Source organism: Pseudomonas sp. HT11, assembly GCF_044875395.1.
Taxonomy (GTDB): domain Bacteria; phylum Pseudomonadota; class Gammaproteobacteria; order Pseudomonadales; family Pseudomonadaceae; genus Aquipseudomonas.
In genome coordinates this window covers 5,135,607-5,193,277 of record NZ_CP173217.1, presented here as the reverse complement: position 1 = coordinate 5,193,277, position 57,671 = coordinate 5,135,607, and the positions used below count along the sequence as shown (strand labels likewise).

Sequence of the window (57,671 nt, the reverse complement as noted above, 5' to 3'; positions counted from 1 at the left end):
GACAACCACATCGAGATCGAGAGTGCCTGCGGCGGTGTTTGCGCTTGCACCACCTGCCACTGCGTGATTCGCGAGGGTTTCAACTCGCTTGAAGAGGCGGATGAGCTGGAAGAAGACTTTCTGGACCGCGCGTGGGGCCTTGAAGCGACTTCTCGCCTAAGCTGTCAGGCAAAGGTTGGGACTGAAGACATCACCGTCGAAATTCCGAAGTATTCCCTCAACCATGCGGCCGAAGCACCGCATTGATTCAAGGAAATGTCATGAGCCTGAAATGGGTTGATGTACAAGAAATCGCTATACAACTTGCTGAAGCCCACCCAGAGGTCAATCCTCTGACGGTCAACTTCGTCAAGCTGCGCAATCTGGTGATGGAGCTGCCGGACTTTGACGACATCCCCGACCGTGGTGGCGAAAAGGTTCTGGAGGCGATTCAAGGCCTGTGGATCGAAGAAGCAGACTGAGCCGCCTTATTACGCAGTTAGGCAATACCCAATAACCCGCGTATAATTCGCGGGTTTAATTTTTCGTAAATTACCGTTTCTGGAGTTACACCATGGCTGTTCAACGTACTTTCTCCATCATCAAGCCTGACGCTGTTGCAAAAAACGTCATCGGCGAGATCACCACTCGTTTCGAAAAAGCCGGCCTGAAGGTTGTAGCTTCGAAACTCAAGCAACTGTCCAAAGCTGAAGCTGAAGGCTTCTACGCTGAGCACAGCGCTCGTGGTTTCTTCGGCGACCTGGTTGCCTTCATGATCTCCGGTCCTGTTGTTGTTCAGGTTCTGGAAGGCGAAAACGCTATCGCTCTGAACCGTGAGCTGATGGGCGCTACCAACCCTAAAGAAGCTGCTGCCGGCACCATCCGTGCTGACTTCGCTGAGTCCATCGACGCCAACGCTGTTCACGGTTCGGACTCCGAAGCCGCTGCTGCTCGCGAAATCTCGTACTTTTTCGCTGCTACTGAAGTAACCGCTCGCTAAGCATCGGCTTAAAGAGTGAGGGTGAATCCATGACTACATCGACTGTTAAAACCAACCTGCTGGGTCTGACTCAGCCGGAAATGGAGAAATTCTTCGACTCAATCGGGGAGAAGCGTTTCCGTGCCGGTCAGGTAATGAAGTGGATTCACCACTTTGGCGTCGACGATTTCGACGCCATGACGAACGTCAGCAAGGCCCTGCGCGACAAGCTCAAGGCCATTGCTGAGGTCCGTGGTCCCGAAGTGGTCAGCGAGGACATCTCCAGCGACGGCACCCGTAAGTGGGTGGTGCGCGTGGCGTCCGGCAGCTGCGTCGAGACCGTCTACATTCCCCAGGGCAAGCGCGGCACGTTGTGCGTTTCGTCCCAGGCAGGCTGTGCCCTGGACTGCAGTTTCTGCTCCACCGGCAAGCAAGGCTTCAATAGCAACCTCACTGCCGCCGAAGTCATCGGCCAGGTGTGGATTGCCAACAAATCCTTTGGCAGCGTCCCGGCAACCGTCGACCGTGCCATCACCAACGTGGTGATGATGGGCATGGGTGAGCCGCTGCTGAACTTCGACAACGTTATTGCGGCCATGCATTTGATGATGGACGACCTGGGCTACGGCATTTCCAAGCGCCGTGTGACCCTGTCGACCTCGGGCGTGGTGCCGATGATCGATGAGCTGGCCAAGCACATCGACGTCTCCCTGGCGTTGTCGCTGCACGCACCCAATGACGCATTGCGTAACCAATTGGTGCCGATCAACAAGAAGTATCCGCTTAAGATGCTGCTCGAATCTTGCCAGCGTTACATGGCGACCTTGGGCGAGAAGCGTGTGCTGACCATTGAGTACACCATGCTCAAGGACATCAACGACAAGGTTGAGCACGCCGTCGAGATGATCGAGTTGCTCAAGAACACCCCGTGCAAGATCAACCTGATTCCGTTTAACCCGTTTCCACATTCTGGCTACGAGCGGCCGAGCAACAATGCTATCCGCCGTTTCCAGGATCAACTGCACCAGGCCGGCTACAACGTCACCGTACGCACCACTCGTGGTGAAGACATCGACGCCGCCTGTGGCCAATTGGTAGGGCAGGTGATGGACCGCACCCGCCGTAGCGAACGTTATATCGCCGTGCGCGAACTTAACGCCGCCGAAGATTTGCCGCAAATTGCTGTGAATCGAATCTGAGAGAGGATCTCTATGCCCTTGCGCCTTGCGCTGCTTTTGCTAGTTACCGGCCTCGCGGCCGGTTGTGTTTCATCGGGCCATGACAGCCCTTTGCAGACGGGTAAAGGCCGTGACGAGGCGCGAGTTGCCTATGTGCAACTGGGTTTGGGTTATTTGCGACAAGGCATGAGCGAGCAGGCCAAGGTACCGTTGAAAAAGGCCCTCGAGCTGGACAGCGACGATGCCGACGCGAATGCCGCGCTGGCTTTGGTGTTCCAGGCCCAGGCCGAGCCTGAGTTGGCCGATCAATATTTCCACAAGGCCTTGTCTTCGCGTCCTGCCGACCCTCGGCTGCTGAACAATTACGGCAGCTTCCTGTTCGAGCAGAAACGTTATGACCAGGCTTCCCGTTATTTCCAACAAGCCGCTGCTGACGCCCTCTACCCGGAGCGGTCGCGGGTGTTCGAGAACCTTGGGGTCACCTCGATGCGCCTCGGCCAGCGCGACAGCGCGCGCCAGCAGCTGGAAAAAGCCCTGCATTTGAACAGTCGTCAGCCACGCGCGTTGCTCGAAATGGCTGAGTTGTCTTACGAAGACAGGCATTATGTGCCGGCACGTGACTATTACGAGCGTTTTAGCCTGCTCAGCGGGCAAAATGCACGTAGTCTATTGCTCGGTGTGCGGCTGGCGACGGTTCATGATGAACGCGACACCGCCGCACGTTTTGGCCAGCAACTCGAACGACTCTATCCCGGTACGCCGGAATATCAGCAATACCTGTCGGAGCAATGATGAAAGCGGCGCACCCGGAAGTTGTAGCAGCTAATCGCGTAAACCCAGGCGAGACCTTGCGTCAGGCCCGCGAAAGCAATGGCTGGTCGCTGGCAGAAGTGGCCCTCAAGCTCAATTTGACCACGACTTCCCTGGGCAACCTGGAAGCCGGCGCGTTCGACAAGCTGCCTGGGCATACCTTCGCCCGCGGCTATATCCGCGCTTATGCCAAGTTGCTGGGCATTGACCAGACCGTGCTGGTCCAGGAATTCGACCAATTTACCGGCACCGACTCTCAGGGCAGCAATGTGCATGGCCTGGGTCGCATCGAAGAGCCGGTGCGGGTTTCCCACACGATTTTGCGAATTGTCAGCCTGTTGCTGCTGATTGCCGTGATCGGCGGCGGTTTCGTCTGGTGGCAAGACCAGACCTCCCAGCGCAGCAAGGACCTGACCAGCAACGCCATGGAGCACGTCGAAGTCGAAAGCGCCGACGGTACCACCCAGATTCACCCGCTGGACGAGCCGGAAGACCAGGCCGTTGCCGAAGGGCAAGCCGCGCCAGAAGCACCGGCCACCGCCGAGCAGCCCGCGCCGGAAGCGGGTACTGCAGCGTCGACTGCTGCCGTGCCGACTCCAGCCGTACCGGCGGCCCCGGCCGCGCCAACTGCCCAGGCCCATACCCCAGCAGCTGCCACACAGGCTCCAGCGACCACCGCTTCAACTGCACCGGCAGCGCCGACCGTTGCGCCTGCTGCGCCTGCGTTGGTCGCTGGCGACGGGCATATCCAGATTACCTTCGTCGCTGACTGCTGGACGCAAGTCACCGATGGCAACGGCAAAGTGCTGTTCAGCGGTTTGAAGCGTAAGGGAGATACGCTTGACCAAGGCGGCAAGCCTCCTTTGACGCTGCGTCTGGGCTTTGCCCGTGGCGCGCAAGTGGCCTACAACGGCCAGCCTGTGGACGTAGCGCCGTTCACCAGTGGCGAGACCGCTCGCCTCAAGTTGGGACAATAGTCATGCACGGCGAATCTCCAATCAAACGTCGCGTATCGCGCAAGATCTGGGTCGGCTCAGTGCCGGTGGGTGGCGACGCCCCCATCGCGGTACAGAGCATGACCAACAGCGACACCAATGATGTCGCCGCCACCGTCGCCCAGATCAACCGTCTGGAAGCCGCCGGCGTAGACATCGTGCGGGTTTCCGTGCCGGACATGGATGCTGCCGAAGCCTTCGGCCGCATCAAGCAGCTGGTCAAGGTGCCGCTGGTTGCCGACATTCACTTCGATTACAAAATCGCCTTGCGTGTTGCCGAATTGGGCGTCGATTGCCTGCGCATCAACCCGGGCAACATCGGTCGCGAAGACCGTGTGCGCGCAGTGGTGGATGCTGCCCGTGATCGCGGGATCCCGATCCGCATCGGCGTCAACGCCGGCTCCCTGGAAAAAGACCTGCAAAAGAAATACGGCGAACCGACCCCGGCCGCGCTGGTTGAGTCGGCGCTGCGCCACGTTGAACACCTTGAACGCCTGAATTTCCAGGACTTCAAGGTCAGCGTAAAGGCTTCCGACGTGTTCATGGCGGTAGAAGCCTACCGCCTGCTGGCTAAGGAAATCGTGCAGCCGCTGCACCTGGGTATCACTGAAGCGGGCGGTTTGCGCTCAGGCACAGTGAAATCTGCGGTGGGTCTCGGTATGCTGCTCGCCGAAGGGATTGGCGATACTATCCGCATCTCCCTGGCGGCGGACCCGGTAGAGGAAGTGAAGGTCGGTTACGACATTCTCAAATCCCTGCATTTGCGTTCCCGTGGCATCAACTTCATTGCCTGCCCGAGCTGCTCGCGGCAGAACTTCGACGTGGTGAAAACCATGAACGAACTGGAAGGGCGCCTTGAAGACTTGCTGGTGCCGCTGGATGTTGCGGTGATTGGCTGTGTGGTTAACGGCCCGGGTGAAGCCAAAGAGGCGCACATCGGCCTGACTGGCGGTACACCGAACCTGATTTACATCGACGGCAAGCCGTCGCAGAAGTTGACGAATGACAATCTGGTGGATGAGCTCGAAAGACTGATCCGCGAGAAAGCGGCCGAGAAGGTCGCGGCTGACGCAGCGCTGATCGCGCGCGGCTAAGAACGAATTTAAGGATTAGATGTGAGCAAGTCTCTGCAAGCCATTCGTGGCATGAACGACATCCTGCCGGAGCAGACGCCGTTGTGGCGCTACTTCGAGAGCACGGTCGCGCGCCTGCTGGATAACTACGGTTACAAGCAGATCCGCATGCCGATCGTCGAATTCACCGAGCTGTTCAAGCGCTCCATCGGTGAAGTGACCGACATCGTCGAAAAAGAGATGTACACCTTTGAAGACCGCAACGGCGACTCCCTGACCCTGCGTCCGGAAGGCACCGCTGCGTGCGTGCGCGCCGTGCTCGAGCATGGCATCACGGGTGGCGGCCAGACCCAGAAGCTGTGGTACATCGGCCCGATGTTCCGCCACGAGCGCCCGCAGAAAGGTCGTTACCGCCAGTTCCACCAGATCGGCTGCGAAGTCTTCAACCTGGATGGCCCGGACATCGACGCCGAGCTGATCGTGCTGACCTGGCGCCTGTGGGGCCAACTGGGTATCCGCGACGCGGTCAAACTTGAACTCAACAGTCTGGGCACCAGCGAATCCCGGGGCCGCTATCGCGAAGCCCTGGTCGAGTACCTGTCCGCTCACCTGGACAAGTTGGATGAAGACAGCCAGCGCCGTCTGAAAACCAACCCGTTGCGTGTACTGGATACCAAGAACGCCGACACCCAGGCCGTACTGGTCGATGCGCCGAAAATGGCCGACTACCTGGACGACGAATCGCGCACGCATTTCGAGGGCCTCAAGGCTCGTCTGGATGCGGCCGGTATTCCCTACGTGATCAACCCGAAACTGGTGCGCGGCCTCGATTACTACAGCAAGACCGTCTTCGAGTGGGTCACCGACAAACTCGGCGCCCAGGGCACCGTGTGTGCCGGTGGTCGCTACGACGGCCTGGTTGAGCAAATGGGCGGCAAGCCGACCACGGGCGTGGGCTTTGCCATGGGCATCGAGCGGCTGATCCTGCTGCTCGAAACCCTGGAGCAGGTTCCGGAAGAAATTTCCCGTCAGGTGGACGTGTACCTGTGCGCCTTTGGCGAGGCCGCCGAACTGGCAGCCCTGGCCCTGAGCGAGAAAGTACGCGACCAACTGCCGAACCTGCGCCTGCAGGTCAATGCCGGCGCAGGCAGCTTCAAGAGCCAGTTCAAGAAGGCCGACAAGAGCGGTGCGCTGTATGCACTGATCCTCGGCGATGACGAACTGGCCCAGCAAGTGATAGGTTTCAAACCCCTGCGTGGCCAGGGCGAGCAACAGAACATTGCCTTTGATGCGCTTGCTGCGCACTTGGCCACCTGCGTCGTGCAGGGTTGAAGCTGTCGAACAGCCGAATTTAGCGATTAAGGAGTATTGGGGTGTCGAGTACTGATGATGAGCAGATGGCCGAGTTCAAGGACTGGTGGCAGCGTAACGGCAAGCCCCTGGTTACCGGCGGTCTGCTGGCTTTAGTGGTGGTGTTCGGCTGGCAAGCCTGGCACAAGTATCAGGCCAACCAGTCCCAAGGCGCCTCGGTCCTCTATCAGCAATTGCTGGAAACCACGCTCACGCCGGACGGCAAGCCTGATCCTGCCCAGGTAGCAGGCCTGGCCGGCAAGCTCAAAAGCGAATTCGGCGGTAGCACCTACGCCCAATACGGCAGCCTGTTCGTCGCGAAAGTCGCGGTCGACACTGGCAAGCTGGATGACGCCGCGACCGAGCTGAAGGCCATCGCCGACAAGCCGACCAACCCGACCCTGGGTGAAATCGCACGTCAGCGCCTGGCACAGGTATTGGCGGCACAGAACAAGGCTGACGAAGCACTCAAACTGCTCGACGGCGATGCTGACAAGGCATTTGTGGCCACTCGTGAAGAGCTCAAGGGCGACCTGTTGGTCCAATTGGGTCGTACCGACGAAGCCCATGCTGCGTACCAAAAAGCCAAGGCGGCGCTGTCTGATGAAGCGGCAGTCGGTGGCTTACAAATCAAGCTGGACGACTTGGCCAAAGGGGATGCGTGACGTGATCCGTTGGAAACATGCAGCATTGCTGGCTCTGGCCGTTCTGGCCGCGGGTTGCAGCAGCAACAGTAAAAAAGAACTGCCTCCGGCCGAGCTGACCAGCTTCAAGGAAGAAGTGGTCCTGCAAAAGCAGTGGAGCCGCTCCGTCGGTGATGGCCAGGGCGACCTGTACAACCTGCTGCAGCCGGCAATCGACGGTGAAAACATTGTGGCCACTGACTCCACTGGCGTGATCATGGCCATGGATCGCATGAATGGCGACCTGAAGTGGAAGAAAGACCTCGAGCTGCCGGTTTCCGGTGGCGTGGGTGTCGGCTACGGCATGGTGCTGGTCGGTACGCTCAAAGGCGACGTGGTTGCTCTGGACTCGGCGACGGGCGAAGAGAAATGGCGCGCTCGCGTGACCAGTGAAGTGCTCGCAGCGCCTGCCACCAACGGCGATGTCGTGGTGGTGCAGACCCAGGATGACCGTGTGATTGGCCTGGACGCCGCCACCGGCAACCAGCGTTGGTTGTACGACAGCACCCCTGCGGTGTTGACCCTGCGCGGTACCAGTGGTCCGATTGTGACCAACAACCTGGCCGTTGCAGGCCTGTCGACCGGTAAAGTGGTCGCCCTGGATACCCAGAACGGCGTGCCGGCCTGGGAAACCCGCGTGGCAATCCCTCAAGGTCGTTCCGAACTGGATCGCGTGGTGGACATCGACGGCGGCTTGCTGCTGTCGGGTGAAACCATCTATGTGGCTACCTACCAGGGCCGCGTTGCTGCGCTGGACCTGCAAAGCGGCCGCATCAACTGGCAGCGTGATGCTTCCAGCTATGCCGGTGTCGCCCAAGGGTTTGGCAGCGTCTACGTAAGCCTGGCGTCCGGCACCGTTGAAAGTGTCGACGAGCGCTCCACCACTGCACTGTGGAGCAACGACTCTCTGGCTCGCCGTCAACTGTCGGCCCCGGAAGTGTTCTCCAGCTACGTAGCGGTAGGTGACTTCGAAGGTTACCTGCATCTGCTGAGCCAGGTGGACGGTCGTTTTGTCGGCCGCGAGCGTATCGACAGCGACGGCCTGCGTGCCCGTCCGCTGGTCGTGGGTAACATGCTTTACGTGTATGGCAACAGCGGCAAGCTGGAAGCCCTGACCATCAAGTAAGAACTATGCTTGGGGTAAAACCCAGGCGGCCCCGCTTCGGCGGGGCATGCGGCATTTGAATATGCTGCCCCGAGCACCAGCCGCTGCCTTGCAGCGGCTTTTGTATTTTCTGAAATAACGAAGTGGAGAGCCGCATGGTTCCCGTAATCGCCCTGGTGGGCCGACCTAACGTCGGCAAGTCCACCTTGTTCAACCGCCTGACCAGGACTCGCGACGCCATTGTCGGCGACTTGTCCGGTCTGACCCGTGATCGCCAATACGGTGAGGCAAAGTGGCAAGGGCGCTCCTACATTATTGTCGACACCGGCGGTATCTCCGGTGACGAGCATGGCATGGACGAAAAGATGGCCGAGCAGTCGCTGCTCGCTATCGAAGAAGCCGATGTCGTGTTGTTCCTGGTGGACGCCCGCGCGGGCTACACCGCTGCCGACCAGATGATTGGCGAGCACCTGCGCAAGCGCAACAAGCGTTCCTATTTGATCGCCAACAAGATCGATAACATCGATCCTGAGGCGGCCCGTGCCGAGTTCAGCCCGATGGGCCTGGGCGACGCGATCCCGGTCGCCGGTGCTCACGGTCGCGGTATCACCCAAATGCTGGAAATCGCCCTGCGCGACTTCCCTAAGGATGACGCCGAGGAAGAAGAGGGCGAGGAAGAGATCGTCGCCGAAGGTGAGGAAGCCAAGCGCATTCCTGGCCCGAGCGAAAAAGACGGTATCAAGATCGCCATCATCGGCCGCCCGAACGTTGGCAAGTCGACCCTGGTTAACCGCATGCTCGGTGAAGACCGGGTAATCGTTTATGACCAGCCCGGCACCACCCGCGACAGTATCTACATCCCGTTCGAGCGTAACGACGAGAAGTACACGCTGATCGACACCGCCGGTGTGCGCAAGCGCGGCAAGATCCACGAGGAAGTTGAAAAGTTCTCGGTGGTCAAAACCCTGCAGGCGATCAAAGACGCCAACGTGGTGATCTTCGTGATGGACGCCCGCGAAGGCGTGGTGGACCACGACCTCAACTTGCTGGGCTTTGCCCTGGAAGCCGGTCGCGCCCTGGTGATCGCGATCAACAAGTGGGACGGCATGACGCCGAGCGAGCGCGATTTCGTCAAGATCGAACTGCAGCGTCGCCTGTTCTTTGTTGAGTTCGCCGATATCCACTTCATCTCGGCACTTCACGGCACTGGCGTGGGTAACCTCTACGCGTCCGTACAGAACTCGTTCAAGTCCGCGGTCACCCGCTGGCCGACCAACCGCCTGACCCAGATCCTGGAAGACGCGGTTGGCGAGCACGCGCCGCCGATGGTCAACAACCGCCGGATCAAACTGCGTTACGCCCACTTGGGTGGTGCCAACCCGCCGATTATCGTGATCCACGGTAACCAGATCGAGAAGGTGCCTAAGTCCTATGTGCGTTACCTGGAAAACACCTACCGCCGTGTCTTGAAACTGGTCGGTACGCCGATCCGTATCGAGTTCAAAGGTGGCGAGAACCCATACGAAGGCAACAAGAACACACTGACTGACCGTCAGGTGAACAAGAAGCGTCGTTTGATGACTCACCACAAGAAGGCCGACAAGAAGCGCCGCGACAAGAAATAAGCGCCGCTTCACGTTGTCCGCTACACGCTGCAAGAGAGGGCTCTTTTTGAGCCCTTTTTTGTGCCTGGTGGATTGCTGGCTTGACCTGCTTGCAGCTTGCAGCTTAAAACTTGCAGCTCACCCGAAGGGGGCTCCCATGATCACCAGCAAGCTGCCGAATGTCGGTACGACCATTTTCACCACCATGTCGCAACTCGCTGCCGAGACCGGCGCGCTCAACCTGTCCCAGGGCTTTCCCGATTTCAATGGCCCCAAGGCGTTGCTCGATGCGGTGGGCCAGCACGTTGCCAGCGGGCATAACCAGTATTCACCGATGACCGGCCTGCCGGCCCTGCGCCAGCAAGTGGCGGCCAAGATCGCCCGCAGCTACGGCGCTACGGTTAATCCCGACAGTGAAGTGACCATTACTCCCGGTGCCACTGCCGCGATTTTCTGTGCGATTCAGGCGGTGATCCGCAACGGCGATGAAGTCATCGTGTTCGACCCCTGCTACGACAGCTACGAGCCCTCGGTCGAGCTGGCTGGCGGTCGCTGCGTGCATGTGCAGCTGAGCCTGCAGGGCTTCTCCCTGGACTTTGAAAAGATCAAGGCCGCGCTGTCGCCGCGCACACGCATGATCATCCTCAACACCCCGCACAACCCGACCGGCGCACTGATCAGCCGCGCCGAGCTCGACCAGTTGGCCGAATTGGTCCGCGACCGCGATATCTATCTGGTCAGCGATGAGGTCTATGAACACTTGGTGTTCGACGGCGTGCCCCATGTCAGCGTGTTGGCCCATGAAGAACTGTATCAGCGTGCGTTCGTGGTCAGCTCCTTCGGCAAGACTTACCACGTCACCGGCTGGAAAACCGGCTACGTGGTCGCGCCACCGGCGCTGACCGCTGAACTGCGCAAGGTGCATCAATATGTCAACTTCTGCGGCGTGACCCCTTTGCAGTATGCTTTGGCGGACTTCATGGCCGGACACCCGGAACATGTCGAAGAGTTGCCAGCTTTCTACCAGGCCAAGCGCGACCTGTTCTGCGACTTGCTGGCGCCGTCGCGCTTCAGCTTCACCCGGGTGACCGGTACTTACTTCCAATTGGTGGATTACTCACAGATTCGCCCGGACCTGGATGACGTCGCCATGTCGCTATGGATGACCCGCGAGCACGGCGTGGCGACGATCCCGGTCTCGGTGTTCTACCAGAACCCACCCCAAAGCCAGCGCCTGGTGCGCCTGTGCTTTGCCAAACGCGAGGAGACGCTGCAACAAGCAGCCGAAAAACTATGCGTGATCTGAGTGCATTACCCAACCTGAACATCGCCCTGGTGCAGACCAGTCTGGTGTGGCATGACCGTCAGGCCAACCTGGAACATTTCGAGCTGTTGCTGGAGCAGGCCAAAGGGGCCGATCTGATTGTGCTGCCGGAAATGTTTACCACCGGGTTTTCAATGGAGTCGGAAACCCTGGCTGAACGGGAAAACGGCCCGACCCATCATTGGCTCCAGGCCCAGGCGGCGAAGTACAACGCCGTGATCACTGGCAGTGTGATTATCCAGGCCGCCGATGGCAGCCATCGCAACCGCCTGCTGTGGGCGCGGCCGGACGGCGAGGTGTTGCACTACGACAAGCGCCACTTGTTCCGGATGGCGGGCGAGCACGACCACTACACGCCAGGCGAGCGTCAGGTGCAGTTCGAATTGAAGGGTTGGCGTATTCGGCCGTTGATTTGCTATGACTTGCGCTTTCCGGTGTGGAGCCGTGATGCTCAGGACACAGACTTGCTGCTGTACACCGCCAATTGGCCGGGTGCACGGCGCCTGCACTGGAACCGTTTGCTGCCAGCGCGCGCGATCGAAAACCTGTGCTACGTGGCGGCGGTGAATCGGGTGGGCACGGATGGGAAGGGCTTTGCCTACACCGGAGACAGTCAGGTGCTGGATTTTCAGGGCGAGACCTTGCTGAGTGCAGGGGAGGCGGATGGCGTGTTTCAGGTGTGCCTGGAGGCGGCGGAGCTGGCGGCGTATCGCGAAAAATTTCCGGCGAACCTTGACGCAGATAGGTTTGAGTTTGTCTGAAAGACCGCTTTCGCGAGCAAGCCCGCTCCCACATTTGGAGCGCATTCCCCCTGTAGGAGCGGGCTTGCCCGCGAAGAGGTCATCAGCATCACCACAGATCTAAAGTAAAAAGGCCCCTGAGTGCTCACCCAGGGGCCTTTTGCATTCCTGCGACGCGGCTTACGCCGCTTTCGCTTCCTGCTGGCTCAACGAGCGGTTCAGCGCACTGAACAGCGCCTTGAAGCTGGCTGTGGTGATGTTTTCATCAATGCCCACGCCATGCACCGGACGCTCGCCGTTCACACGCAGCTCAATGTAGGCCGCTGCCTTGGCGTTAGTGCCTGCACCGATGGCATGTTCGTTGTAGTCCATGATCTCTACACCAATCGGCAAGCCTGCCACCAACGCTTCCAAGGCGCCGTTGCCTTTGCCTTTCCAGTGCAGGTTGGTTTCGCCCTGGCCTTTGCCCGAGACTTCCACTTCGACAAAGCTGTTGCCGTTTTCTTCCTGCAGACGATGGCTGACCAGCGCGTACGGCGTGTTGGCTTGCAGGTATTCACGCTGCAGCAAGGCGTAGATCTGTGGCGCGGTCATCTCAAGACCCACGCGGTCGGTTTCAGCCTGGACCACCTGGCTGAATTCGATCTGCATGCGGCGCGGCAAGCTGATGTCGTATTCCTGCTCCAGCAGGTAGGCGATGCCGCCTTTGCCCGACTGGCTGTTCACACGAATCACCGCTTCGTAGCTGCGGCCAATGTCGGCAGGGTCGATCGGCAAGTACGGCACTTCCCACAGCGCGTCGGCCTTCTGCTGGGTGAAGCCCTTGCGGATCGCGTCCTGGTGGGAGCCGGAGAACGCGGTGTGCACCAGGTCGCCAACGTACGGGTGGCGTGGGTGCACCTGGATCTGGTTGCATTCCTCGACGACTTTGCGCACGCCGTCGATGTCGGAGAAGTCCAGTTGTGGGTCGAGACCCTGGGTGTACATATTCAGTGCCACGGTGACGAGGTCGACGTTACCGGTGCGCTCGCCGTTGCCGAACAGGCAGCCTTCGACACGGTCGGCGCCAGCCATCAGGCCCAGCTCGGTGGCGGCTACGCCGGTGCCGCGGTCGTTGTGGGTGTGCAGGCTGATGATCACGCTGTCGCGGCGGTTGATATGACGACCGAACCACTCGATCTGGTCGGCATAGATGTTCGGCGTTGCGCACTCAACGGTGGCGGGCAGGTTGAGGATCATCTTGTGCTCAGGCGTCGGGTTCCACACCTCGATCACCGCGTCACACACTTCCTTGGCGAACTCCAGCTCAGTGGCGCTGAAGGTTTCCGGGGAGTATTCGAAGGTCCACTGGGTTTCCGGCTGCTGGGCGGCGTATTTGACGAACAGCTTGGCGGCGTTGACCGCGATGGCCTTGATGCCGTCCTTGTCCTGGTTGAACACGATGCGGCGGAAGGACGGCGAAGTGGCGTTGTACAAGTGCACGATGGCCTTTTTGGCGCCGCGCAGGGATTCGAAGGTGCGTGCGATCAAGTCTTCACGGCCCTGGGTCAGCACCTGGATGGTGGTGTCCTCGGGGATATGGTTGTCTTCGATCAGGGTGCGCACGAAGTCAAAGTCGGTTTGCGAGGCAGCCGGGAACGAGGCTTCGATTTCCTTCACGCCCACCGCAACCAGGGTCTTCCAGAAACGCAGTTTTTTCGCGGCGTCCATCGGTTCGATCAGCGACTGGTTGCCATCACGCAAGTCGGAACTGCACCAGATCGGCGCTTCGGTGATGGTTTTCGACGGCCAGGTGCGGTCCGGGATATCGATGGTCGGGAACGCACGGTACTTCGAAGACGGGTCTTTGAGCATGCTCATCGGGAAATCCTTTGTTGTAGGGGCCGAGAAAAGGCGGCCTGCCGTAGAACTGTTTTTAGGGATAAAGCAAGAAGACGAGGCAGATCGATTCAGCCTGGCAGTCGTGCGCTGACGAGGCACAGGCTGCGGTGCTGGCGGAGCTGAATGAGGGTGTGAGAGGTTTTCATAAGCTCAACCCTAACCGCCGGGGTGAAAGATGGCAAGCTGTCGAGAAAAATTGAGATAAGTTCTGCTATTGGCGTGGGAAACGAGATCTTATGGCGTGGAATGAGTTGCAGGCTATTTTTAATTGCGCGCCCTTGATCGGGCGCGCAATCGCTTCATTCAGGGCTGGAACGCGCCGATGAAGATCGCCGGGTCGACCCGTGCATCGTTGAGGCTGATGTTCCAATGCATGTGCGGCCCGGTCGCGCGGCCCGTCGAGCCGACCTTGCCCACCACCGCGCCTCGCGCCAGTTGGTCGCCCACCTTCACATCGATCTTCGACATATGGCAGAACATGCTGATAAAGCCCTGGCCATGGTCGACAAAGACGGTGTTGCCGTTGAAGAAGTAGTTGCCGGTGAGGATGACTTTACCGGCCGCCGGGGTCTTGATCGGCGTGCCGGCACCGACGGCGAAGTCGAGGCCCGAATGCGGGTTGCGCTCCTCGCCGTTAAAGAACCGGCGTACGCCAAACTTGCTCGACAGCGGCCCGTTCACGGGTTTATCCAATAGCAGGTTGCTGGGCGTGTTCGGACTGAAACTGCGGTAAGCCTTGAGCTGGACCGCCAGTTCGCCCTCGATGCGCTTGAGCTGTGCCGGGTCCGGATTGACCTGGCTTTTGTTTTTCAGGGTGATGTGCTGCTCGGGGTATTTCTTGAAGCCCACCACGAACGGCAGGGTTTGCCCACCGCTGGTGAGGCGTTGGGTGCCAGGTTTAACCGTCAGAGGAATCCCGACAATTGCCAGCCAGGTGTTCTGTTCCTTGACCACTAACACCGGCCTGTTCTGGTAGGTGGCTTTCGGCGCGGTTGCCGACGTACCCAGATCGACCACTGCGACGCCACCCGGCACCGGCTTGTTCAGCAGCCGAGTGATGTAGCTGTCGGCGTGGGCATTGAAGGTGAGGCACAACAGCATCAGCAGGCTAAATAGACGGGGCATCAATCAGTCCAATAACGAAAGGGTGACGGGCGTCAGGTGGTTATCTTCCACCCGCACCTGCAATTGGCCTTCACCGAGGCGCGCGGTCAGGCGTTGGCCGGTGTGGGTTTGCGCGGCGTTGCGGATCGCCTGGCCACGCTCGTCCAGCAAAATGCTGTAGCCACGGCCCAGGGTCGCCAGTGGGCTGACCACTTGCAGCGTCTGCACCTGGCTTTGCAGTTGCAAGCGACGCGCCTTGAGGCCTTCGCGCATGGCGCGCGGCAGGCGTTCGGCGAGGCTGTCCAGGCGCTGGCGCAGCAGGGCCAGCTGACGGCCGGGGTGCTGGCCGGCGAGGCGGGTTTCCAGGCGGATCAGGCGTTCGCGGCGGGTATTGAGGCTGCGTTCGAAGGCGCGGCGCATGCGCATGTCCAGGTCATCCAGGCGCTGGGCCTGTTGGCGCAGACGTTCGCCGGGGTGACGCAGGCGACGGGCCATGCCTTCCAGGCGCAGGCGCTCATGACTCAGGCGATTGCGCATCAGCATCACCAGGCGGCGGTGCAGGTTTTCGACCTGGCGCACCAAATGGCTGGCATCGGGGGCGAGCAATTCGGCGGCGGCGGAGGGCGTGGGCGCGCGCACGTCGGCCACGAAGTCGCAGATCGACACATCGGTTTCATGGCCGACGGCGCTGACAATCGGCGTCACGCACGCGTCCACCGCACGCGCCACGGCTTCTTCGTTGAAGCACCACAGATCTTCCAGAGAGCCGCCGCCGCGAGCGAGGATCAACGCGTCAAAGCCGCGCGCGTCGGCCAGCTTGAGGGCGCGCACAATCTGCGACACGGCCTCGCGACCTTGCACGGCCGTCGGGATCAGCGTCAATTCAACGTTTGGCGCGCGGCGGCCGAACACGCTGATGATGTCGCGGATCACCGCGCCTGTGGGCGAACTGATGATGCCAATGCGCCGAGGGTGCGCCGGCAGCGGCACCTTGCGTTCGGCACTGAACAGGCCTTCGGCGCTGAGCTTTTCCTTCAACGCATCAAAGGCCAGGCGCAGCGCGCCATCACCGGCGGGCTCTACCGTGTCGAGGATCAATTGATAGTCGCCACGGCCCTCGAACAGCGAGACCTTGCCGCGCACTTTGACCGCCAAGCCATCCTTCAAGGCCTGGCGCACCCGTGCGGCGTTGTTGCGAAACAACGCGCAACGCACTTGGGCGCCGCTGTCCTTGAGGGTGAAATACACATGGCCGGACGCCGGGCGGGCGAGGTTGGAGATCTCGCCTTCGACCCAGATATTGGTGAACACGTCTTCGAGCAACACCCGCGCGCGGCCGTTGAGCTGGCTGACAGTCAGGACTTCGCGGTCCAGGCCCAGACGGGCAAAAGGATCTTTAATCATGGGCGGCAGTTTATAGGCATTCGCGCAAGGTTTGGCAGAATTGCTCGACCAGCGCGCTCGGCGTCTGCGCGCAGGCCAGGGCCACGGTGCTGAGGCAGTCCGGATCAGCCAGGGGCAAAAAGTGCAGGTTGGCGGGTGCGATGTCTTGCATGGATTTTGGTAACAAGGCAATTCCGAAGCCAGCCTGGATCAGTTGCAGCTGCGTGGTTTTGCGTGACATCACCCGTGCAGCCTTGGGGAAAAATCCTGCACGCATGCAGAGTTCGGCTGACAGATAACTCAGGCCTCCGCGCTGAGGATGGGGGATCGAGATAAACACTTCGTCCTTGAGCTGTTCCAGTTCGACAGGTGCATTGCTGCGGGCCAGCGCGTGGTCAGGCGGCACAGCCAGCACCAGCTGTTCGCTGTACAAGGGCACCACCCGGAGACCTTCGCGTTGGCGCAACACCGGCAAGCGCAACAGCCCGACTTCAAGCCGACCTTCGGCGATTTCTTCAAGTTGCGCCTCGGAGGACAATTTGACGATGTCCATCGACACGCCAGGGCAGCGCTCCAGCCAGGTGCTGATGGCTTTCAGCAAGTGCCCGCTCATCGGCACGGTGCTCGAGTGGCTCAGGCGCAACGTGCCCAGCTGGCCATTGCCCACCTGAGTGGCCATTTCGCTGGCCTTGAGCAACTCGCTCAGCAGGTTGCGCGCCCGTGGGTAAAAGGCTTCGCCGGCCGCCGTCAGCCGGGGTTGGCGCGCGGTGCGTTCGAACAGTGGCGTTTGCAGCTGGGTTTCCAGCTCCTTGATCTGTCGGCTCAGGGCCGACTGCGCCACAAACAGGCGTTCGGCGGCGGCGCTGAAGCTGCCGCTGTCGGCGATTTCGACGAAGTAGCGCAGTTGGCGAGTGGAAATCACGCGTCATGCCTTTTCGAGATGAGTGGAGGGCTTTGAAGATATTAGTCGCAACACTCGTCGATGGCTAAAGTGACCGTCATCTCTTTCAAGGAAGTGCCCATGAGCCCGGTTGAGCTGATGAGTCAGTGGTCGTTCAGTGGCGTTGATTGGCTGGTGATCGGCCTCGGCATTGTCATGGCCTACGTCGTGTTTGGTATCGCAGGCTTTGGTACGGCGCTGGTCGCGGGGCCGATCCTGATCGTGTTTATGCCGTTGTCGAAACTTATCCCGCTGCTGGTGTTGCTGGATTTTGTCGCGGCCTTTGGCAACCTGCTGCAATCGCGGCGGGAGGTGAACAAGCCGGAGCTGTTGCGATTGCTGCCGTGCATGGCCATCGGTTGCACGCTTGGGGTGGTGTTTTTGCTCAATCTGCATTCGGACCTGTTGCTGCTGTTGATGGGGCTGTTTATCAGCACCTATGCGATTTACAGCCTGGCGGTAAAGGCGCGGCCGACGCAGCTGGCGGCGGGCTGGTCGATTCCCATGGGCACGGTCGGCGGGTTGTTTGGTGCGTTGTTTGGCAGTGGCGGCTTTTTATATGCGATCTATCTGAACAGTCGTTTGCCCAAGGACGCGGCGCGGGCCACGCAAAGTGCGTTGATCAGTTGCAGCACCGTGGTGCGCTTGAGCCTGTTCCTGATTGCCGGGGTGTACGCGGACTGGCCGCTGTTGCTGTTGGCGCTGTGCCTGTTGCCGGCGATGGCCTTGGGGCTGTGGGTGGGGCGCAGGCTGACGATGCGTATGTCGCGTGAAGCCTTTGTGCGGTTGGTGACGTGGCTGGTGCTGGCGAGCGGCCTTGCGTTGATTGCCCGTTACTTGAGTACTTGACCTGTGGGTATCAGGGATTAAGCTGCCGGGCTCTGGGGTCTTAATCGCGGGCTTGCCCGCGATGGGGCCAGAAGCCACACCGCAGGACTCTCATGAACTCCCAAAGCATCCTTGTCCCGAAAATTTCCACCTTGCCCGTCCACGAACCCCGCGCGCGGGCAATCGTGCGCTGGCTGGTGCGCAAGAACATCATCAAGGAAGAGCTGACCACCTGTGGGCGCACCGGCAATCGCATGGGCTACGCCCTGGCCGACGGCGCCCGTGCCGTGGTGCTGCACCCGGAGGCGCTGCCGTTCAACGAGCCGATCAATGGCCTCGAGATTATCTACAAACGCTGCATCTACACGCCGGCCAAGGGCTTTCTCGAAGAAGCCGGCTGCCCTGAATGCCTCAAGGAAGTCGGCGAGGCACTCTTCGAAAGCCTGGAAGACTGGATGCCCGGCCACACCGACAACTTCACCTGCCCGCTGTGTGGGCATGAAGATGACATCAACGGGTTTCTGTTCCTGCAGGAATGCGGGTTTTCCAACCTGGGGTTCATTTTCAACAATTGGGCAGAGGCGGGTTTCAAGCAGAGCTTTATCGACGAATTTGCCGATTGGTTGGACCAGAAGATGAGCTGGGTCAAAGTCGAGCTTTAACCCTTCTATCAGTATTACCAAGTTTGTCAGAGTTTTACATTGAGCCTGACAGGGTGCATGTATATAATGGCGCGCTTCCATTTTCCCGCTCGGGAGCCCCCGCGATGCTGCGTATCAGCCAAGAAGCTCTGACATTCGACGACATTCTCCTAGTGCCCGGTTATTCCGAGGTACTTCCTAACGAAGTCAGTCTCAAGACCCGCCTAACCCGTGGCATCGAGCTGAATATTCCCCTGGTTTCTGCTGCCATGGACACCGTCACCGAAGCCCGTTTGGCAATCGCCATGGCTCAGGAAGGCGGCATCGGCATCATCCACAAGAACATGACCATCGAGCAGCAAGCTGCCGAAGTGCGCAAGGTCAAGCGTTACGAAGCCGGTGTGGTGAAAGATCCAATCACCATCGAAGCCGACGCCACCGTGCGTGACCTGTTCGACCTGACCCGCCTGCACAACATCTCCGGCGTTCCGGTGCTGCACGATGGCGACCTGGTCGGCATCGTCACGTCCCGCGACGTGCGTTTCGAGAACCGTCTTGAAGTCACCGTCCGCGAAGTGATGACGCCTAAAGAGCGCCTCGTGACTGTCAAGGAAGGCGCCGACAAGAACGATGTGCGCGAGCTGCTGCACAAGCACCGCATCGAACGCGTGCTGATCGTCGACGACAAATTCGCCCTCAAAGGCATGATGACCGTCAACGACATCGAAAAAGCCAAGGCTTACCCGCTGGCCAGCAAGGATGACCAAGGTCGTCTGCGCGTTGGCGCTGCGGTCGGCACCGGTAAAGACACCGGCGATCGCGTTTCGGCCCTGGTCGCTGCCGGCGTTGACGTGGTGGTGGTCGACACTGCCCACGGTCACTCCAAAGGCGTGATCGACCGCGTTCGCTGGGTCAAACAGAATTTCCCTGACGTGCAAGTGATCGGCGGCAACATTGCCACCGGCGCTGCCGCCAAGGCCCTGGCCGAAGCGGGCGCCGACGCCGTCAAGGTCGGCATCGGCCCGGGCTCGATCTGCACCACGCGTATCGTCGCCGGTGTGGGCGTGCCGCAAATCAGCGCCATCGCCAACGTCGCCGCTGCCCTTGAAGGCACCGGCGTACCGTTGATCGCCGACGGCGGCATCCGTTTCTCCGGTGACCTGTCCAAGGCCATCGTCGCCGGTGCTTCCTGCGTGATGATGGGCTCGATGTTTGCCGGTACTGAAGAAGCGCCGGGCGAGATCGAACTGTTTCAGGGTCGTTCGTACAAGGCTTACCGCGGCATGGGTTCGCTGGGCGCCATGTCCCAGGCGCAAGGCTCTTCTGATCGTTACTTCCAGGACTCCTCGGCAGGCGCCGAGAAGCTCGTACCGGAAGGCATCGAAGGCCGTGTGCCGTACAAAGGCACCCTGAGCGCGATCATCCATCAACTGATGGGCGGCCTGCGTTCCTCGATGGGCTACACCGGCAGCGCCGACATCGAAGAAATGCGCACCAAGCCTGAATTTGTACGGATCACCGGCGCCGGCATGGCTGAATCCCATGTCCACGACGTGCAGATCACCAAGGAAGCGCCAAACTACCGCGTAGGTTGAGGCTTCCAGCAAAATGTTAAGTAACCGGGGCTGTTTTATTCAGCCCCGAGTTGTTTCTGAATTACATAGACGAGACTGATCCTCATGGCCCTCGACATTCACGCCCACCGCATTCTGATCCTCGACTTCGGTTCCCAGTACACCCAGCTGATCGCCCGCCGCGTGCGCGAAATCGGTGTGTACTGCGAACTGCACCCGTTCGACATGGATGACGAAGCGATTCGCGAATTCGCCCCTAAGGGCGTCATCCTCGCCGGTGGCCCCGAGTCCGTGCACGAAGCCAACAGCCCGCGCTGCCCGCAAGCCGTATTCGACCTGGGCGTGCCCGTCTTCGGTATCTGCTACGGCATGCAGACCATGGCCGAGCAACTGGGCGGCAAGGTTGAAGGTTCCGAGCTGCGTGAATTCGGTTACGCCCGTGTTGATGTGGTCGGCAAGAGTCGCCTGCTGGACGGCATCGAAGACCACATCGACGCCGACGGCCTGTTCGGCCTCGACGTGTGGATGAGCCACGGTGACAAGGTCACCAAGATGCCGGAAGACTTCCACATCCTGGCCAGCACCCCGAGCTGCCCGATCGCCGGCATGTTCAACGACGAGCGCGGCTACTACGGCGTGCAGTTCCACCCGGAAGTGACCCACACCAAGCAAGGCGGTCGCATCCTGTCGCGCTTCATCCTCGACATCTGCGAGTGTGAAGCCCTGTGGACTCCGTCGAAAATCGCTGAAGACGCCATCGCCCAGGTTCGCGCCCAGGTCGGCACCGACAACGTGCTGCTCGGCCTGTCCGGCGGCGTTGACTCCTCGGTAGTTGCGGCTCTGTTGCACAAAGCCATCGGCGACCAGCTGACCTGCGTGTTCGTCGACAACGGCCTGCTGCGCCTGCACGAAGGCGAGCAAGTGATGGCCATGTTCGCCGAGAACATGGGCGTCAAGGTGATCCGCGCCAACGCGGAAGACCAGTTCCTGAACAACCTGGCCGGCGAGTCCGATCCAGAGAAGAAGCGCAAGATCATCGGCCGCACCTTTATCGACGTATTCGATGCCCAGTCCAACAAACTGGACAACATCAAGTACCTCGCCCAGGGCACCATCTACCCTGACGTGATCGAGTCGGCCGGCGCCAAGAGTGGCAAGGCCCACGTGATCAAGTCCCACCACAACGTGGGTGGCCTGCCTGAGGAAATGAACCTAAAGCTGGTAGAACCGCTGCGCGAGCTGTTCAAAGACGAAGTCCGCCGTCTGGGCCTGGAACTCGGCCTGCCGTACGACATGGTCTACCGCCACCCATTCCCAGGCCCGGGCCTGGGCGTGCGGATTCTTGGTGAAGTGAAGAAGGAATACGCCGACCTGCTGCGTCGCGCCGACCACATCTTCATCGAAGAACTGCGCAAAGCCGACTGGTACCACAAAGTCAGCCAGGCATTCGTGGTGTTCCAGCCGGTGAAATCGGTGGGCGTTGTGGGCGATGGCCGTCGTTATGCGTGGGTTGTTGCACTGCGTGCGGTGGAAACCATCGACTTCATGACCGCCCGTTGGGCACACCTGCCGTACGAACTGCTGGAGACTGTCAGCGGCCGTATCATCAATGAGATCGAAGGTATTTCGCGCGTGACGTATGACGTGTCGAGCAAGCCGCCGGCGACGATTGAGTGGGAATGAGCCCATAGCGAGGCATGAAAAAAACCGGCTTTTGCCGGTTTTTTCATGCCCGCGATAAGGGCTTATTCTTGCTCATTAAAGAGTCGCATTATGTGGGTGGTCCTGGCTTTTGTGCTCGTCGCGGCCATTCCCGTGAGCTTGGTGGGCGTGATCTCTGTGCTCAACACCCGGCCCGAAGCTGTCAACCAGTCCATGGATGGCAGCACCCCACTGGGAAGGTCGATCAGTTGCTCAGCGCCCTCGGCGGCACGACCCAGCAAGTGTCAAAGAAGATGGAAAGCTGCCTGGACCTGTCACGCGCCAGGGTGTCCGCTATTGAAAACGCACCTGAAAGCTTTGAAGGCATTCAGCTGTCGGTGAATCAAACCAGGTGCAAAGCATCTTATTCCTCCCATCGCCGGCATCGGCGTTGGCACTTCTCGGCGGGTGCTTGCCTTGCGATAGCCGTGTCTTGCTTGATCACACTGGCGCTTATCTATCACTGGATCGGGTGAAAATTCGGGCCCAAAAGCCGGCTTTCTTTTCTGAAGCCAACGGTGGATGTGGTTCTGTTGTCTCTCTTGCCGGGTGAGTGCTAGGGCCATCAGGTCTCAAAAGGTCTCCCGGATAATGCTCTTGACCTAGACATGGCGAGTCATCCATTCCAAACGCCTTCACGGCAGCCACCGCTTCTACACACCAACGACCAAAATATGCCCCGCCTTCAAAGTTCTGGTCGCCATAGGTATACCAATAAGGATGCCGATAGCTGACCGCTTGCGGGCCTGATCCGGATTTGGCGCCGGTACGCACTTCCTGGTACCAGTGCTCGACAAAGGCTTTGAGCAGCGGCGGCTGAGAGTCTGCGGGTGCATCCACGGCCTTCAACAAACGACCATACGGCTTGGGATATAGAAGCACGGCTCCTATCTTGCGGTCTGGACTGCGGCTGGCAATGATCCGATCAAGAAGTACGTCTTCGCCATCATTGCCGATCAAGGCCAGCAAGCGATGCCATTGCTCGTCTGGAATGTCGAGTGCGAGTGCCAAGCCGACCAGCCAGAAGCAAATGATGTAGTGGTCGTAGTTGACGCGCCAGTGGTGCCGGGTGAATTGCTGCTCTGCAGTCCACACTGCTGCTCCGAGCCGCTCAGCTTCTTCCCAAGCATCTAACAGACCGGGGAAGTAATACGCCAAGTTAGTAATTGGGCATCCGGCTGAGTATTTGCGCAGAATTTGGTGCCAGTGTTTCTGAGCAAGTGTAAATTGGAATTGGGGCTCGTAATTCTGATCACCTGAGTTGTCATCAGCGGCTACAGATTCTTTTTTTATGTAATCGTCGTTGTACTCAATCCACTCAGACCAGTAGCTTATTTCCCCTAATGGTGCGCGAATCATTTAGCGGCCCTTCCTAATAGTTTTGATGTGGCAACTGGATCAGCTACAAATTTTCCATTTTTTTCCAGGACGCCGACAGTGACATTTCCAAACGGGTCTGTATGGACTAGCCATTTTTCGACACGGCCTGCCTGTAGTGCTTTGTTGATGCTATCAGCAGCTTTTTCATTACCGTTGACAGACTCCAGAATCCGATTGTAGTTAGTAGAGCTACCTTGTAACCAATCATCACTCATCTGCAGCCCATCTCGGGTGGGCTTCAGCTTGGACGAGCCAAATTTGTACTCAACAATCAGGTAGTCGACACCAGGCTTATCTACCTTGTACAAATCGTCAATGCCTGTCTGGCCAATATCGGGAGCCCGGCCAATTTTTTCAGCACCGGGCACCAACGTCTTGATTTGCTCTCCACCCATGATGTCCCCGACGATGCTCTTCTGCGCGTTGGTCATGGCGCGGAAGTCCATCAGCGGGGTGCCGTTAGGGTTGAACTGCCCGCCGCGTGCTACAAGCTTGTCGAATTTGGCGAGGCTCGCCACCTCAGCCATCTTTTCAAGTTGCTGCGCTCCAACCTTGATCCCTGCCTTGGCCAGCGCCACGCCACCTTTCGCAGCCCCGCCGACGCCCGTTGCAATGCTGCCGACCTGCCAGGCGATTTCGCCGATGGCCTTGCCCAATGCTTCGGCGTTTTCGTCGCCGCCGACTTCCAGTGCGGTCTTGATCGTTTCTATCTTAACGTTGAGTTCGTTGACGACGCTGTCGCCAAACTGCTTTCTGGCCTCCGGGTTATTAATCAGTTGGCCAAGTCCGGTAAGCCCTTCGATGGGGTGCGCAACAAATTCGGCGAGGCCCGTGACGTCATTCCAGCCTGACTGGGCCAACCCCTTGCCGATGCCGAACTGGGTCAGAACATCCTGCCTGCCGCTGATGTACGACCATTTGGCAACGACTTTGCCAGCGGCAATCAGGCCTTTTGCTTCGTCGTATTCCTTCTTGAACTGCACGATCTGCTGTGTCGCCAGCCAGTTGTTATCCACCGCCGCACCCGCCGCGGTATTGGCGGTGGTCGGGTCGATGGAGGCGCTGGTCGCTGCCAGGCCGGTCACCAGGCTGACGATCAGGTTGCGCTTGGCTTCGCGTTGTTCTTCGCTTTCGTCGGGGCTGCTTTGTGAGAACAGGCCGGTGAGCAGGCTTGATGCCGCCGCGCCTGCCGCGCCGCTGCCGCAACTTTGGCTGCTGGCGGCGGCACCGGCGCAAGCGACGATGCCGTGCAGGGCCGCGTGCAGTGGCGAGCCTTCGGTGAGCTCGCCTTTGGCCACCAGGTCGCCGATGTAGCCGGCACCCCGTTGCTGCACATAATTGACCACCAGGCCTTGCACAAAGGCAGCGTTGCCCGCGCTGATATTGCCTCCTGCAGCACCGATCAGGGCGGTAGTGATCTGGCGATAGGTACCGCCTGCGCCCCAGTTTTCGGAGATCGCGTTGGCCTGCGCCGAGTACTCCCGCGCCTGGAGCTGCAGTTGCAGGCGCGCAGCGTCACTCATTGGCGTGTCACGATTGTCTGCTTTTGACTGCAGCTCTTTTGCCTGTTGGCGTTTGAGGTCCGCTTCCCTGGCTTTGTTCGCAAGGAAGGTACTGGCTTCGTTGGAGAACGCGCTGACGATCTCAAAACCGGCGCGGATTTCATCTTCGTCGAAGATCGGTTTGAGCGAGTTGCTGCCATCGCGATCACTGGACACATCACGGTTGAGACTGGCGACGGTTTGCTCGGCGCTCTGCCCGGTGCGCTTCTGTTGTTCGGCGTCGTTGGTGATGACGACGGCACCGCCACTGATGCCGCTGCGTGTCACGCTGCTTGCCTTGTCGCTGGCGCTGATGGCGATCGGCATATTGGCGCCGATGTTGTTCTCGTTTTTGGCTAGGTCGGTGCCCGGGTTAACCTTGCCGCCAGTCTGCGCGTTGCCCTTCTGGTCCTTGCCGACTTCGTTGTAGCCGCCGCCCAGGCTCACGGTATTGGCGTCGTAATCCGCCTTGTTCTTGATGTCGCGGCTGGTGAGGCTGGATGTGACCAGGCTGTTTTTGCCGTCCTGCACGGCCTTGTCACTGCTGGCGATCACGCCGCCGACCAAATCGGTGTTGCCCCGCACGTTGATGTCGAAACCGTCATCACCGGCCTTGATGCCTGACTGCTCGGTGACGCTGGCATAGTTGGAGTCGATGTTGGTTGCGCCAAAGTTTGCGCTGGCACCGCTTATCGAGCTCATGCCGTAGCAGAACGGTGGAATACAAAGACTGATGCCGATGCCCAGGCTCTTTTCATCGACTTTATACGTGTTGGTGTCTTGCAGGCTTTCGATATTAAGATCGCCGCCGACGTCGGCGATGACTTTTTTGCCACTGGCCACCGCCCCCTTAAGCTGCGTGTCGCCGCCGGATGACAGCAGCAACTGGTTGCCAGCCTCCACTTTGGTATTGGTATAGGTCAGCTCGTCGCCGTCGGCCTGGCCCCGGTTTCCGGTGGCACCCAGGTCCAGGGTAAAGCCGTTTCTGCTACCGCCCAGCGAGAGGCCGATACCGATGCTGGCGCTGCTGCCTTTGCTGTCGGTGTTTTGCTGGCTGGTGTTGTTGGCGGCGAGCAGGTTGATGTCGCCGTCGGCCATCAGGCTGGCGTCACGCCCGGCCTTGATCTGGCTGCCTTGGACCGTGATGTTGCTGTCTGCACCTGCGCCGGTCGCGCGCAGGCGCACATCTTGACCTGCGGTGATGGTCGAACCGGCGGCGCTGTCGCTTGTCTGGGTGGTTTTGCTTTCGTTCTTCTTGGTGCCCAGCGACAGGCTGATGTTGATACCGCCTGCCGCGCCAGGGTCCATTGCCACCGCCGTGGCGGCGTTGTTACCGCCCAGCAGGACCGTGGCCGCTGCCAGCGCCTTCATGCGCCCGTCATCGGTTTTCTCCGATGCCTGTTTCATCTGCTGGGTGGTCTGGATTGCACTGATGACAGGGTTAGTCACCGTCAGAGTGAACCCGGTCTGTTTGAACAGGGTTTCACGTTCGCGCTTGCTGGTGTTGCGGGCTTCAACGACATCGATGGTTTGCCCGGTGATATCGACGCTGCCTTCGGGCGCGCTCACCTGGCTGCCCACCTGGCGGTAGCCTTTGCCCGCTTCCATCAGCACATCGCCCTTGGTTGACCCCACGGTACTCGCCGCTGCGGTCTGGCTAGTGGTGAGGTCCTTGACCGTTTGCTGCTGGGTGCCGAGGGTGACCGCGATACCGCCGCCGCTGAACAGGCCGCTTTTCTTGACTGACTTGTCGTGACGTTCGCTGCTGCTTTCCGTCGTGGCTTCGATATTGATGTTGTTGTCAGCCGCCAGCACGGTCTGGTTGGTGGACACCACGTTGCTGCCGCTGACGTTTATGTCGCGACCGGCCTGCACATAGGTTTTCTCGGCACTCAGCGTCGAGCCCTGCGCCTGGGTCTGGTTGACGGTGTCGCGTGTGGTAGTGGTCTTGCTGGAGAACAGGCCGTTGCTGCCTTTGAATTTGTGCGCTTCATCGGCGAACTGGGTGTTTTGCGCAGCGGTCAGGTTCACGTCGCGCCCGGCGTCGGCGATGATTGCACCTTGCTGACTGGTGACGCTCGCGCCTCGGGCATTGAGGTCCTGCCCGGCGCTGAGGCGCACATCGCCTTGGCCTTGGATGGTTGAGCCGACTTCGGTCTGGCTGGCGTCTTTGCGCCAGTTGCTGCCGTTCCAGTTAACCGATTGCTGATGGGCTTCGCCAACGGTGGTCAGGTTGATGTTGTTGCCTGCTTGCAGCGAGGTACTGCCGCCGGTACCTGCGTTGACCACCTGAGCGCCGGTCAGGTTGAGGTCTTTACCCGCGTTGACGTCCAGGGTGCCGCCAGCGCCGCTGACGAACAGCCCGGCCACCCGTGACAGGTTGGTGCGGGTGCCTTGGGCACTGCTGCTGTCGCGACTGCTGGACACGACGTTGACGTTTTGCCCGGCGTTGATGGCGAGGCTGTCTGTCGCGCCGATCAGGCCGCCGAGGTTGTCGAGGTTTTCCCGTGCCGTCAGCGAGACCTTGTCAGCCTGGATGCGGCCGCCGAGGTTTTCGATGTTCTGCGCGGTAATCGCCATCACGCTGCGCCCGGCCAGGCTGCCGCTGTTGACCAGATCACCGGCAATGTTCAGGTTCAGGCGTTGCCCGGCAATCAGCGAGCCAGAGCCGTTAAGGTCGCTTTCCTGCACGCGCACATAGACCTGCGGCACCAGCACGTTGCGGGTTTCGCCGCTGGCGAGGGTGACTTTTTTCTGTACCAGCCAGACGATATCGCTGGTCATTTGCGCCATCTGCTCAGGGGACAGCTCGATGCCTGGCACCAGTTGCCATTGATTGGCAAGGGTGACGGCATTGTCGATCAGCGCCCGGTACTGCGCTTCGTCATTGGCATAGCCATCGAGGAAGCGCCGACCGGTGAGTTGTGCAACCTGTTCGCGAATCAGTTTTTGCTCATAGAAGCCATCGCCGAGACGCTGCTGGGTGAGCGCAGGGTCGACTTGCAGGCGCTCCAGCATGTAATCCGAAGACAGCCAAGTGCGATAACTGGCGAAACGCGGGTCGGTTTCGATCAAGTAATTGCTGGTGGTCTGCGGGTTGGTGGTGAACAGGCTGTTGTTCGGCAATTCAAGGGACGGACCGCCGGTGCGAATCTGCTCGGCCACGCCTTGTGCGTTCTGGGTGGTCTGCGCTGCGACCTGAACGATCGGAGCTACTTGAAAGGTACGGGCGGCCGGAGCGCTGACCGTACCGGTGGAAGCGATCTGCTGGCCGACGGCCTGAGTACCGCGTGCGCTGATCTGGGTGCCCGTGCCGCTGACCGCTGTGTTCTGCGCGAAGACGGTAGGTTGCAGGGAGATATCCTGAATCAGCGGGGCAGGGGTATAGGCTGCGGTATTCGCGCCTTGCCGGTCGCGGCCCTTGCGTTGGATGCGGTAGAAGTTGGTGACGCTGCCGCTGTCGACGGTGGTGCGCTGGCCCGACACTTCGGTGTTGGTCAGGCTGGTGACGTCCGCCTGCAACAGTCCGCCGGCGATGATGCGGCTCTTGTCGTTGAGCACGTCGCCGGCGCTGATCTGCATTGTCCCGCCAGACAGGATCTGCGCCGGGGCCGAGGTGGCGATCTGGGTTTCGTTGACGACGCGGGTGTAGTCGTAGCGGTTCCAGTTGTCGCGCTGGCCCTCGGGGGTGACCAGGTAATTCACCTCATCGTGACGTAGGGAGATCTCGTTGGCTTGGTAGCGGTTGGTCGAGCCGGTGAGTTGAAACTCCTGCTCGGGTGTTCGACTGACCTCAACATCGCGCGTGCTGAAATGTTCGTTGGTGTTGCGCACGCTTTGTACGTTCAAAGACAGATCGCCAAGCGCTTCGAGGGTCGCGCTGGCATTGGTCAGTAATTGAGCGCGACCCTCAGCGGTATCGAGCGCGCTCAAGGTCCCGCCAATGGCGAGGTCGCCAGCACTGAAGACCAGCGATTGCTCGCGGTTATTCAGGGTTGCGGTGCCGATATTCAGTGATTCACGGGCTGCTATCGTTGCTGCGGTGCCATTTTCATCGAGGTTGTTCAACGTCGAGGTGGCTATCGCCAGTTGGTCGCCATACAGGCGCGCGGTGCCGAGGTTATTCAGCGTCGCTGCCTGCACGCGGACTTGCTGGCCGTCGATCAGCCCGCGGTTGGTCAGGGTGTCAGCGACGTTCAGACGAACCTGGCCCGCGCTGATTTCGGCGTTGGCGCTGTTGTCGAGCGTCTGCGCGCTGACTAGCAGGGACTTGCCCGCCAGCAAACGCCCGGTGTTGTTGAGCGCCCCGGCGGTGCTCAGATCAACGTTGTTGTTGGCCTGAATCTGCCCGCTCAAATCAAGGCCGCTCTGCAACCTGAAGTTGATGTCACCCAGGCTCAGCGCCCGGCCCGTGCCGCTGTAATACGCGGCGTTGAGCGACAGCAGCTTGCCCGCAATCAGCGTGCCGTCGAGGTTATTCACCGATTGGCGACGCTGCGCGGTATCGCGGTCGCGGATGGTCAGGTCACCGGTCGAAGAGATCAGCCCGCTCTGGTTATTTAGCGTCTGGCTCACGCCCAGCAGCAGGCCTTCATCGGTGCGTAAAGCACCGCTCTGGTTGCTGAGGGTGTTGACCGCCAGGTTCATGCTGCGGCCTTCAAGGCCTAGGTTGGTGCCCTGGGTGGCGCTGTTGTCGAGCACATCGGTGCTCAGGTTCAACGCGCCTGCACTGCGGACCAGCCCACCCTGATTGATGAGGGCCTGACCCAGTGCCAGCTCGACGTCGCCGAGGCTTTGCAACTGGCCGCCACGGTTATCCAGGCGTGCGCCGTCGACGTGTACGGTTTTCTCGCCAATGATTTGGCCGCCGTTGGTGTTGACCACGTCGCTGGCGGTGAGCAACAGATTGCCCTTGGTACTCAAAAAGCCAGTGCTGTTATTGACGCTGGCGCTGCGGATTTCCACGGCATCCTGACCGCTGATGCCTTTGGTGGTGCCGGAGTCGAGGTTATTGAGGGCCTGATTTCCGGTGTCGATAAACAGTTTGCCTGCAGACTGAATCAAGCCCGCCGCGTTACGCAACTCGCCGCTGCGCAGGTCGAGGGTGGCGCGGGCGTCGAGTGTACCGTCGCGGTTGTCGGCCAGAGCGCCGTTGCTGTTGAGGTCCAGTGCCTGACCGCTGATCACACCACTGCGGTTATCCAGGCCCTGAGCTGTAACGGCGATGTCACCCTGGGCTTCCAGACGCCCGCCATTGTTGGTTAGCGCGCCGTTGGTCACGTTGACCGAAAGGCCGGACTGCACCGAGCCAAGCACACCATTGGTGTTGTTGAACTGCCCGGCGATGATCGCCATGCGCTGGGTAGACGCGAGCGTGCCGCCGATGTTGTTCAACTGGCTGAACTGCGCTTGCAGCTCGCCACCGGCGCTGACGGTGCCTTGGGTATTTTCCAGGCGTGCGCCGTTCAGTTGCGCGGTGCCGCTAGCCGCCAGCGTTCCGCCGCTGTTGTCGATCAAATCACTGGCGGTCACCGTCAGCAGGCCGCCGTCGGTTGCAACCACTTTGCCGTTCTGATTATTCAGCGTGCCAACGTTGATCGCCACAGCGCCTGGGCTGCTGACCTGGCCGTTCTGATTGTTGAATTGCTCGCTGACATTGATCTGTAAAGGCTCCAGCCCCGTTTGCAGAATGCGCCCGTAGTGATTGGACAGGGTGCGGGCCTGGAGCGTGAGCTGTTGGCCCTGGGCCAGACCTTCATCCAGCACCACGTCGTCAGCCTTGATCGACACGCTGCCATTACTGGCAATGCTGCCTTTGGTACTGGCGAGTTGGTTGGCCTGAATGCCCAGCGAACCCTTGCCTGCGTGTTCGATGCTGCCGCTGCCGTTGTCGATGCGAGCGGCGCTGATCCGGGTATTGGTCGCGTTTGAGGCAATTCGTCCGCTACGGTTGTCGAGGCTCGCGGTGGCGTTTATCGAGGTGTCGGCGACGCCGGTCTGCACCAGCTCGCCGCCGACGTTGGACAGATCACTGGCGTTCAGTTGCAGGTTGTCGGCGTTGACGCTGGCGCTGTCTGTGCGCAGGGTCTTCGTCGCGCTGGCCGCGAGGGTCTGGCTGGCATCCACGCGGCTGCCACTGAGATTGCTATCGCCGTCGTTGGCGGTCAGGGTGACATTGCGGCCTTGAGTCTGGCTGCCGCTGAGGTCCAGATCATCGGCCTGGATGCTGACATCGCCTGCCGCCAGGTTTTGACCCTGCGCCTTTACGTGGGTGGCGCGCACCGCAAGGTTGCCGCTGCTGCCCAGTTTGCCGTCCACGCCCGCGCCCGCCGCCAGGCTTGAGCCCTGGGTGCTACGAATCGACTTGGCGCTGAGGGTTGTTTGATTCTGGCTGGCAATGGTGCCGCTGTTGTCGATATCTCCGGAGCTGGTGAGGTTCAAATCGCCCTTGGCGTAAAGCGAGCCGCTATTGTCAACGCTTGTGGCCGTGATACGGGTGGCCGTGGTGCCGCTGATTGTGCCCATGTTGTGCAGTTTGCCGTCTGCGCTGACGACCACTTCACCCGCCATGGCGCCAATTTGCCCGGCATTGCGCATGCCGACACCCGATTCGGTCCCCACCAGCACGATCTTCCCGGCGTACATTCCGCCCAGTTGCGCCACGTCGATGGCGACGGCTGGCTTGTCGCCGTCGGCGCCGGCCTGAGGCGTGGCCTGGGTGTTGTCGGCGTTGACCTGATTGCGTCCGGCAGTGACCTTAAGGTCATTGGCCCAGATACCCGCATTGACCTGCACGGTACGGGCAATCAGGTCGGTGTAATCGGCGTCGCGGCTATCAAGACCCTTGCCCTGAATGTTCAGGGTGCCGCCGTTCACGGTGTAGCCGCTGATGCTGCCGTTCTCCAGCTGCACCTGGCCGGTGCTCAGGGTCGCACGGTTGGCGTTGATGAAGCCGCAACCGTCGCAGGTAATGCCGGCCGGGTTGGCGATGACCACCTGGGCGCGTTGCCCGGCGACTTCGACATAGCCGCGTAACTGGCTGGGGTTGCTGGCGTTGACCTCATTGAGGATGACCCGCGCGCTGCCTTTGGCCATCGCTGCGTTGCCTTCTATCCAGCCACCCAGTTGCGTTTGGGTGTTGGCGCCGCTGTTGTTGAGGATGACGCCGCGCGGGTCGACATCGAACTGATTGTAGGTGTTACGCGAAACCCCGGCCGCGCTGGGCGCCTGAATATTCACCTGCGGCGTGCCGTTGGCACTTTGAATCACCGTCGGACGCTGGCCGGCTGCGGCAGCCGGATCGGCCACAATCGTGCCCGCCGCCCACGCCGGTACAGCGCTCCAGGACACCAGCCCGAGCGCGATCATCAATGCAAAACGCATCGGCCCGAGCGTTGCCGTGCAGCCTGCGTCGGCGGTGGTGAGGCTGACGCGAGTGCCCGGCGCCTTGACCTGGCTGGTGACGTTCTCCGCCACCACCATCAACAGCCCGCGTGCCTTGTTGAAAACAATTCGGTACAGGTGCTTGTTCATAGCAATTCCATTTGCGGAGCCGGCCCGCGATACAAAAGTTGAAGTTACGGTGCCGTGGCGACCGGATGAGCGGCAAACCAGGCCCTGGCCTGCTCAGGGATCACACCGATGCCCTGGAATGTCTTGATTTGCAGGCCCCGCTCGTCGCCCCGGTGATACAGCGCGCGACCACATCGGTTGGCGAACAGATGGCGCTGGAGGATTCGGGTGAAGGTGGCCGTATGGCCAAACGGCGCGACCCAGTCGTTGAGCCAGAGGCGCTCGCCGCAATTCCAGTCCGCGTCGCTCAATGTCAGCGGTGATTGCTGCAAATAGCGCTGTTCCGCTGCCTCATCGACGTTAAGCCAGGAGAGGTAGCACACCGGCTTGCCGTGCTCGCTGCCCAGCACGAATTGGCGATGCTTGAGCGCCGGCAGCAGAAGTGTCGGTAAGCTGTGCAGTGGCGCATCCCGGTGAGCGCTGGAATGCATCCACAACCAAGTGACCGAGCCCAGCACCGCCGCCTCGTTCCAAGGCTCGTCGATCAGGCCGGGTGCCGTGATGTCCAGGGTTTCAAAACGCATGGCATTACCCCTCAGAACGACCAGATGACGGTAAAGTCGCTGGTCACGTTCGCGGTCTTGAAGCCATCTGGCTTCTTGAGCGGCGTGCCTACCGACCAGTCATAAGACAGGCCTTTGTAACCACCACGCACACCCACTACAGCCCCCGCCAGTCGTTTACCAATCAGGTACTTACTGGCCTGGCCGCTGACTTCGCCGTAGTCGACACCGGTGTAAAGCTCCTGGCCGGTTTGCCCCAGCGCCAGGCCGACTTCGTTGCGCAGTGTCCAACCGCGATCAGCAGACAGAATGTTTTCTCCGTCAAACCCGCGCACGCTGTAACGTCCGCCAATCGAGAAGCGGTCCTGCGGCACCAACGGTGTCCGGTTCCATTGCGACCGCCAACTGCCGATATAGCGCAGGCGCTGGTCGCTTATGGCGAATGGCACTTGCAGTTGGGCGTCGGCGGTGATGATCTGCGAGCGGGATGTGCCGGCACCAGAGGCTTCTTCGGGGGCCCGCAGCGAGTCATGTGCGCCGGTGCCGCGACGGTAGGCGACGCCGAGGTCCAGAATAGAGGTGCCGATAAATTCCCGGTGATCCAGGCCGAGCTGCCAGCCCGCCATGCGCCGATCCTGGTTGCCGATCTCGGTGTCGTCGATGAAGTTTTCAGAAGATCGTGTCCACAGGCCACCCCACGCCGTGGTTTTGCGCACGGCATCGCGGTAAAGCAGCCGAGACAGGCGCAGATCGTTGGTACGGCTTTCGCCTCGATACTGGTACGTCTGGGTGGCGCCGGCGACCGACTGCTCGTAGTTGTACTCGCTGGTGGTGAACGCCAGTTGCCAGTAACCCATCGGCAGCGAGTAGTGGAGCGTATTGCCTTTGGAGCCGTGTCGGCCGGACTCGCCGCCGCCCAGGTCGTGGTTGAAGCTGGCGTAGAACAAGTCGTTGAGCGACAGCAGGTTGTCCAGCGACAGCGACACATTGCCCTGATACTTGCCTGTGGATTTGCTGCCCGAGTTGTCGAAGGAAAGGCTCACGCGGGCCGGAAACTGCTGTCTCCATTTGATCACCACATCGCTTTCGCCGGGCTTGGCATCAGCTGCCAGGGTGGGGGTGATCTGAATGTCGGCGTCGGCAGTGGGCACGCGCTTGAAGTTTTCCAGCGCCTGTTCGATATCGCGCAGATTAAGCAGGTCGCCGGGGTTGGCAGGCATCGCATTCCACAGGGTGGCGCGACGGCTGGTGCCTTCGGCAAAACGGATTTCGCGGATGCGCCCCGGCACGATTGTCAGCACCAGAATCCCGCTGTTGAGGTCCTGAGCTTCGGCAAGCACGCGGGTGGTGACAAAGCCCGCCTGGATGATCGCATTCTGCATGCGCTTCATCGTCATGTTGATACCCGCGCCACCCAGACAGCGCCCCACGGCGGGGTCGTCCTCGGGGTTGGCGGCCTTCAGCGCCCATTGAAACTTCTCGGATGCGTCGCCAATCAGGCGGATGTCTTTAATGGCGAAGCAGGGCGCTTCTTTCGCCGGAAGACGAGAGCCGCCTTCGTCGAGCGTCGGTGCCTGGAGACGTACATCGGGCCGCGATTCCAATTGATCACGCAGCGCGCGTTCACGCTCCTGCTGACGCAGTAATTCCTCTTCAGGCCCGGCAGCCTGAGCGGCGGCGGCCGTAAAGAGTGTCCACACTGCCAGCGCCGTCAGCGCGAGGTGTTTGGCATTCATCGACGACAAGCGCGCCAGCCTCATGACATATCGGGAGGGGGCTGGCTTGTGCAGTGGGCAGCGTGAGTCCGCGGGCATTTCACATCCTTGTGATCAGAATCAGAGGCGCAATAAGTGCACAGCCTGGAACGGCGGTGGCACTGAATCGAAATAGAATAAGGTCGACGTTTCCACACTTAGAAAAAGAAATTTCCCAGGTGGCTTTGGATAGCTCAGATAGTGGCATGCGCCATAAGTTTCATGGTGGGTAAGTGGTTTGATACAAAGATCAGGAAATGTGACGCCTTCCACATGGCCTGCGGATGTTGAGCCACACGGGTCAGAGAGGTGTGCTCGGCGTCGACGTCCACACGAACTTATCCACAACCCTGGCATCTGCTGAACCGGATGGCCCGCCATGAAGGCGTGTCAGACCGAACCTGCGCGGCAGATGCCCTGCCATCGCGGGCCACCGCGCTCCCACACCGCTTTTGCGTGAGGCCTCAGCGCCGTGCAATGTCAGAAAAGTAAAACTTATCCAGCGTATGCCGCGACTCGGTGTACTCGAACTGGCGGCCGTCCTGCAAAAACGTCTGGTTGCTCACCACGATCACATGGCTCTGACCTTCGAGGTCCAGATGGGTCTGATCGTCCTTGCTGCGCGGCAGGGCCTCGATGGTGCGTTGCGCGTAGCTGATCTGCAGCTGCAGCGTCTGCTCGATAAACGCGTAGATCGACTGTTCGGCGATGTCGCGGTCCAGGCCGGGGATCAGTTCGGCGACGAAGTGGTTGATGTCGAGGATCACCCGTTTGCCGCCGATGCGCCGTACCCGTTTGATGCGCGTGATCAGGGTGCCGGGTTCGGCTTCGATGTGTTGCAGCAGTGAACCTTCCAACGGGATCTGGCTGAATTCGACGACTTCGGTGCGTACGTCATCGCCCAGGTCAGCGTGGGTTTCGTGGAAGCTGACGATGCCGCCCAGTTGAAACTCGATCGGGTTGGGCGACAGCACGAACGTGCCCTTGCCGTGAATTTTTTGCGCGAAACCGCGCTCCTGCAGCTGCTCGATTGCGCGACGCACGGTGCCACGGCTGGCCTGGTAGGCGTCCATCAGTTCGGTTTCGGAGGGAAGGCGCGTGCCGCGTTGCAGGCGTTCGGTGGTGATGTTGGCAAGCAGATCCGTATAGATCTGGTTGTATTTGCTCATGGGGATGGCTCTATGCCCGACTTGATGAGGGTGAACTGCGCGTTCAAGGCAGGAACCTTAGTGGCAGAGGTGGGCTTTGTCCATTGGCCACCTGTGGAATAGAGGAAAAGTCTGACTCCACATTCAGAAAATTAAGCTATTTGTAACTCGTACAGACGAGTTGTTGCTTTAACTCGTACAGACGAGTACTTTTGCCCTCGGCGTGCTGTCAATGACTGCCCCCAAATAAAAAAATCAAAGTGGAAACCAAGCATGAGCCACGACTATTCGACTATTGCCCGCGAGATTCTCGAGCACCTCGGGGGCAGCGACAACCTTGAGCAGGCTGCCCACTGCGTGACCCGCCTGCGCCTGGCGCTCAAGGACCCGAGCCTGGTCAACGGCGGTGCGTTGAACCAGGTCGATCTGGTCAAGGGGTCGTTCTTCACTGGCGGCCTGTTCCAGGTGGTGATCGGCCCCGGCGAAGTGGAAAAGGTCTACGCCGCGCTGCGCGAGCAGACCGGCCTTGCCGCCGCCACCATTGCCGACGTGAAGAAGAAGGGCGCCGACAAGACCAACGCCATGCAGCGCCTGGTGCGCGTATTTTCTGATGTGTTCATGCCGATCCTGCCCGCGTTGATCATCGCCGGCCTGCTGATGGGCGTTAACAACCTGATGGGCGCCAAAGGCATGTTTATCGAGGGCAAGACGCTGCTTGCGGCGTATCCGAACCTGGATGGCCTGTGGAGCCTGATCAACCTGATGGCCAACACCTCGTTCGTGTTCCTGCCGGCGCTGGTGGGCTGGTCGGCGGCCAAGCGGTTTGGCGGCAGTGAAATCCTCGGCATCGTGCTCGGCCTGATGCTGGTGCACCCGGACCTGCTCAATGCCTGGAACTACGGCAAGGCAGTCGCCGGCCTCGACGGCCAGAGCCTGCCGTACTTCGATATTTTCGGTTGGTTCAAGATCGAAAAAGTCGGTTATCAGGGGCAGATCCTGCCGATCCTCATGGCCGCCTATGTGATGAGCGTCATCGAGAAATGGCTGCGCGCGCGAGTACCTAATGCCATCCAGCTGCTGGTGGTGCCGATCACCACGATTGTCGTCACCGGCGTACTGGCCCTGGCGATCATCGGCCCGGTGACCCGTCACCTCGGCATTCTGATCACCGAAGGCGTGGTCACCCTGTTTGACCTGGCGCCGATGGTCGGCGGGGCGATTTTCGGCCTGCTGTACGCGCCGCTGGTGATCACCGGCATGCACCACATGTTCCTCGCCGTGGACCTGCAACTGATCTCCACCCAGGGCGGCACTTTTATCTGGCCGATGATCGTCATGTCCAACCTGGCCCAGGGCAGCGCCGCGCTCGCCGTGTTCTATACGACACGCAATGCGCGGGACAAGAGCATGGCCTCGACCTCGGCGATTTCCGCTTACTTCGGTATCACTGAGCCGGCGATGTTTGGCGTGAACCTGCGCTTCAAGTTTCCGTTCTATGCCGCCTTGCTCGGCTCGGCACTGGGCAGCATTTTCCTGTCGCTGAACAAGGTGCAGGCCTCGGCCATTGGTGTCGGTGGTTTGCCGGCGTTTATCTCAATCCTGCCGCAGTACATCCCGGTTTTTGTCATCGGGATGATCATCGCGATTGTCGTGCCATTTGTACTGACCTGTGCGTTGAGCATGAAGATCGTGCGGCCTGGCTACCGGGTCGCCTGATCGACGGTTCGACAAGCCAACTCCCACATTGATGGGTGAGCACATTCAAGTGTGGGAGCCGGGCTTGCCCGCGATGAGGCCGGCAAGGCCAGCACACAACTCTATTGAAGGAACCCACCATGCAAAACTGGCAGCACTCGGTGATCTACCAGATCTACCCAAAAAGCTTCCACAGCCACGCGGGTAACGCCACCGGTGACCTGCTGGGCATCGTGGACAAGCTCGATTACCTGCAATGGCTGGGCGTGGATTGCCTGTGGATCACTCCATTCCTGCGCTCGCCGCAGCGCGACAACGGCTATGACATCAGCGACTACTACGCCATCGACCCAAGCTACGGGACCATGGCCGACTGCGACCTGCTGATCAGCGAAGCGGCCAAGCGCGGCATCACGCTGATGCTCGACATCGTGGTCAACCACACCTCCATCGAACACGAGTGGTTCCAGCAGGCGCGCAGCAGCCTCGACAACCCGTACCGCGACTTCTATATCTGGCGCGACCAGCCAAACAACTGGGAGTCCAAGTTCGGCGGCTCCGCCTGGGAATACGAAGCGCAAACCGACCAGTACTTCCTGCACCTGTTCGACCACACCCAGGCCGACCTGAATTGGGACAACCCCAAGGTGCGCGCCGAGGTGTTCAAGTTGATGCGCTTCTGGCGTGACAAAGGCGTGGGCGGTTTCCGCCTGGACGTGATCAACCTGATCTCCAAACCCGCCGATTTCCCCGAAGACAACACTGATGGCCGGCGCTTCTACACCGACGGCCCGAACGTGCACCACTACCTGCAGGAAATGCACCGCGAAGTCTTCGAAGGGCATGACCTGATCAACGTCGGCGAGATGTCATCCACCAGCCTGGAACACTGCATTCGCTACTCCAATCCTGAGTCGAAAGAGCTGTCGATGACCTTCAACTTTCATCACTTGAAGGTCGATTACCCGAACCTGCAAAAGTGGGTGAAGGCCGACTTCGACTTTCTGCAGCTCAAGCAGATTTTCTCTGACTGGCAACTGGGCATGCAGGCCGGTGGTGGCTGGAATGCGCTGTTCTGGTGTAACCACGACCAGCCGCGGGTGGTCTCGCGTTTTGGTGACGACGGCGAGCACCGCGTGGTCTCGGCCAAGATGCTCGCCACGGCGCTGCACTTCCTTCAGGGCACGCCGTATGTGTACCAGGGCGAAGAGTTGGGCATGACCAATCCTGGCTTCAACAAGATCGAGCAGTACCGCGATGTCGAGACCCTGAACATCTTCCGGCTCAAGCGCGATGCCGGTGAGTCCGAGGCCGCCAGCATGGCGGCGATCATGCAGAAGTCGCGCGACAACGGCCGCACGCCGATGCAGTGGAGCACTCAAGCCAACGCCGGTTTCAGCAGCGGTGAACCCTGGATCGGTATTCCAGCCAACGCGGCGCAGATCAACGTCGAAAGCCAACGGGATGACCCGGATTCGGTGCTGCATCACTACCGTGCGCTGATTGCGTTGCGTCGGCATGAGCCGCTGATTCAGGCGGGGGTTTATCGCCAACTGCTGCAAGACCACCTCCAGGTCTGGGCCTACCTGCGCGAAGGCCATGGCGAGCGCTTGCTGGTGGTGAACAATTTCTATGGCAAACCCTGCGAAATCCAGCTGCCGCAAGGCGTGATCAACGCCTCAAGCGAGCAACGCCTGCTGATCAGCAACTACCCCGATTGCCCGTTGCGTACGGCCACGGTGGTGTTGCGCCCCTATGAATCATTCGTGCTGCACCTGACCGACTGAAACACCGCGAGTCACCCGTAGGAGCCCACTTGCCGGCGATAGCGCCCTGAACGCGCCAATGCCAGCGAGCCGGCCTCTGCACGCCGCGCGTAAGACAAAAAGTAAGAAAAAAAATAAAAATAAAAGGAGTGCTTCATGAAAACAACAATAAAGCTGGGCCTTATTGCGTCATGCCTTACTGCACCTTTTGCCGCGCAGGCCCTGGAATTTGCCGGTTACTTGCGCAGCGGCGCGGGCACTTCAACGGGCAGTGGCAAGCAGCAGTGCTTCCAGTTGCCGGGGGCGCAAACGAAGTACCGTTTGGGTAACGAATGCGAGCAATACGCCGAACTGGAATTGCGCCAGGACCTGCTGACCCTCGACGACGGCTCGGTGCTCAGCGTCGATGCCATGGCGTCGCTGTACAACAAATACGACCGTGCCCTGAAGTTCCAGGGCGAAGACAACGGCTCGGCGCGCATGCCGCAGATGTATGCGCAGTGGTCCAATTTGCCCAGCCTCAATGGCGGCTCGGTGTGGGCGGGCCGGCGTTACTACAAACGTAACGACATCCACATCTCCGACTTCTACTACTGGAACCAGAGCGCCACCGGCGGCGGCGTCGAGGACGTGCTGATCGGCGACCTCAAATACAGCTACGCCATTTCCCGCAAAGACAACCTGTACCAGAAGGAATACGCCACCCGTCACGACTTCAACGTGGCGGGGTTCAAGACCAACCCCGGCGGTGAACTGGAGTTCGGCTTGAGCTACATCGAAAAAGCCGGTGGTCGTGACGCCAACAGCGGTTGGGCGATCACGGCGCAGCACGTGCAAAAACCTTTCCTGGGCGGCAAAAACAAGTTTGCCTTGCAGTACGGCGAAGGCCCCGGCACGGGCCTGGGCTACACCGGCAACACGGCTTTGGATAACAGCAGTAAAAGCTACCGCGCCGTGGAGTTTTTCGACTGGCAGGTGACCCCGCGTTTTGGCGGGCAGGTCGAGGCGGTGTACCAGAAAGACATCCGTCCTGGCAGCCAGGATCAAACCTGGATGTCCATCGGCGTGCGCCCGGCGTATGCCATCAGCGAGCGGTTCAAACTGGTCACAGAGCTTGGGCATGATCAGGTCGACGCCACCGGTGGCACGCGCAAGCTGAGCAAATTCACCTTCGCCCCGACCTGGTCGCCCAACGGCCCGGAATTCTGGGCGCGGCCGGAAGTGCGCTTGTATTACACCTATGCAACCTGGAACGAAGCGGCCAAGCGCGCGGCGAATGAATTGGCGGCGGGCTCGGCGTTGTCCGACACCGGCGCCTACGGCACAGCGCGGCATGGCTCGAATGTGGGTGTGCAGGTCGAATACTGGTGGAAATAACGCGGGTTTAAGTGAATGAGTTTTATGTGGGAGCTGGCTTGCCTGCGATAGCAACACCTCGGTTTTACTGAGAAACCGAGTCGCCAGCATCGCAGGCAAGCCAGCTCCCACATTGGATAGTCGTTCGCCCTATGATTTTTACAGAACAAAACAGCAGGTGAAGTCATGACCACAACTCAACCCCTGGAACTGCTGGCGCCACTGTCGGGTGTGCTGCTGGCGCTGGATCAGGTGCCCGACCCGGTGTTCGCCAGTCGCATGATCGGCGACGGCCTGTGCATCGATCCCACCTCGCAGACCCTTTGCGCGCCGCTGGCCGGGGTGATCAGCAGTCTCCAGGACAGTGGCCATGCCGTCAGCGTTACCGACGACAACGGCGTTCAGGTGCTGATGCATATCGGCCTGGACACGGTGAACCTGGCAGGCCAGGGCTTCACGCGGCTGGTGCAGGAAGGCCAGCGAGTGGAAGCTGGGCAACCGCTGATTGAATTCGATGCCGATTACGTGGCGCTCACTGCGCGCAGTTTGTTGACCTTGATGCTGGTGGTCAGCGGCGAGCCGTTTACGCTGTTGGCGCCGGACGGCAATTGGGTGGATGTGGGCCAGCCGCTGTTGCGAGTATCACCCGGCGAGGCCACTGCAGCCGTCGCGGAGGAGGAGGGTGATGCGCTGTTCTCCAAGCCGCTGAGCTTGCCCAACGCCAACGGCCTGCACGCCCGCCCTGCGGCGGTGTTTGCCCAGGCGGCCAAGGGTTTTGACGCGAGCATTTACTTGCACAAGCAAACCCAAAGCGCCAACGCAAAATCCCTGGTGGCGATCATGGCGCTGCAAACCGCGCAGGGCGACACCTTGCAGGTCAGTGCGGCGGGTAACGATGCCGACGCGGCGATCAAGGCATTGGTCGCGCTGTTGGCCGAGGGCTGCGGCGAAACGGTCGCGGCACCGACGCAGGTGGTTGAGGCGGTCGCGCCCGTGTCGTCGGCCGCGTTGCTGCGCGGCGTGTGTGCGTCACCGGGTTCGGCATTTGGCCAGGTTGTTCAGGTGGCCGAGCCTGAGCTGAACATCACTGAAAACGGCACCGGCGAAACCGCCGAGCGCGACGCGTTGACGCGTGGCCTGCTGGCGGCAACCGAGGCGTTGCAAACCCTGCAAACCAAGGCGGCCGGCAGCGCCCAGGCCGAGATTTTCAGGGCCCATCAGGAGTTGCTCGAAGACCCGACCCTGCTGGAGCATGCCCACGGCCTGCTGGCCGAAGGCAAAAGCGCCGCCTTTGCCTGGAACAGCGCCACCGTTGCCACCGCTAAGCTGTTCCAGGGCCTGGGCAATGCGCTGCTCGCCGAGCGCGCGGCGGATTTGGCCGATGTCGGCCAGCGCGTGCTGAAGCTGATTCTCGGTATTCAGGACCGCGCATGGGACTTGCCCGAGCAGGCCATCCTGATTGCCGAGCAACTGACGCCGTCGCAAACCGCCAGCCTGGATACCCGCAAGGTGCTGGGGTTTGTCACTGTCGGCGGCGGCGCGACCAGTCATGTGGCGATCCTCGCCCGTGCGCTCGGCCTGCCGGCGATTTGCGGTGTGCCAGGGCACGTGTTGGCACTGGCCAATGGCAAACAAGTCCTGCTCGACGCCGACAAAGGCGAGCTGCACCTGGAGCCAGACCTGGCTGAAATCGAAAAACTGCAGGCGGCCCGTGATCAGCAAGTGCAACGCCGTCAGCGTGAGGTGGCGCAGGCGGCCTTGCCGGCCACGACCCGCGACGGCCATCACGTTGAGGTCACGGCCAACGTCGCTTCATTGCAGGAAGTGGAGCAATCCCTGGCCCTGGGCGGTGAAGGCGTCGGCCTGCTGCGTTCGGAATTCCTCTACCTGGACCGCAACCGCGCACCCAGCCCCGAGGAGCAAGCGGGCACTTACAGCGCCATCGCCCGCGCCTTGGGCACTGAGCGTAATTTGGTGGTGCGCACTCTGGACGTGGGGGGCGACAAGCCGTTGGCCTATGTGCCGATGGAAAGCGAGACCAACCCGTTTTTAGGCTTGCGCGGTATCCGCCTGTGCCTGGAGCGCCCGGAGCTCCTGCGCGAACAGTTTCGCGCGATCCTTGCCAGCGCCGGGTTGGCGCGGCTGCACATCATGTTACCGATGGTCAGCCTGCTGTCGGAGCTGCACTTGGCGCGCAAGATTCTTGAAGAGGAAGCGCTGGCGCTGGGGCTTGAAGCGTTGCCGAAGCTGGGCATCATGATCGAGGTGCCGTCTGCGGCGCTGATGGCCGATGTCTTTGCCCCGCATGTGGACTTTTTCTCCATCGGCACCAATGACCTCACCCAATACACCTTGGCCATGGACCGTGATCACCCACGGCTGGCCAGCCAGGCTGACAGCTTTCACCCCGCGGTGTTGCGCCTGATCGCCACCACCGTCAAGGCCGCGCATGCCCATGGCAAGTGGGTGGGCGTGTGTGGCGCATTGGCCTCCGAAGCGTTGGCTGTACCCATGTTGATCGGGCTTGGCGTGGATGAGTTGTCGGTCAGCGTGCCGCTGATCCCAACCATCAAGGCCACCGTGCGCGAGCTGGACCTGGCCGATTGCCAGATCATTGCCCGCCAGGTGCTGGGCCTGGAAGAAGCCGCGCATGTGCGCGAGGCCCTGCGCCAGTACCACGCGGCTACCGTTGAAACCTCACCTGTCGTGGAGCACTGAGCATGTTCGAGAAATTGCAGCGGGCGTTCTGGAAAGCCCTGACCCCGGATTTGATTGCCGAGACGGTCGCGGCGCCGACGCCGGGTCTGTTGTCGGCCAGCGTGCTGAGTGCGTTGGGTGGCGCGGATAACCTCAAGTCGCAGCAGCGCGTGGCGCTGACGCGGGTGCGTGTGCAACTGCAGGATGCGGCGCGGTTGGATGAGCCGGCGTTAAAGGCGGCGGGTGTGCCGGGGGTGATGGTGTTGGGCGGCGGCGTCGTGCATTTGCTCACCGGTCTTTAAGGCGACCACTCTTCCAATGTGGGAGCGGGCTTGCCCGCGATCGCGGTGTATCAGGTAACGAATAGGTTGACTGGCCGGCCGCCATCGCGGGCAAGCCCGGCTCCCACAGGGTTTTGTGGTGTTTGGGAGAGTGGCTTACAGCTGCGGGTTATCTTCCGGCGGCTTGGTCTTGTCCACGCCCGGCACGTGCAAGTTGCCGTCGACCACCTGGTTGCCTTCCAGCTGCGGCTGGGTCACCCAGGTGAGGATGTCGTAGTAGCGCCGGATGTTCGCCACAAAATGCACCGGCTCACCGCCGCGCGCATAGCCATAGCGGGTTTTGCTGTACCACTGCTTCTGCGCCAGGCGCGGCAGCATCTTCTTCACGTCCAGCCACTTGTTGGGGTTCAGGCCGTCCTTCTTCGCTAGCGTGCGCGCGTCTTCCAGATGGCCGGTGCCGACGTTGTAGGCGGCGAGGGCGAACCAGGTGCGATCCGGCTCGGCGATGCTGTCGTCCAGCTCATCCTTGATCTTGGCCAGGTATTTGGCGCCGCCCATGATGCTTTGCTTGGCGTCCAGGCGGTTGGACACGCCCATCGCCTGGGCGGTGTTCTGGGTCAGCATCATCAGGCCACGCACGCCGGTCTTGGAGGTGACGGCCGGTTGCCACAGTGATTCCTGATAACCGATGGCCGCCAGTAGGCGCCAGTCGACTTTTTCTTCCTTGGCGTAAGTCCGAAAATGCTTCTCGTATTTGGGCAGGCGTTGCTGCAAGTGCTGGGCAAAGGTGTAGGCGCCGACGTAACCGAGCACATCGACGTGCCCGTAATAGCGGTCTTTAAGACGCTGCAGGGTGCCGTTCTTTTCCACCTTGTCCAGGTAGCTGTTGATCTCGTTGAGCAGGCTGTTGTCATCGCCTGCCGCCACGGCCCAGCTTTGGTGGCTGGCATTGCCGAGGTCGAAGGCCACGCGCACGTTGGGGAAGTACACCTGGTTCATCGCGACTTCGTTGGAGTCCACCAGGGTCAGGTCGATTTGCCCCTCGTCCACCATGCGCAGCAGGTCGACCACCTCAACGGCGTCGGACTCTTCATATTCAATCGCGGGATTTTGCTTTTTAAGCGCCGCCAATTGCTCGGCGTGGGTGCTGCCCTTTAGCACCATGATCTTCTTGCCCACCAGGTCGGCTGCGGTGGTGGGGCGCGACTGGCCGTTGCGGTAGATGATCTGCGGCGTCACTTCCAGGTAAGGGTGCGAGAAGCGCACCTGCTGCTCGCGCTGTTCGCTGCTGACCAGACCGGCGGCGGCCAGAACCGGGCCGTTGGGTTTGCCCAACTGGCCGAACAGGTCATCAAGGTTGTCGGCGGTCTCGATTTCCAGCTTCACCCCCAGGTCGTCGGCAAACCGCTTGACCAGTTCGTATTCGAAACCGGTTTCACCGTTGCGGTCCTGGAAATAAGTGGCCGGGCTGTTTCGGGTGATCACCCGCAATACGCCATCCTCCTTGATTCGCTCGAGCGTGCTGGGTTTATCAACACAGGCGCTGAGCATCAGGAAGAGTCCGGTTGCGATCAGCCATTTGGCGCATCGCGGGCGCAAAGCAGTAGGGAAGAACATCTGCGCAGTATACGCAAACGACCCTCAGCGCCATATCTCGACAGCAGGGCACTTGTCTGCTAGCGCCCGCAGAACCGGGCTGCAGCCCGCAGAAACGCGGGTTGGCGAGGGTTTATGACGGTTAAAATAACTGCGCGCCCAGCCCCGGAAAATGCCCCGATACTGTGCAAACCGTGCCAACTGACGTTCGGCAGCGGCCAGCCGTGCCGTTTCGGGTGCCGTTGGCGATGGTTTACGCTAGAATGCACGGCCTCAAAGCACACCCCCTTCCCGAGGCTGTCCCGAAGATGTTGATCCTGCGCGGCGCTCCTGCCCTTTCTGCCTTTCGCCACAGCAAACTCCTTGAGCAACTGAGCCAGAAGGTTCCAGCGGTTACAGGCTTGTATGCTGAATTTGCTCACTTCGCCGACGTGACCGGCGTGTTGACCGCCGACGAACAGCAAGTGCTGGCGCGCCTTCTGAAGTACGGCCCAAGCGTTCCCGTTCAAGAGCCTGACGGCCGCTTGTTCCTGGTTCTGCCGCGGTTCGGCACCATCTCGCCCTGGTCGAGCAAGGCCAGTGATATCGCCCGCAACTGTGGCCTGGAAAAAATCCAGCGCCTGGAGCGCGGTATCGCTTTCTATGTTGCCGGCCAGTTCAGCGACGCCGAAGCCGAGCTGATTGCCAGCAGCCTGCACGACCGCATGACCCAGATCATCGTCAGCCAGCTGGAACACGCTGGCGGCCTGTTCAGCCACGCCGAACCCAAGCCGCTGACTGCGATTGACGTGCTTGGCGGTGGCCGCGCCGCCCTCGAGAAGGCCAACACTGAACTGGGCCTTGCCCTGGCCGAAGACGAGATCGACTACCTGGTCAACGCCTTCAACGGCTTGAAGCGCAACCCGCACGACATCGAACTGATGATGTTTGCGCAGGCCAACTCCGAGCATTGCCGTCACAAGATCTTCAACGCCAGTTGGGACATCGACGGCGAAAGCCAGGAAAAAAGTCTGTTCGGCATGATCAAGAACACCTACGTGATGCACAGCGAAGGCGTTCTGTCGGCTTATAAGGACAACGCCTCGGTGATCGTCGGCTCGGTTGCCGGCCGTTTCTTCCCGGACCCTGAGACCCGCCAGTACGGCGCGGTGCAGGAGCCGGTGCACATCCTGATGAAGGTTGAGACCCACAACCACCCGACCGCAATTGCTCCGTTCCCGGGCGCAGCCACCGGTTCCGGCGGTGAGATCCGCGACGAAGGCGCCACCGGCCGTGGCGCCAAGCCAAAGGCGGGCCTGACCGGTTTCACCGTGTCCAACCTGCAGATCCCAGGCTTCGAACAGCCGTGGGAAGTGCCGTACGGCAAGCCTGAGCGCATCGTGACCGCGCTGGACATCATGATCGAAGGCCCGCTGGGCGGCGCCGCGTTCAACAACGAATTCGGGCGTCCGGCGCTGACCGGTTACTTCCGTACGTTCGAGCAGTCCATCACCACCCCGCGTGGCGATGAAGTGCGCGGCTACCACAAGCCGATCATGTTGGCTGGCGGCATGGGCAACATCCGTGAAGAACACGTCAAGAAAGGCGAGATTCTGGTCGGCTCCAAGCTGATCGTCCTCGGCGGCCCGGCCATGCTGATCGGCCTGGGCGGCGGCGCTGCTTCCTCCATGGCCACCGGCACCAGCTCGGCAGACCTGGATTTTGCTTCCGTACAGCGTGAAAACCCAGAAATGGAACGCCGCTGCCAGGAAGTCATCGACCGTTGCTGGCAGTTGGGTGACAAGAACCCGATCAGCTTCATCCACGACGTCGGCGCCGGCGGTTTGTCCAACGCCTTCCCGGAACTGGTCAACGATGGCGAGCGAGGCGGTCGTTTCGAACTGCGCAACATTCCAAACGACGAGCCGGGCATGGCCCCGCACGAAATCTGGAGTAACGAATCCCAGGAACGCTACGTATTGGCCGTCGGCCCTGAAGACTTCGCGCGCTTCCAGGCCATCTGCGAACGTGAGCGTTGCCCGTTTGCCGTGGTTGGCGAGGCCACTGCCGAGCCGCAACTGACGGTCACCGACAGCCATTTCGGCAACAGCCCGGTGGACATGCCACTCGAAGTGCTGCTGGGCAAAGCCCCGCGCATGCACCGTTCGGCCGTGCGTGAAACCGAGTTGGGCGATGACTTCGACCCAAGCAGTCTCGACCTGACCGACAGCATCGAACGCGTGCTGCACCACCCGGCCGTGGCGAGCAAAAGCTTCCTGATCACCATCGGCGACCGCACCATCACCGGTCTTGTGGCCCGTGACCAAATGGTCGGCCCATGGCAAGTGCCGGTGGCCGACGTTGCCGTCACCGCCACCAGCTTCGACGTGTACACCGGTGAAGCCATGGCCATGGGCGAGCGCACGCCGCTGGCCCTGCTGGACGCGCCGGCGTCGGGCCGCATGGCCATTGGTGAAACCCTCACCAACATCGCCGCCTCCCGCATCGGCAAGCTGTCCGACATCAAACTGTCGGCCAACTGGATGTCCGCGGCCGGTCACCCAGGTGAAGACGCGCGTCTGTACGACACCGTCAAGGCTGTCGGCATGGAGCTGTGCCCTGAGCTGGGTATCACCATTCCGGTGGGCAAGGACTCGATGTCCATGGCCACCCGTTGGAACGAAGACGGCACCGACAAGAGCGTTACTTCGCCGCTGTCGCTGATCGTTACCGGTTTCGCACCGGTCACCGACATTCGCCAGACCCTGACCCCGCAACTGCGCATGGACAAGGGCACCACCGATCTGATCCTGATCGACCTGGGCCGTGGCCAGAACCGCATGGGCGCCTCGATCCTCGCGCAAACCCACGGCAAGCTCGGCAAGCACGCGCCGGACGTGGATGACGCCGAAGACCTGAAAGCCTTCTTCGCCGTGATCCAGGGCCTGAACGCCGACGGCCACCTGCTGGCTTACCACGACCGTTCCGACGGCGGCTTGCTGACCAGCGTTGTAGAAATGGCCTTCGCCGGTCACTGCGGCCTGAACATCGTGCTCGACAGCGTTGCCGAGGCAGCCTGCGAAATCAACGGCATCCTGTTCAACGAAGAGTTGGGCGCCGTGATCCAGGTTCGCCAGGACGCCACTCCGGACGTGCTCGCACAATTCAGCGCCGCCGGCCTGGACGACTGCGTGGCAGTGATCGGTCAGCCGATCAACAACGGTGAAGTCAATATCTCCTTCAATGGCGACACTGTGTTTGCCGGGCAGCGCCGTCTGCTGCAACGCCAGTGGGCCGAGACCAGCTACCAGATCCAACGCCTGCGTGATAACGCCGACTGCGCCGAGCAGGAATTCGACGTGATCCTGGAAGAAGAAAACCCGGGCCTGAGCACCAAGCTCAGCTTCGACGTCAACCAGGACATCGCCGCGCCTTACATCAAAAAAGGCATCCGCCCACAAGTTGCGGTACTGCGTGAGCAGGGCGTCAACGGCCAGGTGGAAATGGCGGCCGCGTTCGACCGCGCCGGCTTTAACGCGATCGACGTGCACATGAGCGACATCCTCGCCGGTCGCGTTGACCTCAACGCGTTCAAAGGCCTCGTCGCCTGCGGTGGTTTCTCCTACGGTGACGTGCTGGGTGCCGGTGAAGGCTGGGCCAAGTCGGCGCTGTTCAACAGCCGTGCGCGTGATGCGTTCCAGGGCTTCTTCGAGCGCAACGACAGTTTCACCCTGGGTGTGTGCAACGGTTGCCAGATGATGTCCAACCTCAGCGAACTGATCCCGGGCAGCGAGTTCTGGCCGCACTTTGTGCGTAACCGTTCCGAGCAGTTCGAAGCCCGTGTCGCCATGGTGCAGGTGCAGGAATCCAACTCGATCTTCCTGCAGGGCATGGCCGGTTCGCGCATGCCAATCGCCATCGCCCACGGTGAAGGCCATGCCGAGTTCGAAAGCGAAGAAGCCCTGCTCGAAGCCGACCTGTCCGGTTGCGTGGCGATGCGTTTTGTCGATAACCACGGCAAGGTCACCGAAAGCTACCCGGCCAACCCGAACGGCTCGCCGCGCGGGATCACCGGCCTTACCAGCCGCGACGGTCGCGTGACCATCATGATGCCGCACCCGGAGCGTGTGTTCCGTGCCGTGCAGAACTCGTGGCGTCCGGAAGAGTGGAACGAAGACGGCGCCTGGATGCGCATGTTCCGCAACGCTCGCGTGTGGGTGAACTGAGGCGGTGTACAAGCTCAGCTTCTTTGTGCCCGACAGCCATGTGGAGACGGTGAAAACCGCCGTCTTCGCAGCCGGCGGCGGGCGCATCGGCGACTACGACAGCTGCGCCTGGCAAGTACTGGGCCAGGGCCAATTCCGCGCATTGGACGGCAGCCAGCCGTTTATTGGGCAGGTGGGCCAGGTTGAAGTGGTCGAAGAATGGAAGGTTGAGCTGGTGGTGGCGGATGCGTTGATCGTGGCCGTTGTGGCTGCGCTCAAGCTGAGCCATCCGTATGAGACACCGGCGTATGAGGTGTGGCAGCTGGCGGATTTTTGATTCGCAGATTGCAGAAACAAGAAACCCGCTGGGCCAGTTTGGTCAGCGGGTTTTTTGTTGTCTGTACGGGCCAATCGCAGGCAAGCCAGCTCCCACATTTGACCGTATTGCCACGTCGGGCACGGATCAACCTGTGGGAGCGGGCTTGCTCGCGAAGGCGTCGGGACAGGCACCTCAGACCTTTCCCACATGCCTTTCAGGTTGTCCCTCGGAACTGGCCTCACTAATCTTCTCGGGTCGCTGCCAATGTGGCGACCGGGACTGCAAGCCCGCCGAAACCTCACCAGTTACTCCTAAGCGCCTTTATAATTGCGGCGTTTTTTCATGGTCGTCATTTATGGTGGCTGTGTGCGGGAGACCTTCGGGTCTACCGAGGTGCTGGTGGGACTCGGTCTTGCAGGCCCGCGCACAGCTGCCACCCATCAACTGCAAGTGATGTTGGTAGTTCCTAAACTCTCACTAGGAAATACACCATGATCAAAGACAGTCCAAATCCTCCATCTGATTCTCAGCCCATCGACCAAATCTTCACCGTACTCCCCAACCTGAACAGCGAAACCCTGCTCGCCAATGCCTCCCAAGACCTGGCATCCGTGCAAGCACTGGCGGGCAATCTGGCGTTTGACATCGACGGCCCGCAGCGTGATGCGGTGCTGGGAATTCATCGGATGCTGGAGGGTATCCAGTTGATGGTGGATCGGGTGTTGGATTTAGCTGAGGTGCCTGAACCGAAGTAATCGGACGCCTGTCGGGCCCAATCGCGGGCAAGCCCGCTCCCACATTTTTGAGCTGTGAATACAGTCAAATGTGGGAGCCGGGCTTGCCCGCGATGAGGCCAGAAAAGCCGCTACAGCGCTAGACCCTGGCGCCGACCTCACGGCCACTGACCAACCGCTCCAGCGCCTCACTCAATCCCGAGGCCTTGTCACCAATCAACAAGTGCCAAACGCCGCTGTCCAGCTGGCTCACGCCCTGGCAACCGAGCGCCGTCAAATCAGCCTCGGACAACACCGAATCATCCCCCAACTCCACCCGCAACCGGGTCATCGCCACGGCGTCCAGCTGCCGGACATTTTCACGGCCACCCAAGGCCTTCAGCCATTTCTCGGCCTCCTGCACATTCACCGCAACCGGCTTATCCACAGGTGCAGCCGCCACCGGCGCGCTGGCAACAAACGACGGCATGGCCAGGCGAATCTCGTCAGCAATGCTGTCGGCCATGGGCCCGACCACCACCTGCAAGCTCCCGCCATTGCCTGGGCGAACCACGGCCATGGCGCCGAGTGCTTTCAAATCCGCGTCCACTGCTTTGTTGCGATCCACCATGTCCAGGCGCAGGCGGGTGGTGCACGCGCCGACACTCAGCAAGTTGGCCGCACCGCCCAGCGCACGGATATACGCACCGGCCCGTTGGTTATCACTCATCGCCTCGGCCTGCACCACCTGGATGTCTTCACGCCCAGGCGTTTTCAGGTTGAAGCGACGGATGCAGTAGTTGAACACGCTGTAGTAGATCACCGCGTACGCCAACCCCACCGGGATCACCCGCCAGCCGTTGGTGGACTTGCCCCAGCCCAGCACCATGTCGATAAAGCCACCGGAGAAGGTAAAACCGAGGTGGATATTCAACAGGTCAGTGACAGCCATCGACAGGCCGGTCAGCACGGCGTGGATCAAGTACAGGAACGGCGCGAGGAACATGAACGCGAACTCAATCGGCTCCGTCACGCCGGTCAAAAACGAGGTCAGCGCCATCGACAGGAAGATCCCGCCCATCACCTTGCGGCGTTCCGGCAGGGCGTTGCGGTACATCGCCAGGCAGGCGGCGGGCAGGCCGAACAGCATCACCGGGAACATGCCGGTCATGAACTGGCCACCTTTGGGGTCGCCGGCGAAGTAGCGGGTCAGGTCGCCGGTGACGACGGCGCCGGTGGTCGGGTCGGTGAAGGTGCCGAACACGAACCACGCCATGTTGTTGAGGATATGGTGCAGGCCGGTGACGATCAGCAGGCGGTTGAACACGCCGAACACAAAAGCGCCAAAGCTGCCGCTTTCCATCAGCAGCACACCGAAGCTGTTGATACCGTGCTGGATCGGCGGCCAGATCAAACCAAAGATCACGCCCAGGGCCACCGCCGAAAACCCGGTGACAATCGGCACAAAGCGTCGCCCGCCGAAGAATGCCAGGTATTCGGGCAACTTGATGTCCTTGAAGCGGTTATACAACCCGCCCGCCATCAAGCCGCTGGCGATACCGGCGAGCATGCCCATGTTGATAGTGGTGTCCATCACCTTGAGCGTGGAGACCATTACCAGGTAACCAATCGCCCCGGCCAGGCCCGCCGTGCCGTTATTGTCGCGGGCAAACCCCACGGCAATACCGATGGCGAAGATCAGCGCGAGGTTGGCGAAGATCGCCTGCCCGGCGTCGTGCATCACGGCGATGTTGAGCAGGTCGGTGTCGCCCAGGCGCAGCAAGAGGCCGGCGATCGGCAGGATCGCGATCGGCAGCATCAGCGCGCGGCCCAGGCGTTGTAAGCCTTCGATAAAATGTTGGTACATGGCGTGTCTCCTTGTTCTTGTTGTTGTCAGCTCAGCGGCCAGTGGTGTTGGCAGGCTTGGCGAACCGCCTTGGCGCTGCTCAGGTCGAGCAGGCCAAGGCTCAGTTGCCGGCATTGAGCCGCGTCCAGGTGACGGACGCGGTCCTTGATTTCTCCGATCTGTGGCGGGCTCACCGACAGCTCGCTGACGCCCAGGCCGACCAGTACTGGCGTGGCCAGCGGATCGGACGCGAGGGCGCCGCAAACGCCGACCCAACGCCCATGCTTGGCCGCGCCCGCGCAGGTTTGCGCGATCAGCCGTAGCAGCGCCGGGTGCAAGGCATCGACCCGCGCGGCGAGGCCGGCGTGGTCGCGGTCCATGGCCAGGGTGTACTGGGACAGGTCATTGGTGCCGATGGAGAGGAAGTCGGCATGTTTGGCCAGCTGTTCGGCCATCAGCGCGGCGGCGGGCACTTCGATCATCACGCCCAGCTCCGGGCGCTGCGTCAGCCCCAGCTCGGCACATAACTCATCCAGGCGCTGGCGGATCTGCAGCAGTTCATCCACTTCGCTGACCATCGGCAGCAGAATGCGGCACCGTGCCAACGGGCTGACTTGCAGCAGCGCGCGCAGTTGCTGGTCGAGCAATTCGGGCCGCACCTGGGCCATGCGGATACCGCGCAGGCCCAACACCGGGTTGGCCTCCACGGGCAGCGGCAGGTAGTCGAGCTGCTTGTCGCCGCCCACGTCGATGGTGCGAATGATCACCGACTTGTCGCCCATGGCATCCAGCACGGCTTGGTAGGCCTGGCGCTGCTCTTGTTCATCCGGCGCGGTGCGCCGATCGACGAAGAGGAACTCGGTGCGCAGCAGGCCGACGCCGTCGGCGCCGTTTTCAAACGCCACGTGGGCCTCGGCGCTGGAGGCGACGTTGGCGGCCACTTCAATGCTGATGCCGTCGCGAGTTTGCGCCGTTTGCTGCGCTTGGGCCTGTTGTTGCGCACGGCGCAGTTTTTGCGCGTCGCGAATCTGGTGCACTTCGGCATGACGCGCCTCGCTGGGCGCAAGTTCCAGGCGCCCATTGACCGCGTCGAGCACCACGCGTTGGCCTTGGGGCACATCAAGCACTTCTGCGCCCAGCGCCACCACGCAGGGCAAGCCTTTGCCGCGAGCTAAAATGGCCACGTGGGACGTGGCGCCGCCTTCGGCCATGCAGATGCCGGCGGCCTGTTGCGCACTCAGTTGCAGCAGGTCGGAGGGCGTCAGCTCATGGGCGCTGACAATCGCCCCGGCAGGCAATTCGAAATGCCAGGTTTCGCCCAGCAGTGCGCGCAGCACGCGTTGCTGCAGGTCGCGCAGATCGTTGGAGCGCTCGGCGAACAGCGGTTTGCCCAACGCCAGCAACACCGCGCATTGCGCCTGGATTGCATCGCGCCAGGCGTGGGTGGCGGCGCTGCCGTGTTCGATGGCAGCGGTGGCCGCGTCCAACAGGGCCGGGTCTTCCAGCAGGGCGAGGTGGGCGGCGAAGATCTCTTCTTCTTCGACGTTTTTGCGTTGGCGGGCATGGTCCAGGGTTGTGCGGATCTCGCCGCGCACTTGCTCAAGGGCCGTGTCCAAACGTTGCAGTTGTTCATCGGCCGAGTGATTGCCAGTGTCGGCCGGCAGTTCGATAGCGCTGAGACGGAACAGCGGCCCGCAGACCAGGCCGGGTGCCGCGCACACGCCTTGCAACACACCGGCTTCGGTGTTCGCCTTGCGCGGGGCGACCGCCACGGGCGCGTGGTGTTCTTCGCCGAGGGCCGCGGACAGCGCCGCCACCAACGCCTGCAACGCCGCCTCGCAATCCTTGCCGCGGCAAGTGACGCGCACTTCATCGCCTTCACCAATTCCCAGCCCCATCAAGCCAATCAGGCTGTCGCACGGCGCGGATTTGCCCGCGAAGTGCAACTGCGCCTGGCTGCTGAAACCCTGGGCGGTTTTGCGGATCAATGCGGCGGGGCGAGCATGCAAACCGCCACGGTGTGTGATGCGCACGCAGGCGCGGACTTCGGTGACCGAGTTATCCACAACCGCCGGCTGGGTGGTCGCTGAGCGCGTGACGATGTGCAGCAACGGCTCACCGACCTTGGTGATTTTTCCTGCTACCGGCCGCAGCTCAAAACGCTCGCCATTGGTCAGAATAATCAGGCTGACCAGGCTTTTGCACTGGCGCGCAATGCGGTCCAGATCAAACTGCACCAGCGCCTGGCCTTTGCTCACCCGCGCGCCTTCCTTGACCAGCAGCGCAAACCCTTCGCCATTGAGTTCCACGGTGTCGATGCCCACGTGCATCAGCACCTCGGCGCCGTTCTCGGCACGAATCGTCAGGGCATGCCCGGTGCGCGCGACATGGATGATCACCCCGTCACAGGGTGCATGCAGGCAATCGTTCAGCGGGTCGGGCGATACCGTCACCCATGGCACCACTGGCGAACACTTCGTCGGGCACCTCGCCCAGGGCGAGCACCGGGCCACTGAGTGGGGCGCTGAGGGTCAATTCATTATTGTTGTTGGACATGGGCACGGTACTCATCAGGAAAACACGACAATCGACTCAGTGAGTGCGGGTAACTTTGCTCAGGTGACGCGGCTGGTCGGGGTCCATGCCCCGGGCTTGCGCCAGGCCGGCGGCCATTACGTAAAAGCTTTGAATCGCCAGGATCGGGTCCAGGCTTGGGTGTTCGGCGCGGCTCAGGGTCAGGTCGCGCTCGGCGATATCGTCTGGCGCAGCCAGCAGCACACGGGCGCCGCGCTGGCGCATGTCGGCGGCCAGGCTCAGCAGCCCGGCCTGCTCGGCGCCGCGTGGGGCGAATATCAGCAGCGGGTAGTGTTCGTCGATCAAGGCCATCGGCCCGTGGCGGACTTCGGCGCTGCTGAAGGCTTCGGCCTGGATCGCCGAGGTTTCCTTGAGCTTGAGCGCGGCTTCCTGGGCGATGGCAAAACCGGCGCCACGGCCGATCACCATCAATTGCTGGCAGCCACGCAGGGCCTCGATAGCGGCGCTCCAATCCTGTTTGGCCGCTGCACGCAGTTCATCGGGCAGCGTGCGGCAGGCCTGCAGCAAGTCGTCTTCCTGGCTCCAGTGGCCAATCAACTGCGCGCTGGCGCTGAGGGTGGCGATGAAGCTTTTGGTCGCGGCCACGCTGTGTTCCGGCCCGGCGCAGAGCGGCAGGTGGAATTCGCAGGCGGCTTCCAGTGGTGAGTCTTCGGCGTTGACCAGCGAAATGCTCAACGCACCGCGTTTGCGCAGCAGGCGCAGGCTGTTGACCAGGTCCGGGCTTTGCCCCGACTGCGAGAAACCGAATGCCACCTGACCGCTGACTTTCAATGGCGCCTGCAACAGGGTCACCACCGACATCGGCAGCGACGCCACCGGAATGCCCACGTGCTGCATGGCCAGGTAGGCAAAGTAGCTGGCGGCGTGGTCCGAACTGCCACGTGCAATGGTCATCGCCACTTGCGGCGGCTGGCGGCGCAGGCGACCGGCGACTTCTTCCAGCAGCGGGTCCAGGCGTTGCAGTTGCGCGGCCACGGCGTCACAGGAGGCCAGGGCCTCTTCAAGCATTTTTGAAGTCAATGGTTTCTCCTTCGACCATTACGTCGGTGAGGTGCAGGGAGCGGTCCAGGCGTACGCAGTCGGCGAAGCTGCCGGGTTGCAGGCGGCCGCGTTCTTCCAGGCCCAGGTAATCCGCAGGAAATTGCGACAGGCGTTGTGAGGCTTCGCTGATGGGCAGGCCGATTTTCACCAGGTTGCGCAGCGCCTGGTCCATGGTCAGCGTGCTGCCGGCCAGCGTTCCATCCGCCAGGCGCACGCCGCCCAGGCATTTGGTCACGGTGTGGCTGCCCAGCTTGTATTCGCCGTCGGGCATGCCAGCGGCGGCGGTGGAATCGGTGACGCAGTACAGGCACGGGATCGAACGCAGGGCCACGCGCATGGCGCCGGGATGCACGTGCAGCAGGTCGGGGATCAGTTCCGCGTATTGGGCGTGGGCCAGGGCGGCGCCGACGATGCCCGGCTCGCGGTGATGCAGCGGGCTCATGGCGTTATACAAATGCGTGAAACTGGTGGCGCCGGCGGCGAGGGCGGCGACGCCTTCTTCATAACTGCCCAATGTGTGGCCGATCTGCATGCGCACGCCGCGTTGGCTGAGGGCGCGGATCAGGCCGTCATGCCCGGCGATTTCCGGGGCGATGGTGATCACCCGGATTGGCGCCAGGCGCAGGTAGGCTTCCACTTCGGCCATCAGCGCGGTGTGGGCGAAGTTGGGTTGGGCGCCGAGTTTGCCCGGATTGATGTAGGGGCCTTCCAGGTGCACGCCGAGTACGCGGGCGCTGCCGCTCGGGCGCTGCTCGCAGAAGGTGCCAAGCTCGCCGAGCACACGGGAGATCTCGTTCACCGGCGCCGTCATGGTGGTGGCCAGCAGCGACGTCGTGCCAAAACGCACGTGGGTGCGGGTGATGGTCTCGAAGGCGTCGACGCCTTCCATGATGTCTTTGCCGCCACCGCCATGCACATGCAGGTCGATGAAACCCGGCAGCAGGTAGGGCAGGTCGTTGTCAGCCGGATCGCACGGCGTGCCTTGGACGGCGACCACTTTGCCGTGTTCGTGCACCAGGCGGCCGCGAATCCAGCCGCTGGGCGTGAGGATGTTGTCTTCGGACATGGGCAGTTCTCTAAATGCGCAGTTCAGCGGAGTAGTCATGGCGGCGCAGCTCTGCGACGAAGTCGTAGTAGTCGTTGCGGCAGTAGGTGTCGGTGATTTCAATCGGCGTGTTGTCGGCGGTGTAACCGACCCGCGTCATCAGCAGCATGGCGGTGCCGGGGGCGATGCCCACCAGCTTGGCGAACTCATCTGAGGCGTTGATCGCCTGGATATGTTGCAGCGCGCGCACGATGGGCTTGCCGATGCTTTCCAGGTACTCGTACAGCGAATTGCCGATGGCCTGCGGATGCGGCAGCACCGAGGCGGGCATGGCGGTCATTTCAATCGCCATCACCGTGTCGTCGGCTTTACGCAGGCGTTTGAGGCGCGCCACTTTGTCGGTCGGCGACAGGCCCAGGCGGATCAGCTCTTCGTGGGTGGGCGGGGTGATGTCGCGTTCCAGCCACTGCGAAGTCGGTACAAAACCTTTGAGCCGCAGCATTTCGCTGAAGCCCGACAGGCGTGACAGCGGTTGTTCCAGGCGCGGCGTGATAAAGGTGCCGGAGCCTTGGCTGCGGCGGATCAGGCCTTGGGCGAACAACACTTCCAGCGCTTTACGTGCGGTCACCCGCGAAATGCTCAGTTGCTCGCTGAGGGCGCGTTCCGACGGCAAGGCCTGCTCGGATTTCCACTGGCCGGCATGGATCGCCGCTTCAAGGTTACGGGCCAGTTGCAGGTACAGCGGCGTGGATTGTTTCTCGTCGGGG

At 61.1% G+C, this 57,671-nt stretch carries 39 protein-coding genes and 1 pseudogene (2 of these 40 cut by a window edge); 25 read left to right on the top strand and 15 right to left on the bottom strand.

The window, feature by feature from the left end; genetic code table 11:
- The 13 genes from fdx to ABWL43_RS23925 form a co-directional block, all read left to right on the top strand.
- A protein-coding gene (gene fdx, locus ABWL43_RS23985; RefSeq protein WP_015885743.1) for an ISC system 2Fe-2S type ferredoxin crosses the window boundary here: on the top strand, positions 1-246 show its 3' portion. Its footprint begins 96 nt before the window's first position; only the last 246 of its 342 coding nucleotides appear in the window; the start codon falls outside the window, past its left edge; its stop codon occupies positions 244-246.
- Between the two features lie 14 nt (positions 247-260).
- On the top strand, positions 261-461 hold the full coding sequence (iscX, locus tag ABWL43_RS23980; protein ID WP_003238461.1) for a Fe-S cluster assembly protein IscX: 201 nt from the start codon (positions 261-263) through the stop codon (positions 459-461).
- 92 nt (positions 462-553) lie between these two features.
- Positions 554-979, top strand: a complete 426-nt coding sequence (gene ndk / locus ABWL43_RS23975; RefSeq protein WP_003175956.1) for a nucleoside-diphosphate kinase — start codon at positions 554-556, stop codon at positions 977-979.
- A gap of 29 nt (positions 980-1,008) precedes the next feature.
- Positions 1,009-2,157: a 23S rRNA (adenine(2503)-C(2))-methyltransferase RlmN gene (gene rlmN / locus ABWL43_RS23970; RefSeq protein ID WP_005791178.1), complete on the top strand. Its 1,149-nt coding sequence runs from the start codon at positions 1,009-1,011 to the stop codon at positions 2,155-2,157.
- Positions 2,158-2,169: 12 nt separating this feature from the next.
- Positions 2,170-2,928, top strand: coding sequence for a type IV pilus biogenesis/stability protein PilW (gene pilW, locus ABWL43_RS23965; RefSeq protein WP_404484788.1), 759 nt, complete (start codon positions 2,170-2,172; stop codon positions 2,926-2,928).
- A complete protein-coding gene (locus ABWL43_RS23960; RefSeq protein WP_404484785.1) occupies positions 2,928-3,923 on the top strand; it encodes a RodZ domain-containing protein in 996 nt (331 codons plus the stop codon). Before pilW ends, ABWL43_RS23960 begins: the two co-directional genes overlap by 1 nt.
- A 2-nt stretch (positions 3,924-3,925) precedes the next feature.
- Positions 3,926-5,035, top strand: a complete 1,110-nt coding sequence (ispG, locus tag ABWL43_RS23955; protein ID WP_025859271.1) for a flavodoxin-dependent (E)-4-hydroxy-3-methylbut-2-enyl-diphosphate synthase — start codon at positions 3,926-3,928, stop codon at positions 5,033-5,035.
- Positions 5,036-5,056: 21 nt separating this feature from the next.
- Positions 5,057-6,346, top strand: coding sequence for a histidine--tRNA ligase (gene hisS / locus ABWL43_RS23950; protein WP_106578273.1), 1,290 nt, complete (start codon positions 5,057-5,059; stop codon positions 6,344-6,346).
- A gap of 65 nt (positions 6,347-6,411) precedes the next feature.
- Positions 6,412-7,029, top strand: coding sequence for a tetratricopeptide repeat protein (locus ABWL43_RS23945; protein ID WP_404488485.1), 618 nt, complete (start codon positions 6,412-6,414; stop codon positions 7,027-7,029).
- Entirely contained in the window at positions 7,022-8,173 is a 1,152-nt protein-coding gene (gene bamB / locus ABWL43_RS23940; protein WP_404484781.1) for an outer membrane protein assembly factor BamB, read from the top strand. Before ABWL43_RS23945 ends, bamB begins: the two co-directional genes overlap by 8 nt.
- A 134-nt stretch (positions 8,174-8,307) precedes the next feature.
- The gene (gene der / locus ABWL43_RS23935; protein ID WP_122489126.1) at positions 8,308-9,777 is read left to right on the top strand and encodes a ribosome biogenesis GTPase Der; all 1,470 of its coding nucleotides are present in this window, start codon (positions 8,308-8,310) and stop codon (positions 9,775-9,777) included.
- A 136-nt stretch (positions 9,778-9,913) separates the two neighbouring features.
- On the top strand, positions 9,914-11,062 hold the full coding sequence (locus ABWL43_RS23930) for a pyridoxal phosphate-dependent aminotransferase (protein ID WP_404484778.1): 1,149 nt from the start codon (positions 9,914-9,916) through the stop codon (positions 11,060-11,062).
- Entirely contained in the window at positions 11,050-11,841 is a 792-nt protein-coding gene (locus tag ABWL43_RS23925) for an amidohydrolase (RefSeq protein WP_145164189.1), read from the top strand. Before ABWL43_RS23930 ends, ABWL43_RS23925 begins: the two co-directional genes overlap by 13 nt.
- 159 nt (positions 11,842-12,000) lie before the next feature.
- Here the strand turns inward: ABWL43_RS23925 and leuA are convergent, their stop codons facing one another.
- The 4 genes from leuA to ABWL43_RS23905 form a co-directional block, all read right to left on the bottom strand.
- Complete coding sequence (gene leuA, locus ABWL43_RS23920; protein ID WP_083356880.1) at positions 12,001-13,680, bottom strand: 2-isopropylmalate synthase; 1,680 nt, start codon at positions 13,678-13,680, stop codon at positions 12,001-12,003.
- Positions 13,681-14,004: 324 nt separating this feature from the next.
- Complete coding sequence (locus ABWL43_RS23915) at positions 14,005-14,826, bottom strand: peptidoglycan DD-metalloendopeptidase family protein (protein WP_145164186.1); 822 nt, start codon at positions 14,824-14,826, stop codon at positions 14,005-14,007.
- 3 nt (positions 14,827-14,829) lie between these two features.
- The gene (gene xseA, locus ABWL43_RS23910) at positions 14,830-16,209 is read right to left on the bottom strand and encodes an exodeoxyribonuclease VII large subunit (RefSeq protein ID WP_106578280.1); all 1,380 of its coding nucleotides are present in this window, start codon (positions 16,207-16,209) and stop codon (positions 14,830-14,832) included.
- A gap of 10 nt (positions 16,210-16,219) precedes the next feature.
- On the bottom strand, positions 16,220-17,110 hold the full coding sequence (locus tag ABWL43_RS23905) for a LysR family transcriptional regulator (protein ID WP_404484773.1): 891 nt from the start codon (positions 17,108-17,110) through the stop codon (positions 16,220-16,222).
- A gap of 99 nt (positions 17,111-17,209) precedes the next feature.
- Between ABWL43_RS23905 and ABWL43_RS23900 the strand changes: the two genes are divergently transcribed.
- From ABWL43_RS23900 to guaA, 4 genes are all read left to right on the top strand, one after another.
- Positions 17,210-17,977: a sulfite exporter TauE/SafE family protein gene (locus ABWL43_RS23900; RefSeq protein WP_404484770.1), complete on the top strand. Its 768-nt coding sequence runs from the start codon at positions 17,210-17,212 to the stop codon at positions 17,975-17,977.
- 92 nt (positions 17,978-18,069) lie between these two features.
- A complete protein-coding gene (locus ABWL43_RS23895; RefSeq protein WP_025859262.1) occupies positions 18,070-18,618 on the top strand; it encodes a hypothetical protein in 549 nt (182 codons plus the stop codon).
- A gap of 104 nt (positions 18,619-18,722) precedes the next feature.
- Positions 18,723-20,192, top strand: a complete 1,470-nt coding sequence (gene guaB, locus ABWL43_RS23890) for an IMP dehydrogenase (RefSeq protein WP_016977684.1) — start codon at positions 18,723-18,725, stop codon at positions 20,190-20,192.
- 84 nt (positions 20,193-20,276) lie between these two features.
- Positions 20,277-21,854 (top strand): glutamine-hydrolyzing GMP synthase, encoded by a 1,578-nt coding sequence (gene guaA, locus ABWL43_RS23885; protein ID WP_145164180.1) that lies wholly within the window; start codon positions 20,277-20,279, stop codon positions 21,852-21,854.
- 471 nt (positions 21,855-22,325) lie between these two features.
- Here the strand turns inward: guaA and ABWL43_RS23880 are convergent, their stop codons facing one another.
- From ABWL43_RS23880 to treR, 5 genes are all read right to left on the bottom strand, one after another.
- Entirely contained in the window at positions 22,326-23,231 is a 906-nt protein-coding gene (locus ABWL43_RS23880; RefSeq protein ID WP_404484767.1) for a PoNe immunity protein domain-containing protein, read from the bottom strand.
- On the bottom strand, positions 23,228-32,326 hold the full coding sequence (locus tag ABWL43_RS23875; RefSeq protein ID WP_404484764.1) for a hemagglutinin repeat-containing protein: 9,099 nt from the start codon (positions 32,324-32,326) through the stop codon (positions 23,228-23,230). Before ABWL43_RS23875 ends, ABWL43_RS23880 begins: the two co-directional genes overlap by 4 nt.
- Before the next feature lie 44 nt (positions 32,327-32,370).
- Positions 32,371-32,889 (bottom strand): toxin-activating lysine-acyltransferase, encoded by a 519-nt coding sequence (locus ABWL43_RS23870; RefSeq protein ID WP_017139694.1) that lies wholly within the window; start codon positions 32,887-32,889, stop codon positions 32,371-32,373.
- Positions 32,890-32,900: 11 nt separating this feature from the next.
- Entirely contained in the window at positions 32,901-34,604 is a 1,704-nt protein-coding gene (locus ABWL43_RS23865; RefSeq protein WP_404484761.1) for a ShlB/FhaC/HecB family hemolysin secretion/activation protein, read from the bottom strand.
- Between the two features lie 482 nt (positions 34,605-35,086).
- A complete protein-coding gene (gene treR, locus ABWL43_RS23860) occupies positions 35,087-35,791 on the bottom strand; it encodes a trehalose operon repressor (RefSeq protein WP_145164174.1) in 705 nt (234 codons plus the stop codon).
- A 252-nt stretch (positions 35,792-36,043) separates the two neighbouring features.
- Between treR and treP the strand changes: the two genes are divergently transcribed.
- The 5 genes from treP to ABWL43_RS23835 all read left to right on the top strand — a co-directional run bounded on the left by treP (position 36,044) and on the right by ABWL43_RS23835 (position 43,586).
- Positions 36,044-37,486, top strand: coding sequence for a PTS system trehalose-specific EIIBC component (gene treP, locus ABWL43_RS23855; protein ID WP_404484758.1), 1,443 nt, complete (start codon positions 36,044-36,046; stop codon positions 37,484-37,486).
- A 119-nt stretch (positions 37,487-37,605) separates the two neighbouring features.
- Positions 37,606-39,252 carry an alpha,alpha-phosphotrehalase gene (treC, locus tag ABWL43_RS23850; RefSeq protein WP_404484755.1) on the top strand — a complete coding sequence of 549 codons (1,647 nt, stop codon included), beginning with the start codon at positions 37,606-37,608 and terminating at the stop codon, positions 39,250-39,252.
- 135 nt (positions 39,253-39,387) lie between these two features.
- The gene (locus ABWL43_RS23845) at positions 39,388-40,608 is read left to right on the top strand and encodes a maltoporin (RefSeq protein WP_404484752.1); all 1,221 of its coding nucleotides are present in this window, start codon (positions 39,388-39,390) and stop codon (positions 40,606-40,608) included.
- A gap of 165 nt (positions 40,609-40,773) precedes the next feature.
- Positions 40,774-43,305 (top strand): phosphoenolpyruvate--protein phosphotransferase, encoded by a 2,532-nt coding sequence (gene ptsP / locus ABWL43_RS23840; RefSeq protein ID WP_404484750.1) that lies wholly within the window; start codon positions 40,774-40,776, stop codon positions 43,303-43,305.
- Between the two features lie 2 nt (positions 43,306-43,307).
- On the top strand, positions 43,308-43,586 hold the full coding sequence (locus ABWL43_RS23835) for a PTS transporter subunit EIIB (RefSeq protein WP_262209871.1): 279 nt from the start codon (positions 43,308-43,310) through the stop codon (positions 43,584-43,586).
- Between the two features lie 135 nt (positions 43,587-43,721).
- Here the strand turns inward: ABWL43_RS23835 and mltF are convergent, their stop codons facing one another.
- A complete protein-coding gene (gene mltF, locus ABWL43_RS23830) occupies positions 43,722-45,182 on the bottom strand; it encodes a membrane-bound lytic murein transglycosylase MltF (protein ID WP_262209869.1) in 1,461 nt (486 codons plus the stop codon).
- Positions 45,183-45,469: 287 nt separating this feature from the next.
- On the opposite strand from mltF, the gene purL reads away from it, so the two are divergent.
- From purL to ABWL43_RS23815, 3 genes are all read left to right on the top strand, one after another.
- Entirely contained in the window at positions 45,470-49,366 is a 3,897-nt protein-coding gene (gene purL / locus ABWL43_RS23825) for a phosphoribosylformylglycinamidine synthase (RefSeq protein WP_145164403.1), read from the top strand.
- Between the two features lie 4 nt (positions 49,367-49,370).
- Positions 49,371-49,682 (top strand): NGG1p interacting factor NIF3, encoded by a 312-nt coding sequence (locus ABWL43_RS23820; RefSeq protein WP_404484745.1) that lies wholly within the window; start codon positions 49,371-49,373, stop codon positions 49,680-49,682.
- 473 nt (positions 49,683-50,155) lie between these two features.
- The gene (locus ABWL43_RS23815) at positions 50,156-50,419 is read left to right on the top strand and encodes a DUF6124 family protein (protein WP_404484743.1); all 264 of its coding nucleotides are present in this window, start codon (positions 50,156-50,158) and stop codon (positions 50,417-50,419) included.
- Positions 50,420-50,537: 118 nt separating this feature from the next.
- Here ABWL43_RS23815 and nagE read toward each other — a convergent pair whose 3' ends face one another.
- From nagE to ABWL43_RS23790, 5 genes and pseudogenes are all read right to left on the bottom strand, one after another.
- Positions 50,538-52,244 carry an N-acetylglucosamine-specific PTS transporter subunit IIBC gene (nagE, locus tag ABWL43_RS23810; protein WP_145164158.1) on the bottom strand — a complete coding sequence of 569 codons (1,707 nt, stop codon included), beginning with the start codon at positions 52,242-52,244 and terminating at the stop codon, positions 50,538-50,540.
- Between the two features lie 26 nt (positions 52,245-52,270).
- Positions 52,271-54,779 (bottom strand): annotated as a pseudogene (ptsP, locus tag ABWL43_RS23805) (phosphoenolpyruvate--protein phosphotransferase).
- A gap of 36 nt (positions 54,780-54,815) precedes the next feature.
- Positions 54,816-55,838, bottom strand: a complete 1,023-nt coding sequence (locus tag ABWL43_RS23800; protein WP_404484740.1) for an SIS domain-containing protein — start codon at positions 55,836-55,838, stop codon at positions 54,816-54,818.
- Complete coding sequence (gene nagA / locus ABWL43_RS23795) at positions 55,819-56,925, bottom strand: N-acetylglucosamine-6-phosphate deacetylase (RefSeq protein ID WP_145164154.1); 1,107 nt, start codon at positions 56,923-56,925, stop codon at positions 55,819-55,821. The genes ABWL43_RS23800 and nagA overlap by 20 nt, the downstream gene beginning before the upstream one ends.
- Positions 56,926-56,935: 10 nt before the next feature.
- Positions 56,936-57,671, bottom strand: the 3' portion of a protein-coding gene (locus ABWL43_RS23790) for a GntR family transcriptional regulator (RefSeq protein WP_106578301.1). The gene runs 23 nt beyond the window's last position; the window shows 736 of its 759 coding nt (coding positions 24-759); its start codon lies off the right edge, out of view — the gene reads right to left on this strand; it ends in the stop codon at positions 56,936-56,938.

What these genes read in the sequence shown, in the direction of transcription:
- ABWL43_RS23870 (WP_017139694.1), bottom strand. Translation starts at nt 32,889, where the DNA reads ATGCGTTTTGAAACCCTGGACATCACGGCACCCGGCCTGATCGACGAG.
- ABWL43_RS23835 (WP_262209871.1), top strand. Translation starts at nt 43,308, where the DNA reads ATGTTCGAGAAATTGCAGCGGGCGTTCTGGAAAGCCCTGACCCCGGAT.
- ABWL43_RS23900 (WP_404484770.1), top strand. Translation starts at nt 17,210, where the DNA reads ATGAGCCCGGTTGAGCTGATGAGTCAGTGGTCGTTCAGTGGCGTTGAT.
- treP (WP_404484758.1), top strand. Translation starts at nt 36,044, where the DNA reads ATGAGCCACGACTATTCGACTATTGCCCGCGAGATTCTCGAGCACCTC.
- guaB (WP_016977684.1), top strand. Translation starts at nt 18,723, where the DNA reads ATGCTGCGTATCAGCCAAGAAGCTCTGACATTCGACGACATTCTCCTA.
- xseA (WP_106578280.1), bottom strand. Translation starts at nt 16,209, where the DNA reads ATGATTAAAGATCCTTTTGCCCGTCTGGGCCTGGACCGCGAAGTCCTG.
- ABWL43_RS23865 (WP_404484761.1), bottom strand. Translation starts at nt 34,604, where the DNA reads ATGAATGCCAAACACCTCGCGCTGACGGCGCTGGCAGTGTGGACACTC.
- ABWL43_RS23895 (WP_025859262.1), top strand. Translation starts at nt 18,070, where the DNA reads ATGAACTCCCAAAGCATCCTTGTCCCGAAAATTTCCACCTTGCCCGTC.
- treC (WP_404484755.1), top strand. Translation starts at nt 37,606, where the DNA reads ATGCAAAACTGGCAGCACTCGGTGATCTACCAGATCTACCCAAAAAGC.
- ABWL43_RS23875 (WP_404484764.1), bottom strand. Translation starts at nt 32,326, where the DNA reads ATGAACAAGCACCTGTACCGAATTGTTTTCAACAAGGCACGCGGGCTG.
- mltF (WP_262209869.1), bottom strand. Translation starts at nt 45,182, where the DNA reads ATGTTCTTCCCTACTGCTTTGCGCCCGCGATGCGCCAAATGGCTGATC.
- ABWL43_RS23960 (WP_404484785.1), top strand. Translation starts at nt 2,928, where the DNA reads ATGAAAGCGGCGCACCCGGAAGTTGTAGCAGCTAATCGCGTAAACCCA.
- ndk (WP_003175956.1), top strand. Translation starts at nt 554, where the DNA reads ATGGCTGTTCAACGTACTTTCTCCATCATCAAGCCTGACGCTGTTGCA.
- pilW (WP_404484788.1), top strand. Translation starts at nt 2,170, where the DNA reads ATGCCCTTGCGCCTTGCGCTGCTTTTGCTAGTTACCGGCCTCGCGGCC.
- ABWL43_RS23945 (WP_404488485.1), top strand. Translation starts at nt 6,412, where the DNA reads ATGGCCGAGTTCAAGGACTGGTGGCAGCGTAACGGCAAGCCCCTGGTT.
- ABWL43_RS23915 (WP_145164186.1), bottom strand. Translation starts at nt 14,826, where the DNA reads ATGCCCCGTCTATTTAGCCTGCTGATGCTGTTGTGCCTCACCTTCAAT.
- ABWL43_RS23925 (WP_145164189.1), top strand. Translation starts at nt 11,050, where the DNA reads ATGCGTGATCTGAGTGCATTACCCAACCTGAACATCGCCCTGGTGCAG.
- nagA (WP_145164154.1), bottom strand. Translation starts at nt 56,925, where the DNA reads ATGTCCGAAGACAACATCCTCACGCCCAGCGGCTGGATTCGCGGCCGC.
- rlmN (WP_005791178.1), top strand. Translation starts at nt 1,009, where the DNA reads ATGACTACATCGACTGTTAAAACCAACCTGCTGGGTCTGACTCAGCCG.
- treR (WP_145164174.1), bottom strand. Translation starts at nt 35,791, where the DNA reads ATGAGCAAATACAACCAGATCTATACGGATCTGCTTGCCAACATCACC.
- guaA (WP_145164180.1), top strand. Translation starts at nt 20,277, where the DNA reads ATGGCCCTCGACATTCACGCCCACCGCATTCTGATCCTCGACTTCGGT.
- ABWL43_RS23815 (WP_404484743.1), top strand. Translation starts at nt 50,156, where the DNA reads ATGATCAAAGACAGTCCAAATCCTCCATCTGATTCTCAGCCCATCGAC.
- purL (WP_145164403.1), top strand. Translation starts at nt 45,470, where the DNA reads ATGTTGATCCTGCGCGGCGCTCCTGCCCTTTCTGCCTTTCGCCACAGC.
- ispG (WP_025859271.1), top strand. Translation starts at nt 3,926, where the DNA reads ATGCACGGCGAATCTCCAATCAAACGTCGCGTATCGCGCAAGATCTGG.
- ABWL43_RS23880 (WP_404484767.1), bottom strand. Translation starts at nt 23,231, where the DNA reads ATGATTCGCGCACCATTAGGGGAAATAAGCTACTGGTCTGAGTGGATT.
- ABWL43_RS23930 (WP_404484778.1), top strand. Translation starts at nt 9,914, where the DNA reads ATGATCACCAGCAAGCTGCCGAATGTCGGTACGACCATTTTCACCACC.
- ABWL43_RS23845 (WP_404484752.1), top strand. Translation starts at nt 39,388, where the DNA reads ATGAAAACAACAATAAAGCTGGGCCTTATTGCGTCATGCCTTACTGCA.
- leuA (WP_083356880.1), bottom strand. Translation starts at nt 13,680, where the DNA reads ATGAGCATGCTCAAAGACCCGTCTTCGAAGTACCGTGCGTTCCCGACC.
- der (WP_122489126.1), top strand. Translation starts at nt 8,308, where the DNA reads ATGGTTCCCGTAATCGCCCTGGTGGGCCGACCTAACGTCGGCAAGTCC.
- nagE (WP_145164158.1), bottom strand. Translation starts at nt 52,244, where the DNA reads ATGTACCAACATTTTATCGAAGGCTTACAACGCCTGGGCCGCGCGCTG.
- ptsP (WP_404484750.1), top strand. Translation starts at nt 40,774, where the DNA reads ATGACCACAACTCAACCCCTGGAACTGCTGGCGCCACTGTCGGGTGTG.
- iscX (WP_003238461.1), top strand. Translation starts at nt 261, where the DNA reads ATGAGCCTGAAATGGGTTGATGTACAAGAAATCGCTATACAACTTGCT.
- bamB (WP_404484781.1), top strand. Translation starts at nt 7,022, where the DNA reads ATGCGTGACGTGATCCGTTGGAAACATGCAGCATTGCTGGCTCTGGCC.